Origin of the sequence: Vreelandella jeotgali Hwa, from assembly GCF_000334215.1 — a bacterium.
Taxonomy (GTDB): domain Bacteria; phylum Pseudomonadota; class Gammaproteobacteria; order Pseudomonadales; family Halomonadaceae; genus Vreelandella; species Vreelandella jeotgali.
Map to the genome: position 1 here is coordinate 56,989 of NZ_AMQY01000021.1, position 45,731 is coordinate 102,719.

42 protein-coding genes are annotated in these 45,731 nt (G+C 60.5%); 30 read left to right on the forward strand and 12 right to left on the reverse strand.

All coding sequences use genetic code 11. From position 1 onward, the window contains the following. Positions 1-415 precede the first annotated feature (415 nt). The 23 genes from C793_RS0109995 (at position 416) to C793_RS0110110 (ending at position 17,666) form a co-directional block, all read left to right on the forward strand. Positions 416-1,096, forward strand: coding sequence for a hypothetical protein (locus tag C793_RS0109995; protein ID WP_017430806.1), 681 nt, complete (start codon positions 416-418; stop codon positions 1,094-1,096). Positions 1,097-1,161: 65 nt separating this feature from the next. Further along, the gene (locus C793_RS0110000; RefSeq protein ID WP_017430807.1) at positions 1,162-1,521 is read left to right on the forward strand and encodes a hypothetical protein; all 360 of its coding nucleotides are present in this window, start codon (positions 1,162-1,164) and stop codon (positions 1,519-1,521) included. Between the two features lie 118 nt (positions 1,522-1,639). Then, on the forward strand, positions 1,640-1,990 hold the full coding sequence (locus C793_RS0110005; RefSeq protein ID WP_017430808.1) for a hypothetical protein: 351 nt from the start codon (positions 1,640-1,642) through the stop codon (positions 1,988-1,990). Continuing rightward, the gene (locus C793_RS0110010; RefSeq protein ID WP_017430809.1) at positions 1,987-3,921 is read left to right on the forward strand and encodes a hypothetical protein; all 1,935 of its coding nucleotides are present in this window, start codon (positions 1,987-1,989) and stop codon (positions 3,919-3,921) included. Before C793_RS0110005 ends, C793_RS0110010 begins: the two co-directional genes overlap by 4 nt. A 49-nt stretch (positions 3,922-3,970) precedes the next feature. Further along, the gene (locus C793_RS14510) at positions 3,971-4,978 is read left to right on the forward strand and encodes a zinc-binding metallopeptidase family protein (protein WP_017430810.1); all 1,008 of its coding nucleotides are present in this window, start codon (positions 3,971-3,973) and stop codon (positions 4,976-4,978) included. Continuing rightward, entirely contained in the window at positions 4,975-5,154 is a 180-nt protein-coding gene (locus C793_RS14515) for a carbon storage regulator (protein WP_017430811.1), read from the forward strand. The genes C793_RS14510 and C793_RS14515 overlap by 4 nt, the downstream gene beginning before the upstream one ends. A gap of 126 nt (positions 5,155-5,280) precedes the next feature. After that, positions 5,281-5,727: a hypothetical protein gene (locus tag C793_RS0110030; RefSeq protein WP_017430813.1), complete on the forward strand. Its 447-nt coding sequence runs from the start codon at positions 5,281-5,283 to the stop codon at positions 5,725-5,727. Next, entirely contained in the window at positions 5,724-6,173 is a 450-nt protein-coding gene (locus C793_RS0110035; RefSeq protein ID WP_017430814.1) for a hypothetical protein, read from the forward strand. The genes C793_RS0110030 and C793_RS0110035 overlap by 4 nt, the downstream gene beginning before the upstream one ends. Position 6,174: 1 nt before the next feature. Then, the gene (locus C793_RS13825) at positions 6,175-6,498 is read left to right on the forward strand and encodes a DUF6378 domain-containing protein (RefSeq protein ID WP_017430815.1); all 324 of its coding nucleotides are present in this window, start codon (positions 6,175-6,177) and stop codon (positions 6,496-6,498) included. Between the two features lie 4 nt (positions 6,499-6,502). Beyond that, on the forward strand, positions 6,503-6,781 hold the full coding sequence (locus tag C793_RS0110045; RefSeq protein ID WP_017430816.1) for a hypothetical protein: 279 nt from the start codon (positions 6,503-6,505) through the stop codon (positions 6,779-6,781). Then, positions 6,781-7,050, forward strand: coding sequence for a hypothetical protein (locus tag C793_RS0110050; RefSeq protein WP_017430817.1), 270 nt, complete (start codon positions 6,781-6,783; stop codon positions 7,048-7,050). The genes C793_RS0110045 and C793_RS0110050 overlap by 1 nt, the downstream gene beginning before the upstream one ends. 9 nt (positions 7,051-7,059) lie before the next feature. Beyond that, complete coding sequence (locus C793_RS0110055; RefSeq protein ID WP_017430818.1) at positions 7,060-8,925, forward strand: DNA polymerase; 1,866 nt, start codon at positions 7,060-7,062, stop codon at positions 8,923-8,925. A 77-nt stretch (positions 8,926-9,002) separates the two neighbouring features. Beyond that, positions 9,003-11,513: a primase-helicase family protein gene (locus C793_RS0110060; RefSeq protein ID WP_017430819.1), complete on the forward strand. Its 2,511-nt coding sequence runs from the start codon at positions 9,003-9,005 to the stop codon at positions 11,511-11,513. Positions 11,514-11,520: 7 nt separating this feature from the next. Then, positions 11,521-12,429 carry a RecB family exonuclease gene (locus C793_RS13830; RefSeq protein ID WP_017430820.1) on the forward strand — a complete coding sequence of 303 codons (909 nt, stop codon included), beginning with the start codon at positions 11,521-11,523 and terminating at the stop codon, positions 12,427-12,429. A 58-nt stretch (positions 12,430-12,487) separates the two neighbouring features. After that, a complete protein-coding gene (locus C793_RS0110070) occupies positions 12,488-12,766 on the forward strand; it encodes a hypothetical protein (protein WP_017430821.1) in 279 nt (92 codons plus the stop codon). Continuing rightward, positions 12,763-12,984, forward strand: a complete 222-nt coding sequence (locus C793_RS0110075; protein WP_017430822.1) for a hypothetical protein — start codon at positions 12,763-12,765, stop codon at positions 12,982-12,984. The genes C793_RS0110070 and C793_RS0110075 overlap by 4 nt, the downstream gene beginning before the upstream one ends. Next, the gene (locus C793_RS0110080; protein ID WP_017430823.1) at positions 12,981-13,529 is read left to right on the forward strand and encodes a 3'-5' exonuclease; all 549 of its coding nucleotides are present in this window, start codon (positions 12,981-12,983) and stop codon (positions 13,527-13,529) included. Before C793_RS0110075 ends, C793_RS0110080 begins: the two co-directional genes overlap by 4 nt. Next, positions 13,519-14,943 (forward strand): SNF2-related protein, encoded by a 1,425-nt coding sequence (locus C793_RS0110085; RefSeq protein WP_017430824.1) that lies wholly within the window; start codon positions 13,519-13,521, stop codon positions 14,941-14,943. Before C793_RS0110080 ends, C793_RS0110085 begins: the two co-directional genes overlap by 11 nt. Before the next feature lie 2 nt (positions 14,944-14,945). Next, positions 14,946-15,335, forward strand: coding sequence for a hypothetical protein (locus C793_RS0110090; RefSeq protein ID WP_017430825.1), 390 nt, complete (start codon positions 14,946-14,948; stop codon positions 15,333-15,335). Further along, positions 15,332-15,700 carry a gp33 family protein gene (locus C793_RS0110095; RefSeq protein WP_017430826.1) on the forward strand — a complete coding sequence of 123 codons (369 nt, stop codon included), beginning with the start codon at positions 15,332-15,334 and terminating at the stop codon, positions 15,698-15,700. The genes C793_RS0110090 and C793_RS0110095 overlap by 4 nt, the downstream gene beginning before the upstream one ends. A 126-nt stretch (positions 15,701-15,826) precedes the next feature. Continuing rightward, on the forward strand, positions 15,827-16,594 hold the full coding sequence (locus tag C793_RS13835; RefSeq protein WP_017430827.1) for a hypothetical protein: 768 nt from the start codon (positions 15,827-15,829) through the stop codon (positions 16,592-16,594). Positions 16,595-16,917: 323 nt separating this feature from the next. Next, positions 16,918-17,367, forward strand: coding sequence for a hypothetical protein (locus C793_RS0110105; RefSeq protein ID WP_017430828.1), 450 nt, complete (start codon positions 16,918-16,920; stop codon positions 17,365-17,367). Further along, entirely contained in the window at positions 17,364-17,666 is a 303-nt protein-coding gene (locus tag C793_RS0110110) for a hypothetical protein (RefSeq protein ID WP_017430829.1), read from the forward strand. Before C793_RS0110105 ends, C793_RS0110110 begins: the two co-directional genes overlap by 4 nt. Before the next feature lie 290 nt (positions 17,667-17,956). Here C793_RS0110110 and C793_RS0110120 read toward each other — a convergent pair whose 3' ends face one another. The 5 genes from C793_RS0110120 to C793_RS0110140 form a co-directional block, all read right to left on the reverse strand. Next, complete coding sequence (locus C793_RS0110120; protein ID WP_040475440.1) at positions 17,957-18,172, reverse strand: DUF6447 family protein; 216 nt, start codon at positions 18,170-18,172, stop codon at positions 17,957-17,959. A gap of 15 nt (positions 18,173-18,187) precedes the next feature. After that, positions 18,188-18,982, reverse strand: coding sequence for a SapC family protein (locus tag C793_RS0110125; RefSeq protein ID WP_017430832.1), 795 nt, complete (start codon positions 18,980-18,982; stop codon positions 18,188-18,190). Beyond that, positions 18,975-19,922 carry a UDP-glucuronic acid decarboxylase family protein gene (locus C793_RS0110130; protein WP_017430833.1) on the reverse strand — a complete coding sequence of 316 codons (948 nt, stop codon included), beginning with the start codon at positions 19,920-19,922 and terminating at the stop codon, positions 18,975-18,977. The genes C793_RS0110125 and C793_RS0110130 overlap by 8 nt, the downstream gene beginning before the upstream one ends. Further along, positions 19,915-23,010 carry an FkbM family methyltransferase gene (locus tag C793_RS14100; RefSeq protein WP_017430834.1) on the reverse strand — a complete coding sequence of 1,032 codons (3,096 nt, stop codon included), beginning with the start codon at positions 23,008-23,010 and terminating at the stop codon, positions 19,915-19,917. The genes C793_RS0110130 and C793_RS14100 overlap by 8 nt, the downstream gene beginning before the upstream one ends. Positions 23,011-23,079: 69 nt before the next feature. Further along, complete coding sequence (locus C793_RS0110140) at positions 23,080-26,709, reverse strand: beta strand repeat-containing protein (RefSeq protein WP_017430835.1); 3,630 nt, start codon at positions 26,707-26,709, stop codon at positions 23,080-23,082. Between the two features lie 503 nt (positions 26,710-27,212). Here C793_RS0110140 and C793_RS0110145 point away from each other — a divergent pair. From C793_RS0110145 to C793_RS14105, 4 genes are read left to right on the forward strand one after another with little or no spacing between them, the layout of a single operon-like run. Further along, the gene (locus C793_RS0110145) at positions 27,213-27,992 is read left to right on the forward strand and encodes an ABC transporter permease (protein WP_169330552.1); all 780 of its coding nucleotides are present in this window, start codon (positions 27,213-27,215) and stop codon (positions 27,990-27,992) included. Beyond that, on the forward strand, positions 27,982-29,274 hold the full coding sequence (locus C793_RS0110150) for an ABC transporter ATP-binding protein (RefSeq protein ID WP_017430837.1): 1,293 nt from the start codon (positions 27,982-27,984) through the stop codon (positions 29,272-29,274). The genes C793_RS0110145 and C793_RS0110150 overlap by 11 nt, the downstream gene beginning before the upstream one ends. 7 nt (positions 29,275-29,281) lie before the next feature. Beyond that, positions 29,282-30,244 carry a GNAT family N-acetyltransferase gene (locus C793_RS0110155; RefSeq protein WP_017430838.1) on the forward strand — a complete coding sequence of 321 codons (963 nt, stop codon included), beginning with the start codon at positions 29,282-29,284 and terminating at the stop codon, positions 30,242-30,244. A gap of 44 nt (positions 30,245-30,288) precedes the next feature. Then, positions 30,289-31,152 carry a PIG-L deacetylase family protein gene (locus tag C793_RS14105; RefSeq protein ID WP_017430839.1) on the forward strand — a complete coding sequence of 288 codons (864 nt, stop codon included), beginning with the start codon at positions 30,289-30,291 and terminating at the stop codon, positions 31,150-31,152. Here the strand turns inward: C793_RS14105 and C793_RS0110165 are convergent. Further along, complete coding sequence (locus C793_RS0110165; RefSeq protein WP_156805031.1) at positions 31,149-33,869, reverse strand: glycosyltransferase family 2 protein; 2,721 nt, start codon at positions 33,867-33,869, stop codon at positions 31,149-31,151. The genes C793_RS14105 and C793_RS0110165 overlap by 4 nt on opposite strands. Here C793_RS0110165 and galE point away from each other — a divergent pair. Continuing rightward, entirely contained in the window at positions 33,838-34,887 is a 1,050-nt protein-coding gene (gene galE, locus C793_RS0110170) for a UDP-glucose 4-epimerase GalE (protein WP_174270052.1), read from the forward strand. The genes C793_RS0110165 and galE overlap by 32 nt on opposite strands. Here galE and C793_RS14110 read toward each other — a convergent pair whose 3' ends face one another. Beyond that, on the reverse strand, positions 34,888-36,210 hold the full coding sequence (locus C793_RS14110) for a hypothetical protein (protein ID WP_017430842.1): 1,323 nt from the start codon (positions 36,208-36,210) through the stop codon (positions 34,888-34,890). It abuts the gene before it with no gap. A gap of 352 nt (positions 36,211-36,562) precedes the next feature. On the opposite strand from C793_RS14110, the gene C793_RS0110180 reads away from it, so the two are divergent. Next, positions 36,563-37,459, forward strand: coding sequence for a glycosyltransferase family 2 protein (locus tag C793_RS0110180; protein WP_217994471.1), 897 nt, complete (start codon positions 36,563-36,565; stop codon positions 37,457-37,459). 6 nt (positions 37,460-37,465) lie between these two features. Here the strand turns inward: C793_RS0110180 and C793_RS0110185 are convergent, their stop codons facing one another. Genes C793_RS0110185 through C793_RS0110200 form a run of 4 tightly spaced genes read right to left on the reverse strand, consistent with a single transcriptional unit; the run spans position 37,466 to position 43,609 of the window. Beyond that, positions 37,466-38,830 carry an undecaprenyl-phosphate glucose phosphotransferase gene (locus C793_RS0110185; protein ID WP_245550217.1) on the reverse strand — a complete coding sequence of 455 codons (1,365 nt, stop codon included), beginning with the start codon at positions 38,828-38,830 and terminating at the stop codon, positions 37,466-37,468. Between the two features lie 21 nt (positions 38,831-38,851). After that, complete coding sequence (locus C793_RS0110190) at positions 38,852-40,429, reverse strand: TolC family outer membrane protein (protein WP_017430845.1); 1,578 nt, start codon at positions 40,427-40,429, stop codon at positions 38,852-38,854. Beyond that, positions 40,429-41,850 carry an HlyD family type I secretion periplasmic adaptor subunit gene (locus tag C793_RS0110195; protein WP_017430846.1) on the reverse strand — a complete coding sequence of 474 codons (1,422 nt, stop codon included), beginning with the start codon at positions 41,848-41,850 and terminating at the stop codon, positions 40,429-40,431. Before C793_RS0110195 ends, C793_RS0110190 begins: the two co-directional genes overlap by 1 nt. A gap of 1 nt (position 41,851) precedes the next feature. Further along, positions 41,852-43,609, reverse strand: coding sequence for a type I secretion system permease/ATPase (locus C793_RS0110200; protein WP_017430847.1), 1,758 nt, complete (start codon positions 43,607-43,609; stop codon positions 41,852-41,854). 326 nt (positions 43,610-43,935) lie between these two features. Here C793_RS0110200 and glyA point away from each other — a divergent pair, with 326 nt between their 5' ends. After that, on the forward strand, positions 43,936-45,204 hold the full coding sequence (gene glyA / locus C793_RS0110205; protein WP_017430848.1) for a serine hydroxymethyltransferase: 1,269 nt from the start codon (positions 43,936-43,938) through the stop codon (positions 45,202-45,204). Between the two features lie 89 nt (positions 45,205-45,293). On the opposite strand, the gene C793_RS0110210 is transcribed toward glyA, so the two are convergent. Next, a partial coding sequence (locus C793_RS0110210) for an RNA-guided endonuclease InsQ/TnpB family protein (RefSeq protein WP_017430849.1) occupies positions 45,294-45,731 on the reverse strand: 438 nt, incomplete at its 5' end.

The window sequence follows — 45,731 nt, forward strand, 5'->3', positions numbered from 1 at the left end:
GCCTTGTGGCCTTCTTCGTGAGCACTTTTGCTGTGCTCTGTGTGGCCGTCGGCATTGCGGAGCACATCAACCGCTAAGCGGCGTCACTGGGCGCTTTACTGCCCTGTGTCAGCGGCATTCTGCACCGGAGCATTACGGCCCTGTGCATCCCTGCTTATGGGTACGACCACCACATTGAGAGCAACATGGTACTCATCCCACTCTGAATATACCCAAAAACAGGTTTTCTGGAGCGAACTTCAATAACTTGTTGGACATACCCATACAGCCTATAAGCTCTTTATAAACAGCACTTTAAGGAGATTCTTCACCATTCCAAATTAACGGTCATCCTACATAAACGGGACTTTCATCCCGCGAATGGATTTTCCATTATTCGCATAGGTGTTAGTCTACCCCCATCAAGGAGACATCAATGGCCAACCATAAAGCGTTCCCACCCGGCGAGGACGAAGCGGCCGATGCCGCGTACCAGAAGTACCTCGAACCGGGTCACACCGTCGAAACCGTTGCAGCCGGCCTGGAAATCAGCCCCAACACCCTGCGTGCTGCGTTCCACGACAGGGGTTACAGGCTGAAGGTAAACAGAGCGGTCAACCGCAACGAGGTCATCGCGTTCCAGAAGGAAGCTCGCGTGCCCATCGACTACCTGGCCGCCCGCTTCGGCGTCCGGGAAAACACGGTCAGGAAATGGCTGCGTGGCTTTCGCCGGACCCATGTCACCCGCCGCGCTGCTCAGGCGTTCTGGGACACATTGGCCGAGCGAAGCGAAACACCCGGCAAGTTCTTCAACGTGCTCGCCAATCCGCCACACAACCTGAGCCCGCAGGTCATTCCGTTGCTGTACCACAAGCGCATCAACCCGGTGACCCCCGTCATCTGGCAGTTGACCGCCCTTGAAGTGGCCAGGGAGCTGGATAGCGAAACCCTGCACGAACTGGCCCGGGAAACGGAACACGACGACTCGGTATTCCCGCAGATATTCCTGGGTCAGGGCAAAATCGCCACCCCGGTGCGCTGGCAAAGCGACGACGCAACCGAGGACGGCGCCACGGCCACCGACCTCAGCATGCAATCCGTCCTGGAGGACATATAGACATGAGACTCAGCAGCGCACGCCAACAACTTGCCCGAATAGAAGCCCTGCACAGGGAGACAGCCATGCGCGTGGAACTCATCGACCCGAACACATGGCCCGCGGCCAGAGGCCTGACAATCGTGCTGGTCCGCATCCTGGACAGCAACCCGCAGTACGCGCTGATCCGCTGCGGCATGGACCAGATACTCGTGCCCCGCACCGCCATCCGACACCTGCCCGACCCGGAACCCGTACCGGCGCCGCCGTTGCAGTGGGGCTCGATTGTCACCCTGACCGACGGCACCCGGGTCCTTTGCACTCACCCCGAAGTGGAGATGGACGGCACCTGGCGCGGTATCCCGTTCCATCTGCGCTCGATCCGCACGCTCTATATCAGCGACATCGCTGCCATCCACCACAACCAGGAGCTGACCGCCGCATAACCCGACACTCACCGAGACATCCTTCGCCACGGCCCCGGCGCACGCCGGCCGTACACGGGCAACCTGCGCCCAAAATGATACGCAGGACATATATTGATAGCCCAAGAGGACCTTGAAAATGACCGCTACCCACAACCCGCTCAGCAAAGTTGCCAACAGCACCGCCATCCAGCTCGCCGAGAGCCAATACCGCCTCGCCCGGTACTTCTGCCCCTACAACTTCGACCCGGAACGCATCGACTACGACCGCGTGGCGGTGTTCCTCGACGACATCCACCGGGCGTTTCCCAACCCGTCACCCAACCTGGCCCAGCGCCTCGCCGATCTTCAATCGCAGATTGCCTCTCACCGCGAGGCCCTCGATGCCCTGAAGCAGGCCGACGCCAACCCGACGCTGAACGCCGACCAGCTCTACACCACGGCGCGAGCCAACGTCATCAATCCCACCGGCGCAGGAGCAGCGCAATGAACACTCTGACCGTATTCGACAAGTACCTGGAGCAGGCCCCCAGCCACTCGGAGCTGAAGACCTGGCTGTACATGATGCACCACGCCACACAGCAGCTGGACGAGTGGGGGGTTCCACGCAATCTGCAAGCGAACCAGATTGGCTATGATATCGAGCTGGTCCTGATCGCCTACGACGTGGGCCTGGGCACCATTGAACTCAACAACATCAACCTGCCGGAAGGCTACGACCCGCATACCGTCGCCAGCATCAACAGCCTGGCGGAAAGGCGCCCCATCGAGACCATCGAAAGCTATCTGGCCCAGCAGGGAAGCACCCGGTTCAGCATCGCGCATATCCCGCCCACCGGCGAGTACATCCGGCTGATCAACGAGGAACTGCCGGACATGGACACAAGCGCACTGGACATCCTCGGCGCACCCTACATCGGCCTGAACAGGGACACGGCGCCGAACATGAACTACTTCGGCTTCCCCCGTGGCTACGCCTCGCTGGGCGGGCACGTACTCAGGGAACCGGTCGGCAACGTGATCCAGGCCGACAAGATCCCGCTGTACGCGCTCCGGGAACTGAAACGCATCAGTGACAGCGAGTACACGGAACTGCCCCCGGCCGTTCGGCAACACATCCCCGCCGATGTCTACGCCGCCGAGGTCCCGCACCTGGCGGTCAAGGGCGCAAACGCCGGCAAGGTGGCCTACACCGAGAACGCCACCAAGGGCGACAACGACGTCCAGTCGGTGATGAAGCCGGGCAAATACATTCGCCGGGTGATGAAGAACGCCGACATCAACGACCAGGAGCTGAAGGACATGGTCGCCGAGATGCAGTCGGCCTCCCGCGTCGAGATCAGGACAACACGCGACCCGGAAGAAGCCCGCTGGGTCTACATGAACGGGCCGGACAGCTGCATGGCCCACGGCGAGGATCGCTTCGGCGACACCTTCGATGAGAACGACACCTGGCGGCACCCGATGGAGGCGCTGTTCTTCGAGGACGGCTCCGGTGGCGTGGAGCTGGTCTACGCGCTGGCCAACAACGGCCGCCCCGCCGCCCGGGTCCTGACCAACGCCGAGGTCAACACCTACCCGAGCGTCTACGGCGCCGACTGGATGCCGGCCGCCAGGGCGATCCTGGAGGAATGGCTGACCGAGAACGGCTACATGCAATGCCCCAACGCGCTGGCCAATCTGCCCATCCCCCTGATCCGGCTGAACACCCCGGGCAAGATTCTGTGCCCCTACATCGACAGCAACAACCTCGGCGTGGACGTCAATCACTCCACCGACGAGCTGACCATCGGCGGCCCGTTCGAGGCGGACTACGACGACGGCTACATCGACCTCCACAGCAACCACATCGAATGCCACAACTGCGGGGACCGCTTTGATGAGGACGACATGACCTTCGTGGACAGCGTGGACGAACACGTCTGCGACAGCTGCATCGAGGACGACTACGTGGACGCCCTCGACGAGGACGGCTCGGTCGAGCTGCACCGGGACTGCGACTGCGAGCACCTGGACCACGACGTCAGTGTACAGACAAGCTGCGGCATACTCCGCATCAGCCACATCACCGACCGCACCACCGACACCGAACTGGAACAGGTCGGCCTGTGCCGCGACCACAGCGGCACCGTGGAGGAGCAGGACGACTGCATGATGGTCGACGACATCGAGGAATGGGTACTGACCGACCACATCGAAACCGGCAACAACATCCCCGAAGCCGTCGACCCCGACGCAGAGTTCGTGGTTCTGCACGACCACTGCATCGTGTCGATCAGGGACGCCATCTACGCCGAGGAACTCGGCGGCTGGGTCCACGAGGACGACATCGACAACGAAACAGAGCGCCCGTACAGCGTCCTCCATCACCCCGACGACCTGCGGACCGCAGAACTGGTGGAAGCCGATGACGCCGCTTGACCATAATAACTCGCCACGCTTATACTCTATCGCACCAGAGGACAGAACAATGGCCTTCATGAAGAAGCACGACCCCGTGACAGCCTTCGACGCTATCGAAGCAACGCCCGTCAGCATCGACATCCTGGTCGAGATTCTCACCTATCGCCGTTCGGCACGGAGCGAAGGTGACGAGGCGCTGATCGACAACCTGATCATGCCGCTCGACCCGACCGTCGACGCCTACGGCAACCTGTTCGTATCCATCGGCAAGGCGCCCTCGGTCGCGTTTACCGCGCATACCGACACGGTCCACCGCGACACCGCGATCAATCCCCGGCTGACACAGACCCTGTCCATCGAGAACGGGCTGATCGAACTGGCCGATCCCGGCAAGGGCGACGTGCTGGGCGCCGACGACGGCACCGGCATCTGGGTCCTGCTCAATCTGATCGAGGCGGGCGTGGAAGGCCTGTACTGCTTTTTCCGCGACGAGGAAATCGGGCGCCTTGGCAGCGAATGGTCGATCAAGCACGAGCCCGAGCGGTACACGGGCATCGACATGATGCTCAGTTTCGACCGCATGGGCACCACGGACATCATCACCCACCAGATGGGCGATCGCTGCTGTTCGGAATTATTCGCAACGCACATCGCTGACGCCATCGACAGGCAGTGCGAGCCCGATCCGACCGGCTCCTTCACCGATAGCTGCTCCTTCATGGACACCATATCGGAATGCACCAACATCTGCGTCGGCTACTACGACCAGCACTCGTCGCTGGAAAGTCAGGACCTGACCTGGGTCGCGTACCTGGTCAACCGTCTGATCGCAATGGAGTGGAACGCGGTGCCGGCGGAGCGCGACCCAACCGAAGTGCAAATGCCCATGCTCGACGGCTACGACATGGCCGACATGGACCTCAGCGACATTCTGTATATGTACCCCGACGAAGCGGCCTACATCCTGGAGACGTTCATGGGCATGACCCAGGCCGACATGGTCGACGCCGTCAGCGAGCTGCACACCGTCGAATCCGGCAATGCTCTTCTGTCACCGGGAGCCAATCTGACATGACCCAAACACTTGAATCCCGGCCGGGCATGTCCCGGCTGGCCATCACTCGGACCCACAACGAGATCGTGCATATCGGCGACGACGTCTCGATTCAGGTCAACATCGTCAAGGGCCAGCCACGGCTGGTCATTCGGGCACCCCGCGACGTCCGCATCGTGCGGGATGAATTACTTTGACCGTCAACAAGGAGATCGAATGATCGACCCCACGCTGCAAGTCAAACGCCTCGACAGCCACGCCGGCGAAGTGTCCGACCTGAAAAGCACCGACCCCGGCACCGGGGGCATGGGGAGTAGCGGCCGATGAAGTTTGGCAGGTTCGACCGCGACACCTCAGCTCTCGGCGACTACTTCGATGCCAGGCCGAGCGCGCCGCCGTCACGGAAACGCATCGACGCGGACACCAGCGACCGGATCAGATACCTGATGGAGGAGCGCAACTGGCCCGGCGCGAAGATCGCGGACGAGATCGGCTTCAACCGGCACAACGTCAGAATCTTTTGCAGGAGGAACGGCATCAAGCGGCCCTGCCAACTCCGCCCGCATCGCAAGCAAAGCCTGAAACTGACCTGGGAATACGTCAGGAAGAAAATCCCCGCGCACCGAATGTCGGTGCTGACCGGCTACAACCAGCAGCAGACCACGCTCGACTACAAGCTGCTGCTGAGCCTGACCCGCAGGGAGCGCCAGGCCGTGTTCAACATGGAAGACGACTTCCCACCAGGGAAAAAAGGAGACAAAACACCATGAATACCGTGCAAGTGCAGCTAAGTGAGCTGGAACATCACATCCTGACCCGTCAAATCCTTCCCAAAATCCGAGAACTGATGGGTGACTCGGGTGAAAGCAGCCCGGCCCTCAACGCCGTGACCTCGATCCTCGACGCCTCGACGAAGACCGCCTCGTACCTGTGGACCAACGGCTCGGGCCGGATCGAGTTGGAGATTCAATGCGAGCACATCGACGCCGTTGCCCAAAGCGGCAACAACGAACCCCCGACCCGGGCCGTCATCAACGACGATCCGTTCCTGGCCCACCAGCTCAGGTCCATCAGCGTGGACGCTTTGGCCCGGGAGCTGACGGAAAGCGGCATGCTGTTCAGCGACATTCTCGAAAAGTCACGAGATGACATGGAAATGCACCTGTTATGGCAGGCCTGCTGGGACCTGTTCGACAACCGCCCGGAGATCGGCTGATATGCAAGCGCCCCACACCGACAGCCTCATGACCGCCAACGACATTCTGGCCCAGGCCAAGCAGCACATGGCCGACCGAGCCAACACCTACGACAAGCCGTCCGGCGAACGCAGCATGGCGGCCACTGTCGACGCCTTCATCGCCGTCACCGGCGACGGCGCCCTGGATACCGAGGAGCGGGGCTGGCTGTTCATGTGCCTGCTGAAGCTCGTCCGCTCACAGCAGGGCGACTACCGCGCCGACAACTACCAGGACCTCGCCGCGTACGCGGGGCTCACCGGCGAAGCGGCTTTTCACGAACGCAATAACACGCAGAGCGAGTGACACCATGCCCAACCCTCTCGATTACGACGCCGATGAAGACTTCCGCAACGCCTCCATGACCACGGTCAACCGCACCGTCCAGGCGCTGACCGACGAGGAAGACGAGGCGCTTGTCGATCATTACATCGACTGGGTGATCGACAACCAGCCCGAGGCACTGCGCCGCCTGCTGATTCAGCCGGCCGAGGCCGTCGATATCCTGGAAGCCTACGCCGCGGCGCTGGAGGAGGAAGAAGCCGACAACGACCTCAGCGCCCAAATGCACCGATTCGAGGATGCCTGATGGTTCAACCCGTCGAACAGATCGTCCGGCAGCTGGAAAACAATCCCGATTTCTACCGATCCATCGCCAACACCCTGGATCAGGCTGCCACCCAATATCCCAACCCCGATGACCGCCTGCGGATCGTGGCCATCATGCTGTTTGCTGCCGTCGACATGGATTCCTCGACGATGACCGAACAGGCCATGAAAGCGATCCCCGACGCGATCACCGCCGTCGCCAAACACCTGATGGAAGAAGGCACCGCGCCCTCCTCCACCGTTCACTAGGGAGACGACATGAACATCTTCGGCAGGGACTACACGCTCGTCACACTCGACTTCGAGGCGTTCTTCGGCACCGGCTGCTCGCTCAGCCTCCAGGCCATGAACACCTACACCTACCTCGACCATCCCGACTTCTCGCTGCACGGCGTCGGGGTCAAGGTGGACAACGGCGCAACGCAATGGATCGCGCCGGACGTGCTGGAGGACGAGCTGCGCGAGCTGTTTGACAACGCCGACAAACCCATCGCCCTTCTGTGCCACAACACCAACTTCGACGGCTTCATCCTGCACCACTTCTGGGGGCTGTACCCGGCGCTCTACCTGGACACCCTGGCGATGTCCCGGGGCATGTTCCCCAACCGCAAGCACGGGCTGAAGGACCTGGCCGAACGCCTTTGGCCGGGGGACCCGTCGATGCGCAAGGGCGAGGAGCTGGTCAACTTCCGCAACGTGACCACCGAACAGCTTTACGGCGACCCGGAGCTGCTCGACTCGATGGCGGAATACTGCATCCAGGACGTCGACCTGACCCACGCCGCCTTCCTGCGCATGGCGCCCTTCTACCCGGAGGACGAGCTGGAGATCATCCACCTCACCACCCAGATGGCGTGCCAGCCGCTGTTGGAGCTTGACCGCGAGCAGCTGCTCGAAGCCCGCGACGGCTGGATCGCCGACCGCCAGGCGATCATCGACGCCGCCGGCGTGGCCGAATCCACCCTCAACTCCAACCCGAAGTTCCAGGCGCTGCTGGAAAAGAACGGCGTGGCCATCATCGAAAAGGCCGACCTGCAAACAGGAAAGATGAAGCCGGCGCTGGGCAAGGCCGACCTGGGCTTTCAGCAGATGCGCGACGCCAACCCGGGCCTCAAGCACCTGTTCGATGGACGCGTCGCCGCCAAGTCGGCCGGGGAGATTCGCCGGGCCGATCGGTTCCTGGAAACCGCGTCGATCTGCGGCGGCAGGATGCCCATGCCGTTGAACTACTACTCCGCAGCGACGGGCAGGTACGGCGGTTCCGAGAAGCTGAACGTCCAGAACATGAACCGCGGATCGGCGCTGCGCACCTCCCTGTGCTCCCCGGACGGTTACATGGTGGCCGTGGCGGACTCATCCAACATCGAGGCGCGGATGCTTGCATGGCTCGCCGGCCAGGAAGAACTGCTCCACGTCTTTCGCACCGGCGGTGACGTCTATTCGCACTTCGCCACCGAGCTGTACGGCCGGCCGATCAGCAAGGCCGACAACCCACACGAGCGGTTCATCGGTAAGGTCTGTGTATTAGGACTTGGTTATGGACAAGGGCACAATCGGTTCCGCGACAACATGGCCGCCGGCATGCTGGGCGGGCCGCCGGTCATCTACTCGGATCAGGAAGCCCGCAACGTGGTACAGACCTACCGCACCATCAACTACATGATCCCGCTGTACTGGCAGCAGGCACAGCAGGCCATCGCCGATATGTACATGGGCCACGACGGCGACTGGGGCCCGCTGCGGATCACCCGCAACGCCATCATCATGCCCAACGGTATGGCGCTCCAGTACCCGGGCCTGCGCACGGACGACGAAGGCGGCTTCGAGTACCACAACGGCCGGTTCTGGACGCGGCTATATGGCCCCAAGCTCGTGGAGAATATCACCCAGGCACTGTCCCGCATCGTGCTGTTCCAACAGATGCTCGACATCAACCGAGCCATCACTCCGCACGGCGGCCGCGTCGTCCTCAACGTCCACGACGAAGTGATCGCCGTGGTCCCCGACGACACCGCCGAGGATGATTTCGGCACGATGATAAACGCCCTGCGAACACCACCCTCATGGTGCTCCGACCTGCCGCTGGATGGCGAGGGCGGCATATCCCGGAGCTACGACAAGTAGGTCACGGGCTATCGGGCAGCGCGGCGATGGCCTACAATTATACGCCTAGCATATTTATTTCCATCCCGGAGAGTTTCATGTCTGCACCGATCAACTTTATCGCTCCCGCAGCCAACAAGCTCCGGCTATCGAAAACCGTCACCACCGAAGGTACAGAGCCCTACCCCCAGGTCAAGACCGTCAGCTCGCTGTCGTACAACGTCGGCAGCAACCTCGAAGGATTGCAGGAACTCAAGGACCTGCTGGTCGATAACGCCAAGGCCGGCAATGCCCTGATCAAGGGCCCGCTCAAGGAGCCCATCAACAGGCAATCCCGCGCCGGCAAATGCGACACCCGGGCGGCCACGTCTCTCATGGTGCTGGACATCGACGGCTGGATGCCCGACACCCCACTGCAGGACAACATCACCCAGGCCGATCTGGTCCGGGCCGCGGAAAACGTCGTCAACCTGCTGCCCGAGCCGCTGAGCGCGACCAGCTACATCGTCAACGCCTCCAGCTCGACCGGCATCAATGCCTCGGGCGAGATCGGCCTGCACTTCTTCTTCCTGCTGGACTCGGCGGTTCACCCGAGTCACATGGAAGGCTACCTCAAGCACCTCAACTTCGCCTGCGAGGACATCACCGACCGCATCAAGCTCCAGGACAGCAAGATGAACGTCAAGTGGATCGTCGATCCGGTGGTGGCCCGCAACGCCCAGCTCATCTACATCGCCCCGCCCACCTTCGGCGAAGGCACCCAGGACCCCTTCGAGTCCCACGAGGACCGCTGGGCGCTGGTCAAGAAGTCGCAGCACACCTGCAACCTGGCCACCCCGGCAATGGCCGTGGACCGCCCGGCGCTGGAGGGCAGAGTCAACCGCCTGCTCAACCAGCTGCGTCGCAAGGAGGGCCTGTCCAAATTCAAACCGCGCAGCCGCACCATGACCGTGGGCGGCGAACGTCAGCGCGTGTTGACCAACCCGACGACGATGACCGTCAAGCTGGAGCATGTGACCGACGAGTTCGCCTACTGGAACGTCAACGGCGGCGATTCCCGGGCCTACTGGTGCCCGGCCGGCAACCCCGAGATCATCTACAACTTCAAGGGCGAGCAGCCGTTTTTGCTCAAGGCCGCCGACCAGGACGCCTACAACGAATACGTGGAAGCTCACGGCGACAAGATACGCCAGGTGAACGAAGTCAAACCGCTGCTGATCCGCGACCCCGAACGCGATGCGCTGTTCGCCGTCGAGTACATCCCCGCGCACAACACCGTCCACGACATCAACGAGATTTCGCGGCAGAGCATCGAGGACTGGATGGCGGATTTCGGCACCACGCCGCCCGATGCCATTCCGTCATGGCGCATCCGCTTCGACCCGCACAGCACCGTCGAGGTGGACTTCGACAACAGGGTCATCAACACCTTTACCCCGACGGAGATCATCAGAAACCCGCCGATGGTCATGCCCCACCACCAGGCGCTGACCCTCGGCCAGGCCGCCGAGAACATGCAGCAGCTGTGCCCCACCATCTACAAGGTGCTGTTTCACATCTGCGGCTCGTCCCACGACGACTTCGAGGCGTTCATCAACTGGCTGGCCTTCGCCATGCAGGAACGTCGCAAGGCCCACACCGCCTGGGTATTCAGCGGCGTGCCGGGCACCGGCAAGGGCATTTTCTACGAGCGGATTCTGCGCCCGATCATGGGCAAGCCGTACACCATCCGCAAACGCCTCGACCACCTGGAGGAGCAGTTCAACGCCTACCAGGAGGAAGCGCTGTTCCTGATCTGGGAGGAGTTCCGGCTCAAGGACTCGAAGCAGTCGGGCAAGCTGCTCAACAAGATGAAGGACGACATCACTGCCGACGAGGTGAACATCCGGGCCATGCGTTCCAACGTCCGCTCGGTGGACAGCTACACCAACTACATCTTCTTCTCCAACCACACCGACGTGATTCCCGTGGAGAAGGGCGACCGGCGTTTCAACATCGCGCCGCCGCAGATGGAACGGCTGGAGGTCACCTACCCCGAGATTCGTACCGCGATCCAGAACGACCGGATCGAGGACGAGCTGGGCAGTTTCGCCGGCCTGATGCTGACCTACGACTTCGACGAGCAGGTAGCGCGGACCGAGCGCAACAACGACGCCAAGGAGAGCATGCGCATCGCCGCCATGTCGTCGATGGACCAGTTCGCCCACGCCATCAACACCGGCGATCTGACGTTCTTCTACCGCATCGAGGACTGCGAATCCGCCACCACGCCGGACAAGGCCATGCGCCAGAAGATCGCCACCACCTGCCTGAACGCCTGGAAGGACGCGGCCCTCGGCGAGGAGCCCGCGATGGTCACCCTGGAAGCCCTGCACGTCTGCTTCGAGGTGATCTTCGAGGACACCATCGCCGCGATCAAGCTGCAAAACGCCCTGGTTCGCCGCGACGTGATCTTCAAGCGTCGCCGGACCAAAAGCGGCAAGCGCAAGGCAACCACCCTGGTTCACTGGCAACTCAACGCCGAGGAACACCAGGAGCTGGAAAGCGACGCCATCGCCTACGAGGTCCAGCAGGACAGCCACAACGACCCCCACCCGCTGATGCACTGAGGCCACCATGACCGATCAGACCTTCGACCCGAAGAACTTCAAAAAACCCACGACCCTGAACCCCGAGGAGACAAAGCCGGCCGACGCCGGCGATACCTTCAACCCGGCCGCGATCAAGGGCCGCATGAAAGCCGCCGCCGAGGCCGAGGAACAACGAACCACCGACCTGCTCACCGCGCCGCTGGGCCCGGTGCCGACCTGGTCGTTTTCGCGGTTGATGCAGTTTGAGAGCTGCCCCTACTCGATCTACCTCAAGAACGTCGAAAAGATGCCCGACCCGTCGGGCCCGGCCGCCGAGCGCGGGACGATGATCCACGAGCACATCGAAAACTTTATCCAGGGCGAGCACGACGACCTCAAGGGCCTGCGGCTCCCGGCCGGCATGAAGTCGGTCAACCTGGCGCCCTTCGAGAAGATCATCGGCGGGCTGCGCTCGGCGTATGAAGAAGGTCGCGTCGGCGTCGAAGGCAACTGGGGCTTTACCCGGGACTGGACCACCACCGACTTCTTCGGCAAGGACGTCTGGACCCGGATGAAGCTCGACGCCATCGAGTTCGACAGCGACACCTCGGCCCGCGTCCACGACTGGAAAAGTGGAAGGAAATTCAACAACGAACTCAAGCACAACCAGCAGGGAATGACCTACGCCATCGGCGCCTTCATGCGCTACCCGGAGCTGGAGTTCATCGAAACCTGGTTCGAGTACGTCGACCAGAACGACAGGATGAGCAACACCTACACCCGCGAGCGGGCCATGTTGCTCAAGCCGATGATCGACCGCCGAGCCAACGAAATGACCACGGCGACGAAGTTCCCGCCGAAACCCTCGATGCACGCCTGCAAGTTCTGCCCCCACGCCAGGGTGCAGGAAGGCTTTGACGAGCCCGCGTGCCCCTACGCCTACCAGGAGACGTAACCCATGACACTCACCACCCTACTCGATGTCCGCGAGCGCTGCATCGAAGGAGCGACAAGTGCTTAGCGTCATTTTCCATCTCGACATCATCCTCGCCGCGGCCGACGGTACGCACCGCCGGCTGCCATCCACCGACCATCGCGTCTGCCGGCGCGACCAGCTCGACGATAGCCACTACCTCGACGTGGTGGCCCACTCGCTGTTCACGCAGTTCCGCTACACCCACCACAAGGTCGTGCGGGTGGTCATCAATCGTGCCGTGCTGCCGGGCAACGAGACCAAAGACATTCACTACATCGCCGACTGCCGCGAGTCACAACAGGGAGACGCCGCATGAACGACCTGATGATCCCCTCATCGCAGGGCATGTACCGGATCGGTGCCAGACGCATCGAACCCGGCACTGACGGCCAACACGTCACCGACGTCAACGAGGGCGAGGAGCCCGACTTCTACGGCGTCTACCTATCAATCGACGGCGAACCGTCCCAATGGGTTGCCGACTACGACACGCTCAACAAAGCCATCGCTCACACAGGACACCATCATCCATGACCGATATTCACGTATCCATCGACCTCGAAACCCTCGCTACACGTCCCGACGGCGTGATCCTTGCCATCGCGGCCGCCGCTCGATTGTCGAACGGCGAAACGGCCACGTATCTCAGCTACTGCAACGTCTATAGCCAGCAAGGCCGGATGATCGACGAAGACACGGTCAACTGGTGGAAAACACAAGGCGATATTTATCGGCAAACGATGGACGCATGCGACAACGCCCCAACGCTGTCCGACACACTTGGCCAGTTTGCCGACTGGTACACGCTCCAGGGTGACGACAACGACCGGCTTTACCCCTGGGGCAACGGCGCGAATTTCGACATCGCCTTCCTCGAACACGCCTTCAAGGAAGCCGGCATCCCCTGCCCGTGGCAGTTCTGGACGGCCCGGGACCTGCGCACCCTGAAGGATGTCACCCAGCGCCTGGGCAAATTCGAGACAGTCAAGCGCGTGGGCACGCACCACAACGCCCTCGATGACGCCATCACCCAACTCAACCAGATCGAACAGTGCATGGAGGCCGTCAATGACAGCTGACCTCGCGCCCCTTTACCGGCACCAGGAGATCACCGTTGACCACCTCGCCAAAAACGACCGATCCCTCGACACCTCGGACCCGGGGGCGGGCAAGTCGCGCAGCCACCTCGAAGCGTTTGCCCGGCGCAAGGCGGCAGGCTCTGCCCGCCGGATGCTGGTCCTGGGCACCCTGTCGATACTCGAAACCGCCTGGGTCGGTGACTGCGAGAAATGGACACCTCAGCTATCCGCTGCCGTCGTCTACACCACCAAGCGCAAGCGGCAACTACCCGAGGCACTGGAAGCGGACATTATCGTCACCAATCACGACGCCGTGAAATGGATGATCGATACCCAGGGCAACCTGACCGACGAGGGCCAATCGCTGGTGGACGCCTGCGACGTGCTGGTGGTCGATGAGTTCACCGCGTTCAAGCACCGCACCACGCAGCGGTCCAAGCGGCTCGCCGCCCTGCGGCACCACTTCGATGTCAGGTGGGCGCTGTCGGGCACGCCAAACAGCAACGGCATCTGCGACATCTGGCATCCGGTGTTCCTCGTCGACGACGGCGTGCGCCTGGGCCGGGCGTTCTGGGGCTTTCGTGCCCAGGTCTGTACCCCCGTGCCCAACCACAACGTCCCGGGCAGCCATCACGTCGACTGGGTGGACAAACCCGATGCCGAGCTGATCGTCGCCGATAAAATCCACGACATTACCGTTCGGCACAAGCTCCGCGACTGTATCGACATGCCGGAGAACGTGGCCTACACCGTCACCACCCGGCTGCCGCCCAAGCTCATGGCCCAGTACCGCGAGATGCTCGACGAAGCGGCGCTGGAGCTGGAGTCCGGGGAGCTGGTGAGTGCCGTTCACGCCGGGGCGAAGGTCAATAAATTGTTGCAGCTATGCAGCGGAGCGGTCTATGGCGAAGAAGGCGCGTACCACGTCCTCGACGACAGTCGCGTGAAGCTCGCCCTGGACCTGGCAATGGAGGCACCCCAGGCGCTCGTGGCCTTCAACTGGCGGCACCAGCGCGATCAGCTCATGGCCGAAGCCGCCAAACGCAAGCTGAACTTCGCGGTGATCGACGGCGACGTGCCGGTGGCCAAGCGGGTCGAAACCGTCAACGCCTTCCAGGCCGGCGAGATTCACTACATCTTCGCTCATCCCCAGGCCGCGGGGCACGGGCTCACGCTCACCCGCGGCACCCGCACCATCTGGACCTCGCCGACGTACAACGCCGAGTGGTTCCAGCAGTTCAACGCCCGTATCGACCGGGCCGGTCAAACGCAGCGGACCGAGACCATCATGATCGCTGCGCAGGATACACGCGAACAGGACGTGTACGAAAAACTCGGCGGCAAGGTGTCACGCATGGATAACCTCCTCACCGTATTCGCCGCAAGCACCCAAGCCAACGCACAAGGAGCCTGATCATGGCCACTTTTACCAGCACCACCAACTCCAAAATCGCTACCCACAACGCCGAGCTGATCTTCGAGGCGGCCAAGCGCCTCAAGGCAGCGAAGACCCGTCTGGGCACCAAGGGCACGAAGGAGGAAGAAGCTCGCAGCACGCTCAAGGGCCTGCACTACGAGGCCAACGCCATCACCACGGCAATGGTCAATGACGAAGACGACAGCGAGATGCGCGATCTGGCCACCGTCCAGCGCGAGATTCGTTCGGCGGACACCAAGCTGGACCGCGCCCTGGAACGCGCCCACGAAGACCGCGCCGCCATCGACGAGGCACTGAACGAGCTGGTCACCTTCCTCCAATGGGAAGCGGACACCGACGACGAAGACGACCAGGAGGATGCAGCATGAGCAACCTGGGAGACCTGATCGCCCACCACGAGCAGCTGCGTGAGGAAAAGCGCATGCTTAATGAGCGCCTGAAAGCGCTCAACAACGACATCTTCCACAGCGAATCCGCGGTACTGGAAGCTCTCGACACTGCCGGGCTGGAGCATGCCCGGGTGGCGGGTACCAGCGTGTCGGTGACCGAGCAGACCATGCCCAACGTCACCGACTGGGAGCAACTTTACGACTTCATCAAGCAGCACGACGCCATGTATATGCTCCAGCGTCGCGTGTCGACCGGCCCCTACCGGGAGATGCTGCAAATGGAGCAGGAAGTCCCCGGCGTGGAGCCCTACGTGCAGCGCAAGGTGAACATGCGAGCCAACTAGACATCTATTAAATTTTATAAGCTATGGATGTTTTGATCCAAGTATGCGTATAATAGGTCACAGCGGGATCGACCGGGTCCTGCCTGACTGTGCAACTGTGCAATTGAACCGCAAAGGAGCCCCATCATGGCTACCGAGAAGAACGCACCCACAAAATCCGTCGCCACCTTCCTCCAGGACAACGACGGCGCCCTGCCCGCGCACCTGCAACAGGACGCCGGCATGGGCAACGAAAACGTCGGCACCGACGATCTGGCGATTCCGCGCCTTGACCTGATCCAGCAGCTCTCGCCGCAGATCGACAAGTCCTCACCCAAGTTCATCGAGGGCGCCGAGACCGGCCATATCTTCAACAGCCTGACCGGCGAGGTCTACGACTTCGCGTTTGTCATCAACCTGCAATTCGAGCAGAAGTGGCAGATTTTCAAGAAGCGCAAGTTCGGCGGCGGTTTTGAAGGCAGCTTCGACAACGAGGCCGATGCCCAGAAGCACCTGGACGCCCAGGGCCTGCCGGCCGAGCAGTACGACGTTGTCGATACGGCGATCCACAAGTGCCTGAAGCTCGACGACGACGGCAACCCGGAAGCCCCGGTGCTGATCTACATGAGCGGCTCGAAGCAGCGGGTGTCGAAGGGCTGGAACTCCGCGATCCAGCTGAAGAACCCGGATGCCGCCCGCTTTGCCTCGGTCTGGACCCTCCAGTCCTCGCCCGAGAAAAACAAGCAGGGTCAGCCCTACCACAACTTCAAGGTGGACTTCGCCGGCTGGGCCGGAGAGGACCTGTACGCCGAAGCCAAACGCCTCTACGAAGGCCTGGTCGAAGGCGGCACCGACGCCCTGGCCGGTGACAAGGGCGACAGCCACAAGGAAAGCGTCAGTACCGCCGACGCGTAACCGTCAACCCGCCCTCCGGGGCGGGTATCGAGGAGCACTCGGCCTTTTTTCGTCACCTATCAACACCTCGCGGGACGAACGGGAACCAGACGAGTGCTCCATCGATGCCCGCGCCGATAGCGGGGAGCATTCGCTTTTACGTTCATTTGACCTTCAAAAGGGGCCTGATTGACATGGCGAGTGCTCCGCTTTTATCGCAGAAATTTTTTCGCACAATTTACCTTTTATCCCTTGTCCGCCTACCGAGCTCGGTTAAAGTGATAACACATCGACAGGCAACACACTGGTTGAAAGGCCAGCTCCTGTCTTGTAGGGTGAGCTGTATGAACGAACACGGGTTCATCAGTGCCGTCCATCGGCAACTGCCTTCTGCGATCTACCGCTGGAAGATCAACGACAACTATGAAGGCGGCGTGGCCGATGCCTATTACTCAGCCAAAGGAGGAGATTTATGGATCGAGTATAAATACGTACCGGCACTGCCCAGGCGGGCGAACACGCCGGTACGCACGACGCTAAGCACCCGGCAACGCCACTGGCTGACCCGGCGACATGACGAAGGTCGAAACGTCGCCGTCGTCATCGGCTCACCGGACGGAAGCGTCATTCTCAACTCGCCGGATCAGTGGCAGCAACCACTGACACGCGACGAGTTTCTACGGCAGGCACTGCCACGAACAGGTCTGATTGCGTTCATCACCCGGGCCATCATCCCGGACGACTCAACAGACTGCCCTTTATTGCACCATCGCAAGGAACCGAACCTACTATGAAACAATTGACAGGCTTTGAACCGCAGCACAACGATTTTGCACCTTTCGTCAAGCCCGATCAACTGGCGATCCTCGACCCGAACTACGAGCCCACGCCGGGGGACGACGTTTATATCGAACTCGACAGCGGCGACGTGGACGTCGGCGAACTGATCGAGGCCACCGAGACCACGGTCCACTACACCAGCTACAACGGCATGGTCGACCAGGAGAAGTCCGCCAGCGAGATCACAACCTTCTACCTGATCAGCGGTGTGAAACGTCATCGCAACACGAAGGAACGTCCGCTGCGTGACTAAATAAGCGCGAGCTTGTATAACTTTTCCAACGCCCGTTCGGTTTTACGCCGGCGGGCGTTTTTTATAAGCAGAGAACCGGAAAATGATTCATTCTGCATTGTTTTGGACAGAAACCCGCGTCATCATCCTGTCAAACAAACGGCATTTTAGCGTGCTGTAACCCGTTGATTTCATTGACCGGCGAATAAGTGCTTATAACAGGCCATTTTTGGCCGCCTGCGGCCGGATTTTGGCCGGTTTTTACCGCTCCAACCACAAAAAACCCCCGACCGATGTCGAGGGTTTCTGCTTCAGTTCTTGCCTTTCGGCAGCTCGTCACTCAGCGCCTGGGCATAGGCCCTCCGCGCCGTTTGATGGATCGCCAGCTGACGCTGGAGCTGCTCGATTTCCTGGTCGGTCACCCGCAGGTTCAGCACCTGGTTCTGCGCGTTCTCGCTCAGGTCGGCCACGTTGTAGCCCGTGCCGTCGATGGTGAGGGTGTTCTGCTTGTCGTCCTGCTTGGCCATGATCATTTTCCTCGTTTAGTCGAAATCAAAGGTCAGGTCGTCGTCTTCTTTTCCGAAGAAGCTGTCCAGGCTCTCGGGAATTCCTCCCGCCCCGGCGGCGGGCCGCTGCTGGGCCGCCCACTGCTTGAGCCGCCCTAATTGGTGGGTGGAGACGTTCTGGGTATACGCCAGGGCTGCCGCGTAGTGCTTTTGCAGATCGGCAAAGTCTTCCCGTGACAGGCCGTTGAGCGCATCGAGATCGGCTTTGCGCAGCCCTTCGATACGTGTCACCTCGTTTCCGTAACGGACATTCAAGGGCCAGTCTTCGAGCAGGCCTTTCTGCTGCAGAAGTTGGCAGGCGGCACGACCCACCTCGTGGTCCCGCGCAATGGCATCGAGCATCTGCATGATCTTTTGTACCGGCGGCGCCAGTTGCCCGTTCTCGAACAACGGCTCGGCACCCGGCGTATCCAACTCGACCAAATGGCTAGCCTCAATACACAGCGTCGGCGATTGTCTTTCTGTGATCGTGGCACGCGCGAAAGGATACGGTCTCAATACTAGCGGCACATAGTCCTCACGCGCCTGCCCCTGTTCGGTCAGGTAGTGGTTCTGGTGGGGCAACAGCGACATCAATACGACTGGTGAAAGCTGCCCCTCGCGTTCCAGCACAGCGGTGGGAACGTGGGCGGCGGCCTGGCTCAGATCGCCGAGGCAGGCCGGCAACCATTGCCGGTGGGACACCATCGCCAGGCTTCTGGCCGGCAGCCAGCCAAGCTGCCGGTGCTGGCTTGGCTGGATGGGGATCAGGCGTTCATACCAGTCAAACACCGCGTGCCTCCTTGAAATAATTCACCGTGGCTTTCAAGCCTTCATGAAGCGTCACCTTGGGCTCCCAATCCAGTGCCTTGCGTGCCAGGCTAATATCCGGCTGGCGTTGCTTAGGATCATCCTCGGGTAATGGCTCATGCACCAACGAAGTGCCAGAGCCTGACAGTTGCAACACCTTCTCGGCCAGTTCACGCATGGTGAACTCGACCGGGTTGCCCAGGTTGATGGGGCCGGTTATGCTCACGTCGGTATCCATCATGCGCATCAAGCCGTCCACCAGATCATCGACGTAACAAAAGCTGCGCGTCTGCTCGCCGTCGCCGTACAGGGTGATGGGCTCGCCGTGTAGGGCCTGACGGATGAAGTTGGACACCACCCGCCCGTCATGGGGGTGCATGCGCGGGCCGTAGGTGTTGAAGATCCGCACCACCTTGATGGTTAGGCCATGCTGGCGGTAGTAATCGAAGCACAGCGTTTCCGCGCAGCGCTTGCCTTCATCGTAGCAGGCCCGTGGCCCGATGGGGTTCACGTTTCCCCAGTAGCTTTCCGGCTGGGGATGCACGTTCGGGTCACCGTACACTTCAGAAGTTGAGGCCTGCAGCATGGGAATCTTCAACCGCTTGGCCAGGCCCAGCATATTGATGGTGCCCACCACCGAGGTTTTGGTGGTCTGCACCGGGTCTCGCTGGTAGTGAATCGGGGATGCCGGGCACGCCAGGTTATAGATGGCATCCACTTCCACGTAGAGCGGAAAGGTGATGTCGTGGCGCATGAACTCGAAACGGGGATGGTTGATCAGGTGGTAGATGTTGCTTTTGTCCCCGGTGTAGCAGTTGTCCACGCAGAGCACTTCATGGCCGGCGTCCAGCAGGCGATCGCAAAGGTGGGAGCCAAGAAAACCGGCCCCGCCGGTAACCAGGATACGGGGATGATCACGCATGGTAGCCGGCCTCCTTGAGGTAGGCCGCGTAGGCCTCGGCACGCTGCCCGTTGTCGCGTTGATCCAGGGTCACCAGCGCCCTAAGACTGACATCATGGGCGCGATAAAGCGCGTGCATCAAAAATGCCAAATTCAGCAGCTCTGATGCCGCCAAATCATGCCAGCGCAAGGGCGAGGGAATGAAGACAGGATCGACTTCCAGCAACTGGCTTTGCGTATTGACCTCAAGACCTTTTTTCCCTGACACGTATCTACCCGGCTGCTGCTTCGCTAGGCTATGCATGATAAATCCTTGCTCTTCCAGCCAGGCGCCTAAGGTGAACAAGGAAGGTTGATTTTCATACATGGGTAGCATGGATGCTTCAAATTGCAGAACTACCACACTTTTGAAGTGACGCTCGGCATGCTGAAGAATATCTAGCTCGGTGCCTTGCGTATCGAGCTTGATCATGGCCACGCCATCCGCTTCCTGAACATCGTTCAGCGCGACCGTCTCTACGGAAAGTGTCTCAACCACCTTGGCTGTCTGGTAACCAAGGATGCCTTCGACTACGGGTGTATTAGGCGGCAATAGCGAGTTCATGTGGGGGCCATTGCATAAATGGAATTGTCCCGGCGAACCATTGCCCACGGCTTGATCAACGTATTGACGGTGCGCTGCTGATTGCTGCTGAAGCTTGGCAAAACTTTTCGGATCAGGCTCAAACCCCAGTGTCCGCATCAACCCTGCCTCCACCAGGGGATCAAAAAGCTGCTTGTCCCAATCGAAAGCCGCCGCGCCCACGTCCACCAATAAAGGCGCTTGATCAAGCCCGATCACCTCCTTCTGCAGACGCGTTAGATTATCCAGGCGCTGATTCACCGATGATGCTGTTCCCGCTCGCGAAGGCGTCGCTGAGGATGCCGGCGAAACTGTCGGTTTTTTCGGCGCTGGGGCAGCCGGGACAGGCGCCGTGGCCGGATCCAGCGGCACCAGGGTAAGATCCGGTTCCAGCCGCCAGGGGCGGGCTGAGTGGCCTTGTGCATGGTGCGCATGCAGCTGATGGCACAGGGCCTCCAGCTGCTGGCCAAAGGCGGTATTATCGACCATGGCGCTCTGCCAGTAGGTCTCGCGTACCTGGTGCTTTTGCGCTTCTATTACCTCCCGAGACTGCTGGGCAAAGGCCACAGCTTTTTCCACGTAGGCATCGGGTGTCTCGACGATCCACTCGGCCAGGTCACCGTAGTGCAGAATGCTGGCGGCCACGCGGGCGGCAAAGGTTTCCCCCGGTAGTGTGACCACGGGTACGCCGCTACGCAGCGCGTCGGAGCAGGTGGTGTGGGCGTTGTAAGGCCAGGTATCCAGCACCAGGTCAGCAAGCGAAATCCGCGCGATGTGTTCGGCCTGGGGCTTGTGCCCTGCCAGAACCAGGCGCTCCCGCGCAATTCCCGCCTTGTCCAGCTGCTGGTAGAGGCGCTCACGCTGGGCATCGCTCTTGGTGTCCAACAACCAGAGCACGCTACCTTCCACCTGCTTAAGGATGCGACACCAGAGGGCAAAGGTGTCCGGCGAGATCTTGTAGTGCTGATTGAAGCAGCAGAAGACCGCCGCATCTTCCGGCAGGGCGTGATCGGAACGGCGACCGGCCAACTCCAGGACGGGAGGCTGGTAGTCGTTGGGCTGGTAGCTTCGGGGCAGCTGGATGACCTGTTCGGCGAAGCCCTCGGCATTCCCGGCGTAGGTGACCCAGGGGTCGCCGAGAATATAATCCACCTCGGGGGCGCCCAGGGTGCCGGGCATGCCCAGCCAGGTCAGCTGAATTGGTGCGGGGCGTAACGCGAGCACTTCGGCGCGGGTGTCGCGGGTCATGCCGTTGAGATCGACCAGAACATCGATCTCGTCATCACGGATACGCTCGGCGGCCTCGGCCGTGGTCAGGGGGGCAATATTGACAAAACGATCGACGCCCTGACGAATGCGCGTGCGGGTTTCGCTGTCATCGCTGAAGCTGTTGTTGTAGACAAACCACTCGGTCTTGTCCTTGGGCAGATGTTCCATCAAGCCCACCACCAGAAAGCCCACCGCGTGACTGCGAAGGTCCGAACTCACAAAGCCGACACGCAGCTTTCGTCCGTCTTCAAGCGTCGGCAAGGCTCGTGGGGCAAAGGGGGTAGCCTGACGTGTAATCTGGTGCCAGGTCGCTGCCGCGGCCTTCAGGTGGCCGCGCTGCGGCACATCGGCGCCCAGCAGGGTAAAGCAGGTGGAGACGCTGGGATTCTGCGTGAGGGGTTTGTCCAGCGCCTGGGTCAACAGCGCCTCAAGCGCCGTCAGGGGCGGCCACACCAGGTTCTTGCGGCAGATATCCACTGCCGTGGCCAAAAGCGTCGCCTGCTGCACGCCGGTATCCGCCAGGCCCTGAGCGAGCTTGGCGATGACGGGCAGCGTCAACACGCCGGGGTCAAGCCTTTGCAGCAATTGCCAGGCTTCACCATGAGAAGGCTGACGCTGCAAGGCCTTGGCCAGGTGTGCAAAGGTCTGAGCGTCGTCGTGTTCCTGATGGCTGACCTGGGCGCGCAGGAAGGGTATATCCGGGTGTTTGGGGTGAATATCCTCGGCCTGCTGCAAACACTCGGCAGCGCGGTCAACGTCCTCGCGCTTGATGGCAATACGCGCCAGGTTGAGCCAGGGGGCAGGCTCCTCCAGGGTTTCGGTCAGTTCCAGAAAGGTCTGCTCGGCCTCGGGCCACTTGCCCGTCATCAGTTGCAGGGTGGCCAGGTTGGCCTTGGCGGTACGGTTGCCGGGGGCCTGCTGCAGGGCCTGCCGGTAGGCCTGTTCGGCCTCCTCCAGCTGACCTGCGTTTTTCATGATCACGCCGTAGTTGACCAGGGTGCCCACATCCGGGCCGGGCATATCCGCCATCGCCCGGCGGGCCTCGGCCACCGCATCGCGGATCTGTCCGGCCTGCTGCAGCACCAGGGCCAGAAACAGGCGTGCCAGTCCGTGATCCGCCTTGTGGGTGAGCACTTGCTCATAACGCTTCTTTGCCTGCGCCAACTGCCCTTTCTGATGGTGCTTCTGCGCCTCGGCAAAAAGTCGATTCAGTTGCATGGGAATTCCTTGCATTCATTAAAAAGGCCCCCGTCAGGGGGGCCTTCGTTTCCGCATCAACAGGGAGCGTTAGGCAATGTCGAAGCTAGAAGCGTCCGTAGCAAGATCGGCTTCACCCTGGATGGTACCAACCAACGTCAGCTCATTATCAGCCACTTCAGTAGCAGCGGTTGCATCGCTGTCGACGCTACCGTCGAAGTGCCACATGTAAGTATCCGTGCCATCGTCAACAGCAAAGACCACAGCCATGTCGGAAGCCACTGTGCCGTCTTCCAGGAAGGCCGCCACGTCAGTCGCATTCATATCGCCAGTAAACTCACTGGAGATTTCAATGACACCAGCGGAGCTGGAATCAGAAACTGCACTTGCGAAGTTAGCATCGGCAGAGGTTTCCTGCACAGATGCACCAGTTGCATTAAGGGCTGCATCACCAGACGCAGTGAGAAGACCCGAGGCAAACTGGATCACGTCAGAACCGTCGCTGAAGTTCTGAAGGGTGTCGCCGCCCTCAGCTGCCATTTCCGTCGCGTTGGTGGCTTCGTAGACGACAACAGCTTCTTCACCAGCATCGGTCGCTGTGTTCAGCACGATTGTGTCCTGGCCGGCACCACCGACGACTTCCTGAACAGCAGCAGATTCAGTGCCGGACATGACTGAATCGGCAACGGTGATAGTGTCGTTGCCTTCACCACCGTTGATCTCCAGCACATTTGTTGTCGCAGAGAGTTGAGCCGTGATACCGCTGAAGTCGATGGTGTCAGCCCCGTCGGTGCCGTTCAGCGTGACATCGCCAAACGCTGTGTTATCACCCAGCGTAATATCCTGACCGGATACCACGTCGGCGTTCAGCGTCAGATCATTGCCGCTAGAACCAGCTTCAATCGCATCCACGCCGCTCAGCGTCACGTTGGCATTGCTGAAGTCGTTGGCGCCGTCAGCCAGCTTCAGCGAGTCTCCACCGCTGATGTCACCCAGGTCGATGTTGATCGCAGCTTCATCACCTTCACCGATCACGGTGTTGTATTCAACGGTGTCGTTTTCTTCACCGCCCGTCACGATCACTTCGTTACGACCGTCGCCGATAGTCAGCTCGTTGGCACGCAGCTCGGAGCCGTTTACGACTGCCTGACCGCCACCGTCGGCAAAGCCACCGATCGTGGCGATAACGGAACCACTACCAGCATTGTCTTCTTGCACGTTGGTAGCGTCGATGGTGACAGAGGACGACTCGGCACCCAGTGCAACGCCAGTGCCGTCGAAGCGGCCGATGCCGTTCAGCGTCAGGGTACCAAGGCTGGCCAGCGAAGCGCTGCCGGCCAGCGTGGTTGCCGCGATGCTGTCGATAGTCAGCGACTGCGCAGCGTTGGCCTGCAGGTTCAGCGCCGACTGAGCAGCGCTGGACGTCAGGGAAACGTCAGTGGCCTTGGCAAAGTTCAGCGCGCCGGTCACTTCAGAATCAAAGTCCAGCGTGGCATTGGTAGCGGCGTCGGCAGAGACGGTAGCGCCGGACGCCAGAGCAGCGTCCTCGGCCACGTTAACCGTGGCGCTGGTCGCAGTGTTGACAGTGACGTTGCCCGACAGGTCCGTGTTGGCGGCCACGTCTACCACCAGGCTGGTCGCCTTGGAGGCAGCCACATTGGTGCCGATGCTGGCGTTGCTGGTTGCGTCAGCGTCCAGGTTGGCGGTGCTGACGGTCAGGTCAGACGCCTCGGAGTAAGTCAGTGTGTTACCACTGCTGTAGCTGCCACCCTCGGTCTGGGCCAGCTCGATGTTCATGGACGGAGCCGCGACATTGGAGACCAGCAGATCATCGGTCAAACCGTCACGAACGCCCAGCGCCTCAAGACCTGTCACGTTGCTACCGGCGATGGTGCCCTGGGCGTCGGTCAGGTTGAGGGTTTCAAAACCGCTGATGGTCGGCTGCTTGGTGCCAACGTCACCTGCCAGTGCGAGGGTATCGTCTCCTTCGCCACCGTTGAACGTGGCGTTAACAGCGAAGCCACCGCCAACAGTCACGTTGTCATCGCCGGCGCCTGTAGACACGCTTTCCAGCTCGTCGGCATTGCTCAGGTCCAGCGCCAGATCGCCAGCCGCGGCTGCGCCGTCTACGTCGGTCAGGCTGGTAGCCACGTTGGTCACGCCCAGGTCGGCATCGCCGGACACGTTCAGCGTTTCCAGGTCAGCGCCGCCATCGAGATCGAGCGCGTTGGCAGTGCCGTCGGAAGCAATGCTCAGCTCTTCGATGCCTGCGGCAGCCACGGTCACGCTGTTGTCTTCGTCACCCAGGTCAGTCGCTTCAAGCGACAGCGCATCGGCGTCGCCTTCCACAGCAGCAGAGGTGAAACCGACGGTCAGCGTGTCGTCGTCCATGCCGGTAGCGGCGACGTTCAGGCCAGCGGCGGCCAGATCAGACACGGTGTAGTTCTGGTCGTTGGCGTCAATGCTGATGGACTCAACGCCTTCAACATCCGAGGCGTCGAAAGAACGGCTCAGGTTGGACGTGCTGGTGATTTCAATGTTTTCGACGTTGGTCATGCCGCCGTCGCCGGTGAAGCCGGTGAAGTCGCCGGACTGCTCGACTACCAGCGTGTCGTTACCTTCACCGCCGTCGATCTGGTCGGCCGGGTTCAGGGTGCGCTCGCTGGTCAGGCCGGAAGCGACAGCATTGATGGTGTCGTCACCGTCGGTGGAACGAACCACGTCAGCTTCGGTTTCGCCGTCGGCCAGCTGGTAATCGGACGCGACGATGTTGTCGGTATCGCCGGTCAGTTCCAGATCTTCGCCTGTCGGGAAGGTGTAGTCGTCGGAGTTCGTTGCCCCTTCGACCAGTGCCACTTCCTCGTCGCTCAGACCTGTCAGCTCGCCGGCTTCGTTGGTCAGCGCGTAGTCAACGCCGTCCAGCACGCTGTCGTCAGCGGCGGCAACGTTTTCGAGGCTGTCTTCGATGGTGTAGGACGCATCGAGATCACCCAGATCGGCAGCGTTCGCAGCGCCGTCCACGATGCTCTGCGCGTTGGCAACAGCGTCGTCGATACCGGCAATCGCCAGTGCGCCGAGGTCAGCAGAGGTACCGGACAGCTCGTAGTCGGCCGGCAGACCTTCGTCTGTATCAGCCTTGCTAATGGCGTCAGTGAGACTGAAAGTATCGCCGGAAACGCCAGGCTCATCCGGAGCGATCTCTTCGATAGATGCTTTCGCGTCATTAACGGACTGTTGCGTTTCGTCAATACCGTCCAGCAGGACCGGCAGAGTCTCGCTGCTGTAGCCTTCAACGCCGCTTTCGAGGTAAGCATTGGCGACGTCAATCTTATTCTTCAGCGTTGCAGAAGCTGATTCAAGTTCTTCCAGCTGCTCGTCGGCAAGCATTTTTTCGCCGATCTCAATCACAACTTGGCCGAAGTCAGCGCCATCATCGAGGCGAGCACTGATGAAGTCCATACCGGTTTTGTAGCCTTCTGAACCATCTTCAAGACCCAAACGGTTCAGGATAACACCGGCCTTATCAGAGTCCGTTGCACCATCGGCAAACTGGCTAGTAAAAGCTTCAGTTTGCGCGAGACCACTGCCCAGAGCGTAGAAGCTCGGGTTAGCTTCAATGGTGCTTTCAAAGCGATCAAAAGAGGCTTGATCCGGTGCGTAGTCAAACATGAAAGACGTAACACCCAGCAGGGCTGTCTTCTGGTCTTGTGTGATAGCCATTGAGATAAATCTCCTTTCTTTCTATATAGACAACGTTGTCATGGAGGTTGGCGGCTTCATGCCGAACCTTGGCATAACACTAGCACAAAAGGGAAACAGTAGCACTGCGCTATACGGGCCTCGCGACGTTTCCCGGAAGTTCAGGCGCCTGGTAGCACCCTGTATGCACCATGTGACCGAATGAATTACGAGACACTGCCACAGGCCGCATTAAGCCTTTTAACTTCCACGGGCCGCAATATGCCTTTCTTGTGCGCCAGATGCAACCTTATCATCGGTCGGCCACACAAGTTTTTGCTCATCAAAACACCAACAAGCCAATTAAAGCATGAAAAACAACCACTTAAACAAAAAAATATATTAAAAAACGCTGTTTCCATTTTTTGCAAGCCCCTGAAAAAGCGAGCTAGAGCGCTCACGGGCGGCGGATGCATTCACCCATGGCGCGCGGTACAATGCTCCGTTTATTTCTGACCATGTTTCCCAACTTCAGTGAGAGGTCCGTGTTTCCTCACCGTTATTTACTCTGGCAGTTTACTAAACGCGATGTGGTTAGCCGCTACCGCGGCTCACTGCTGGGCCTTGGCTGGACGGTTATTTCGCCGCTGATCATGCTCTCGGCTTTCACCCTGGTGTTTTACGGCTTTTTCCAGCTGAAATGGCCAGTCGAGGCGACCGGCTCGGCAAAAATGGACTTTTCCTTGCAGGTGTTTGCCGGGCTTTTGATCTTCAACTGGTTTGCCGAAGTGATCTCCCGGGCGCCAGGGCTGGTAGTCGACCAGCCCAACCTGGTCACCAAGGTGGTGTTTCCGCTGCCGCTACTGCCTTGGACCTGTGTGCTGGCGGCCAGCTTTCAGGCGGCCATCAGCATGGCGCTGCTGCTGGTGCTAACCACCTTTCTCGCCGGGGCCAGCGTTACCTGGCTGGCCCTACCGCTGGTACTTCTGCCTTATATAGTACTGATGAGCGGGGCGGCCATGTGGCTCTCGGCATTGGGGGTTTACCTGCGCGACCTGGCCCCACTGACCGCCGTTTTAACTTCGATTCTGATGTTTTTGTCGCCGATTTTTTACCCGCTCAGCCAAGTGCCGGAAAAATGGCAGCCGTTGTACCTGTGCAACCCCCTGGCGCTGCTGATTACCCAGATGCGCGACGTAGTGTTCATGCACCAGTGGCCAAGCGTTACTGCGCTTGCTGGGCTATACCTGCTGGCGGCGGTGGTGCTGGCCTCGGGCTACTGGCTGTTTCAGAAACTGCGCGGAGGCTTTGCCGATGTCCTTTGATCAGCACGCTGACAGCGCCACCCCACAGCGCGAAGGCGCACCGGCCATTGAGCTAAAAGGCGTGGGTAAAACCTTTTACCGCTACCATCGGCCGCTGGACCGGCTGCTACTGCAGTTTAACACCCTGCGCCGCTTTGCCCGTTTTGACACCGTTCAAGGCATTAGGCCTCTGAACCTGACCATCGGCCAAGGGGAAGTGATAGGCCTAGTGGGGCGCAACGGCGCGGGCAAGTCAACACTTCTGCAGCTGGTGTGCGAAACTCTGGCGCCGAGCAGCGGCGAGGTCACCATCAACGGCAAGGTGGCCGCGCTGCTGGAGCTGGGCTCGGGCTTCAACCCGGAGTTTACCGGACGCGAAAATGTGTATATGTCAGCCTCGATTGCCGGGCTCAACCGCGATGAGGTGGACGCGCGCATGGAGGACATCCACACTTTCTCGGGCATTGGCGATTTTATCAACCAGCCGGTGAAAACCTACTCCAGCGGCATGTACGTGCGCCTGGCGTTTGCCGTGGCTACCAGCGTCTCGCCTGATATTTTGGTGATTGACGAAGCGCTTTCGGTAGGTGACGGCGCTTTTGCGCGCAAATCGTTCGATCGCATAATGGCGCTGCGCAATACCGGCGCGACGATTCTATTTTGCTCGCACTCCATGTATCAGGTGGAATCGCTGTGCGAGCGCGCGCTATGGGTAGAAGGCGGCGAGGTAGTTGCCGACGGCGCACCCTCACTTGTGGTGCCGCGCTACGAGCAGTTTTTGGCCGGCAGCGAAGCCAGCAGCCACACGGTGCGCGAAAGCGCCGCCGACAGCATTGAGCAGCGCGCCACGCCCACCGGTGGCGCACGGATTTTACATACCGAACTTGCCATTGACGACCAGCCGGCAACCCCCCAACACCCCGCCGAAAGCGGACAAAGCGACATCAGCGTCAGCGTTACCTTTGCCAGCGACCCGGCGCTGCCCTGCCCCAGCGTAGCAGTGACCATCTCTACCCCGGCGGGGCAAATCATCACCAGCGCCGGCAGCTGGGATGCAGGTCTGACCCTTGAGCGCAACGCCCGGGGCGAAGGCCTGGTCACGCTGCTGTTTCCTCAAGCTGCACTGCTCAAGGGCGAATACCATATCGGCGCGTATTTATTCTGCGAGCGCGGGCTGCACAGCTATGAGTGGGTTGACCCGATCACCAGTTTTTACGTTACCCAGCACAATGCCGCCCGAGGCTTGGTGGTGCTGCCCCACCAATGGCAAGTGGCTAGCGTAGCGGCAACCGCGGACGAGTGAGCGCAATATGAGCGAGCTTAACCTGCATACCCGCTGGGCGCGGGACGACGACACCCCCGCACTGCTTGAGCTGTTTGCCCGCAGCTTTGGCGAGGCCATGAGCCCGGAGCAGTGGGCATGGAAGTACCGCCTGGCAAAAAGCCCGGGCACGGTATGCCTGGACGGCGAGCGCATCGTGGCATTTAACGGCGGCATGCCGCGCCACTGCCACGACGGGGCAGCGCGCTTTAACGCCGTGCAAATGGGCGATGTGATGGTTGATCCGGCCTACCGTGGAATACTAAACCGGCGCGGGCCGTTTTATCACGCCGTGCAGGCGTTTTTTGGCGAGGCCGTGGGCAGTGAGGCCCACCACGCCTACCGATATGCGTTTGGCTTCCCCCATGCGCGCCACGCCCGCCTGGGCCGAGCGCTTGCGCTGTACTGCCAGCCGGATGCAATCCGCCAAGCCAGCTGGCCCGCCGCACCGCGCCGCGCCTGGCGGGATACCGCCCGACCGCTGACTGATGCCGACGCCGCCACGACTGATGCGCTGTGGGGCGCCATGTGTGAAGGCCTGCCTCATGCCGTCATCGGCGAACGGAGCGCCGCTTGGCTTGAGCACCGCTACGCCACCGCGCCCCACTGCTACTACGCCCGCTGGCTGATCACTGCAAGGCTCACCCGCCGCCCCGTGGGCATTTGCGTATTGCGCCACCACGGCGAGCACGCCGAACTGCTGGACCTTATCGCGCCGCCTGGAGCTATGGCTCGCGTGATTAGCGTGGCGCGCCATATTACCGCCAGGCTAGGTGCCGGGCAGCTAACCGCCTGGCTGACGCCCACGGTGGCAAGCGCCCTTGCCCCCAGTCGCCCGACGCTGGAAGACACCGACGTGGTGGTGCCCGGCAGCTGTGTGAACGGCAGCGAGCAAGGCATGGAGCCCGCCGGGCGCTGGTGGCTGATGGGCGGCGATACGGACTTTCGTTAAAGACGGATGGTCGACCAAGACGACGGCAAACAAGGACAGCATAAATGCGAGAAGCCTGGTACGTGCCCTATAGCCCCACCCGCCTGCACGCCGAACGGGTGCTGGTGCTGGCCCCCCACTCCGACGACGAAGTGTTTGGCTGCGGCGGCACTTTGGCCATGCTGGCCGCTGCCGGCGCCGAGATAGAGGTGGTGATTGTCAGCCGGGACGAAAGCGGCCACGACCGGTTGGGAGAGTCCCATGCGGCGGCATCGCTGCTGGGCTACCTCGCGCCTGCCCAGTGGCACTACGCCGACCGCGGGCTTGAAGCCGCGCTACCCGAGCTGACTCAACAGGTAGGCGACACCCTTGAGCGCCTGCGCCCCACGCTGGTGTTCGCGCCCTCGCCCTGGGAAATTCACCCGGACCACCGCGCGGTGTGCGACGCGGCAATGCAGGCCGCACAGCGCTACGCCGACACGCACCGCCAGCAGCACGAAGAGGCCGAGCTGCGCCTGGCGCTGTATGAGATTGGCCTGCCGCTTACGGTGACCGACTTTATCGATATTACCCCGCACTGGCAGGCCAAGCGCGAGGCAATGGCCTGCTTTGCCTCCCAGCTGCAAAGCCAGCGCTACGACGCGCAAATTTCCGGGCTTAACATTTACCGCAGCTATACCCTGGGGCTGGACGTGCAGGCTGCCGAGGCGCTGCATATATTGAACGCCTTTACGCCGGCAAGCTGGCCGCCGCTACCGTCGCAGCAGGATATGGCGCTTGTGCGCTGCGAAGCGGCGCTGGCCGCTGCCCGGACAAACGCTTCAGCGCCTGAGGCCGAGCACGCTAACGCCATGCTGGACACCATTTATGCTACCCGCGGCTGGCGCTGGCTAACGCGCCTTAAGCGCTGGCTGGGGCGCGGCGCTTAAGGCGTTTGAAAACGCTTGAACGCCTGATACAGCACCGCTTCGCTGGCGCTGATCATGTCGTCGTAGGTGGTGTTGTCAAAGTGCCAGAGAGTGGATTGTGCATCCGGCCGGTGGGTGGCAATAAACGGTAGCGGCACCAGCACGCGAACCTGCTGGCGTTCCAGGTAGCGGTCGACGGTGTTGCTGTCGTCGGCGTCGGCGAACGGCCACTCCGCCAGCAGGCGTATGGCACGGTGGCCGTAGCGGTTGCATACTGTGCTGGTCATGCAGTCAATCACCAGGTAGTCCTCACCGTCACGACTGAAGGCGTCAAGCACGGTCATGTGCTCGGCAACATCGGCGATCAACCCGCTAAGAATGTCGTAGTCATCGCTTGCGTCAAACAGCGCGCTTGCCTGCGCCCAGCGCTTGGCAGCGGCGGCGTCCAGCAGGGCATCGTCTTCGCGCACTTCAAGCCGCGCAAGGTCTGCCTCTAGCGCGCGTCGAGCCAAATACCGGTAGCTTAGCGCACAGCCGCGCCAGCCCTGATGATGGCGTAGCCCAGGGAATACCGGATAGCCGGGATGGGCACGCTGAAAAGCGGCATGACGCGTATGTGTTTCTGGCAGCGAAAGACCCACACCTTGACTCAACAGTGACGGCGCAATCGGCATCGGTAGTGTGTCTAGTACCGCAGGGGGTACCACACCCAACGCCACGAGCATGCGTGTAAAGTAGAAGTGAAAATTGGCCAGATCGTCTTCTGGGGCAGCCGGTAAATTACCCATCTGCTGCGCATCAAGTTCAGCTGCAACGGCATCAGCCATTGCAACGACGTCGTCAACTGGAGTAAAGCGCACCCAAGACTTAATCGCTGTGTGCTCGCTCATATCCACACTGGTTTCTGAGATCACCGCAAGCCCCAGCGAGAGGCATTCATATAGTCGTGTGGTTTCCAGCAGCGCCCCTTCGTAGTAGTGAATATTGACCACCACCTTCGCGCGGCGTAATTGATCATAAAGCGACTCACCAAAAACCTCGCTGATGCGCAGAACGCTAAAGCGCTCTTCCAGTGCCTGCAGAAACTTTTGGCGGCGCGGGGTATTGGCATCACCATAGAAAGCGACGACGTATTCAGGCGACGGTGCCGTTTCCGCAGCTAGCTCGTTCGGCGGCAAGTTGGAGATGGGCGTGTAGTAAAGGTATTTGTGACTTAGTCCTGCAGTTTCCTGTAGGTAGCGCAGGTTGGTTTGCGAGTAGTCCATCACTGCCATAGCATTGAACAGACGACTGATATAACTCTTGTTAAACCAGCGCGAGCTAACCGACTGCTCCATTTGCAGGGCAATATAGCAGCGCGGCATGCGAGTAAACATTTGTGGACACACCACAATGCACAGCCGCTTCGAGGAAGCTCCAGAACCGTCGCTGATGATCTGCACTGGGGCAATCCCCAACTGCGCCAGCGAGACCTTGATGCGACGAGCGACAAACTCAGTATGCCGGGTGCAGAGGATATCCACGCCGGGTTGACACTTGCTTAAGTGACGCTGGCGGCGAGCGACCTGATCCAGTCCGACACGTCCCAAATAACGCTGCAAACGCTGTTGGATACCATGCCAATCGCCGTGACGCAGTAAGTCGGCGAAAGTAACGCCTTTGCGCGCTACTCGCTTAGCTGTTCGCACCAGTCGCCAGCGCAAGCTGCTTTTCTCGAGCACGGCAATGTGCTGCTCCAGTTTCTGGTTGTGGGTCTGCTGCTGTAAAAGATCAGCTTGGGCCTGCCCGAGCTTACGTACGGCGTGATGCAGATGAATTAGCTGCTTATCGCTTAAGACGGGCAGCGCTTCACGCAAAAAAGCCACGTACTGTGGGAGGTAGTCAATATCATGGCCACCACCGACGCCACTAATATCCAGCCGGTAGCAGGCGGTAGCCCCAGGCACGCGCTGCATATCTCCTTGGCGTGCCACCTGTAGCCAGAAATGCCAATCCTCATACAGAGACAGCTGGGGGCTAAAGCGACAGCCGGCCTCGTATGCACGCCGTGCTAACAGTACCGCGTGGATAGGCAGATAGTTCTGTTCAGCCAGTGCTATAGGATCAAAGTCCCGAGCAAAGAATGGTGCCTCCAAGGCATCGCCGTTGCGGTAACAACGAGTGTCAGCATAGGCGGCAAGCAACGTGCCTCCGCGAGCGGCATCATCTTTTAACACTCTTACTAAGCGCTCAATGTGATCAGGCTCGATCCAATCGTCGTCGTCGAGAAATATAACCCACTCGCCGCTGGCAAGCGATAGCGCCCTATTGGCCGCGACGCTGCGCCCCTGCCGTTTGGAGTGAGCATGGTAGCGCCAGCGTAACGCAGCCTGGGTATCATCGTTCTGCTCACCAAGCTTGGCACTCAACACGTACTCAACGGGCCTGCCGCCGTCGTTGACGACAATAACTTCCAGCGGACGATAGGTTTGAGCACGCACGGACTCCAGCGCCTCAGCAAGCTGTGCCGGGCGGTCGAGGGTGCGGATAAGCAGGCTGACTGTATTCACAAAAATGACTTCATCGCAGGGGGGGGGAGTGGCGTAAGGAGTTGGCGTAAAACAAAACAACGCTATCATGCCACAGCTGATGGGCTTACCCAACGCGCTACTCATTAGCGTTACACTGGCCGCACAGAGACAAAACGATTTGGGAGCACGCGACAAGATGTCATCAAAAGAAAAAGCCGTCTTGGTCACCGGCGGCGCGGGCTATATCGGCTCGCACATGGTGCTTACCCTGCTGGAAGCCGGCTATGCAGTGGTTGTGCTGGATAACCTGGCCAACGCTAGCCAAGAGTCGCTGCGCCGCGTGGCAAAGCTGGCCGGCACGGCGCCTGAGTTTGTTGAGGGAGACATTCGCGACCGGCAGTGCCTGGATGCACTGTTTGCCCAGTACGCCATTAGCCACGTGCTGCATTTTGCCGGGCTAAAAGCCGTGGGCGAAAGCGTGGCCGAGCCGCTGCGCTATTATGAGAACAACGTTTTCGGCACGCTGACGCTGTGCCAAGCCATGGCAACTGCCGGCGTTTATCGGCTGGTGTTCAGCTCGTCGGCAACGGTATACGGTAACGGCCAGCCCCTGCCCATTCACGAGGGGCTACCCACGGGCCGGCCGACTAACCCTTACGGCACGTCAAAGCTCATGGTAGAAAACATGCTGCAAGACCTGGCCCGAGCCGATGAGCGCTGGTCGATTGCTCTGCTACGCTATTTTAACCCGGTGGGCGCGCATGCCAGCGGGAGGATCGGTGAAGATCCCAACGGCAAGCCCAATAACCTGGTGCCGTTTATTGCTCAGGTGGCCGTTGGCCGGCGCGAGGCACTGTCAGTATTCGGCAATGACTACCCCACGCCGGACGGCACCGGCGTGCGTGACTATATACACGTGCTGGACCTGGTCGAGGGGCACTTGGCGGCCATGAACGTGCTGGTTTCACGCAGCGGGGCTAGCGTTTGGAACCTGGGAACCGGACGCGGCTATTCGGTGCTGGATATGGTACAGGCGTTTGAGCACGCCTCCGGCCAGCCGGTGCCATACCGCGTGGAACCACGCCGGGAAGGAGATATCGCCGAGTGCTGGGCTGACCCGGCCCGAGCTTATCAAGAGCTTGGCTGGCAGGCCAGCCGCGGGCTTGATGATATGCTGGCCGACACTTGGCGCTGGCAGCTGGCGAACCCCGAAGGGTATGCAGGCCCCAACAAGCCGGCTCACTAATTAATCACGCAGGGCCGTGCGAGCAAACGCCTGGCACAGGGTTTGCTCGCTGTTGGCGATCATGTCGTCGTAGGTGGTGTTCTGAAAATGCCACAGCGTGGAGTGGCCGTCTGGCCGGTGGGTGGCAATAAACGGCAGCGGCACCAGCACACGAATCTGCTGGCGTTCCAGGTAGCGGTCGACGGTGTTGCTGTCGTCGGCGTCGGCGAACGGCCACTCCGCCAGCAGGCGTATGGCACGGTGGCCGTAGCGGTTGCATACTGTGCTGGTCATGCAGTCAATCACCAGGTAGTCCTCACCGTCACGACTGAAGGCGTCAAGCACGGTCATGTGCTCGGCAACATCGGCGATCAACCCGCTAAGAATGTCGTAGTCATCGCTTGCGTCAAACAGCGCGCTTGCCTGCGCCCAGCGCTTGGCAGCGGCGGCGTCCAGCAGGGCATCGTCTTCGCGCACTTCAAGCCGCGCAAGGTCTGCCTCTAGCGCGCGTCGAGCCAAATACCGGTAGCTTAGCGCACAGCCGCGCCAGCCCTGATGATGGCGTAGCCCAGGGAATACCGGATAGCCGGGGAAACTCGCCTTGAAAGCCGCCTGGCGCTGCCAGGTTTCCGGTAGCGAGAGCCCCACGCCCTGCTCAAGCGCCGCCGGCGCAAAGGGCAAAGACTTAACCTCGGGGGCTTCCAACACTTCGGGGGGGAGAACATCCAGCGCGACCAACATGCGGGCCACGTAGAACGCCACGGGGGTAGGCGCGGCGACGTCAGCTGAAGCCGTGCCAGGCTCCAGCGGCACCCAATACAGTTGGCCGTGGCCCAGCCCGGCGTCTTCCTGGATCTCGCGCAGGCCGGCCTGGGTATGGCTGATAACGACCACGGCACCGGGCAGGCGCGCATCATACGCATGCGCAGGCGCTTGCTCAGGCGTTTGTGTGTCCACGTTTGTATCATCTGCAGACGGTGCACTGGGCCAGGCAATGTAACAGGCCGGCAGCCGCGCAAACGCTTCAGGGCAAAGTACCCAGCAGAGCCTTTTGGAGCCTGTGCCGCTGCCGTCCGCTACAACACGTACGGGTGCCATGCCCAACTGCTCCAACACGACGCCCAAACGCCGAGCTGCCGTTGTACACTGCGGCGAGCAGAGAATATCGACTCCAGCACGGCAAGCTGCCAAACGCCGCTGTTGAGGCGATGCCAGCGGAATACCCAGCCGCGCCATATAGCGCCGCAGGCGCTCGCCAATGCCTCCCCAATCGCCGTGGCGTAGCAGGGCCATCAGCGTACCCAGCTTTTGCTTAAGACGCGGCCCTACTGCGGTACCTTTCATGGCTGCCTCCCGCCAGCGGCCAAAGCAGTGCCTGGCTCCGTGCGGCGCACGGCCTGATAGACAGCCGAAACACAGAATTTACGCCGTGTTCGGCGGCTGAGTGAAAAACCAAGCGTGGGACAAAACGCGGCAAACGGGCTGAGAATAGTCACAAAATGGGCTTCATGAGTGGTCAGGGCAGTATTATTTACCGACGCAAAGGCAGCAAACTCGCCGTGCGGCGATTCAAACAGGCGCTATCATGGCACAGGACAGTGACTTACCCAACGTGATATGTTGGCGCGCTTTCACGTTGCACTTTTTTGTATATTTGCCGAGTCTATTAATCATGTCAGCCGGAGCTTCCTCACACTTGGCCATTTGTGTTCCCACGCTAAATGCCGGTGCTCTATGGCGCACATGGCTTGAGCGTGTTGCGCCGCTATTGGGTGACGCCACGCTTTACGTAGTGGACTCGTCTTCAACCGATGAGACCGCCGAGCTGGCTCGCCGAGCCGGAGCGCAGGTACGCGTCATCGAACGGGCGGCGTTTGGCCACGGCAAAACACGAGATGAAATGCTGTACCTGATGCATGAGGACATTGCCGTGTTTCTCACCCAGGATGCTCTGCCCGTGGATGCCCAAGCGATGCAACAGCTGGTCGCCGCGTTTGACGACCCCAGCGTAGGTGCAGCCTTTGGCCGCCAGTTGTCCCAGGCCGATGCCAGCCACATCGCCGCCCACGCGCGGCGCTTTAACTACCCCGCGCATTCGTATACCGCCAGCAACGCGGATATTCCCCGGCTGGGGATTAAAACCGCGTTTTTGTCCAACTCTTTTGCCGCCTACCGTCGCCAGGCGCTGATTGACGCCGGCGGCTTTCCCCACGGGACGATCTTAAGCGAGGACATGATCGCCGGTGCGCGGCTGTTGCAGTACGGCTGGCGTCTGACCTACTGCGCCGAGGCATGCGTGTACCATTCGCATAACTACACGCTGGGTGAAGAGGCCAAACGCTACTTTGATATCGGCGTACTGCACGGCCGCGAGGCGTGGCTACTGGCAAGGCTGGGCAAACCGGAGGGGGAAGGCGCTCGTTTTGTGCGCAGCGAGGCGAAGTATCTTGTGCAGCGTGCGCCCTGGCGGCTGCCGGAGGCCGCCCTGCGCACGCTGCTGAAATACGCCGGCTACCGGCTGGGTCGCGCCGAGCGCCTCATGCCGGCCTGGCTCAAGCCACGGCTTTCCATGCATCGGGGCTATTGGCGTTAGGCAGACTTACGGCTTGCGGTTAAAAAAACCTTTCACGGCAGTCATCGCGAGTATTTTGAGATCCATCCCCAACGACCAGTTGTCGATATAATAGAGGTCATACTCCACGCGCTTTTTCATGTCGCCAAGCCCGCGGGTATGGCCGCGCCAGCCATGGACCTGTGCCCAGCCAGTCATGCCCGGCTTTGCCCGGTGACGCTGCATGTAGTCTTCGATGACGTCCTTGTAGTACTCATTGTGGTCCATGGCATGAGGACGTGGACCCACGAGCGACATACGCCCCTGAAGCACGTTGTATAGCTGCGGCAGCTCATCGAGGCTGGTGCGGCGCAAAAACGCTCCCAAACGTGTGATACGCGGATCATCATCCGTGGCCTGAGCCGTGTGGTCGCTGCTGGCGTGCTGTTTCATGCTGCGAAACTTGTAAATCCTGAAGCGCTTGCCATCAATGCCGTGGCGATATTGTTTGAACAGTACCGGCCCGCCCATTTGTAAGCGCACCAGCAGCGCAACGAGCAACATGACGGGAAGAAAGCCGATGAACAGCGCTGCGCCCAGCAGACGGTCTTCCAGCGCCTTGATCAGCCGCACCGGCGTGCTGTCCAGTGGGCTGTAGTTAAGTTCCAGCGAATAGAGCCCAACAACCTGCGCCATGCGGTGGTTAAGCAGGCGGATGTCGGTCAGGTCGGGGAAGTAACGCACGCTAACGGGTATACCGATCAACAAGGCAGCAAGCTGACGAACCTTATCGCCTTCACTAAGAGGAAAGCTGAGCCAGACTTCGTCAAAGTTGCGTTGGAAAGAACACTTCTCCAGCAGTTGCTGCACCTGCGCCAGGCAGTCGGTGGTCTGATCGTCAACGCACGTTTGGGTAACACCGTAGCCGGCGTGAGCCATATCGTCAGTGCGCTGCTTGAGACGGTCGACGTTGCTTTGCCGACCGATTAGCAGCACTCGTTTGAGGTTATCCCCCCGTGCGCGAATCCGGCGAAGCCAGTAGTACAGCAGGCTGCGTAGCACGCAGCCAGTGGCCAGGGTGACAAGTGCAGCGTTGCCCATCCACAGCCGCGAGAAACTTTGGGTGCTATGAGTCAGCACAAGCAGCAGGCTAAGCAGGGTCAGCGCCACCAGCCAGCTCAGGGCGTAGACGCCAAGCATGGTGTAGAGGCTGCGCCCGCGCCAGGGCTGATAAAGCCCCAGCATTTCACCTACCGCCGGCAGGAGGAGACAGCCCAGTAAACTGAGAAACAAATACTCTTCGTTATTTAGGCTTAGGCCAGGCATCAGCCAAAGCACGGCTATGCATACCAACATGGCAGTACCAGCGTCGAAGCTGCGCATGGCACGGCGCAGCCAATCGCTGCTTTGCACTCTACGTGACACGTTAATGCGTTAGCCCGGTTCGGATTCTGACAGCAACTCGGCTTCGTCACCGCTCGCTGTGGTATTTTGCGGTATAGCTTGGGTCATTGAGGCCAATAACGACATGATGTCGTTGAGGTCGTTGCGGTCCAGATCTCCCACAGCGGACTGTAGATTCAACCGGTTGATAGCGTAGTCACCCAGGGTATCGACATACTTGATACGCTGATCATAAAGACTGGCGCGGGCATCGAGCACGTCAACCAGGTCACGTAGGCCCAGCTGCTCGCCGCGCTGGGCAGCGTCCAGAAACAGCTGGCTGGAGTCGATGGCTTCCTGGAGGGCGTCCATCCGGCGAACGCCGCCGTTGATCGCACGCAGGCGCTTGCGAACTTCCTGGGCGGCAAGGTTGCGCTGGTTGTCTACCGCGGCCTGCCCGGCCTTGATGCGCTTTTCGCCCTGGCGAACCCGGGCGTTGGTGCGACCACCCTGGTACAGCGGCATGCTGACTTCTACCTGGGCGCTGTAGTCTTCGCTGGTACGCAGCTCGTCTTCGCTGTGGCGATCGCTGTAGCTGAGATTGAGGTTCATTTCAGGATAGTAGCCGCCCCGGCGCGTAGCCGTGTCGGCTTTGGTAACCTCTTTCTCCTTGCGCGCCCGCTGGACGTCGAGATTGCCCTTGGTGCGGTCGATCCAATCGTCGACGCCGCCCCACTTGCGCTTGAGCACCACATCGGATAGATCCTTCAGCGCCAGCCGGCTCATGTCCGGGCGGATGCCGGTCAGGCGCTGTAACTCGCTCAGGGCATTATCGAGCTCGTTCTGAGCTTCGACGGTGTCGGCGGCGGTCTGGTCCATGCGGGAGCGGGACTCCAGCAGGTCCACCCGGTTACCCACGCCCAGCTCGTAGGATCGCTTTGCCTGGCGTACCTGTAGCTCCAACGACTCCTTCTGCGAGTCCAGCAGTCCCAACCGCTGAGACGCCAGATAAGCCTGAACGTAGGCTTTGCTGACATCCAGCGCCAGATCGCGCTCGGCGGTGGCCAGCTTGAGCTCGGCGGCTTCTACCTGAGCGTCGGCCTTGCCCTGGTTGCGCCAGCTCTTGACGCTGAACAAAGGCTGTGACAGCTGAACACGCCAGTAATCTTCGGTGTACTCACCCGGGCGCGCATTACTGAGGGGACCATCTTCACGCTCGGTTTGGACGTTGGTGGTGTCCTGCCACAGGTAGCCGCCGCTGGCGCTGAGCTGGGGCAGCAACTGCGAGCGAGCAATGGGCTGTTCTTCTCGGGTAGCGGCCAGTTCATGACGCTGCTGTGAGAGTTTGGCGTCGTGCTCAAGAGCGCGAGCAAAAAGTTCGGGCAGCGAAGGCAGCGTTGTTGGCCGCGTGGACTCACCGGCTGCCTGCTGAAGGTCGGCAAATTCGGCAATGGCCTGGTCGTCGGCCTTGACCTCGTCGGCAGAGCTGCCGACCGCTGTCTCCTGCGCCTGAACGGGAGCAGCGGTCAGTAGGCCAGCGACGGCGACGGCAATGGCGCGTGCCAGGGGTGCTGTCCTGTTGGGTACTGGCCTGTTATATGTCGGCTGGCCGTGCGTAGGTGTCGACATCAGTCCTCCTGCATGGCGCGAGAAAGCATATCGGCAATAGGCTTGGCGATATAGCTGGCAAAGGTCCGTTCACCGGTACGAATCATCACTTCGGCGGGCATACCCGACAACAGGTGCATCTTCTCGGTCATTTCCTTTTTGCCTTCCCGCGTCACTTCCACCCGCGCCTTATAGTAGCGTTGACCGGTGGCTTCGTCCTTGAAGCTATCAGCGCTGACGTGGATCACCTCGCCGGCAATAGTGGTGGTGGTTTTCTGGTTGAACGCCGAAAAACGGATCTCGGCATATTGGCCGGGATAAACATGGTCGATGTCCTTGGTCGGCACCCGGGCCTCGACCACAAAGCTATCGCTTGACGGCACAACTTCCATGATCGGCTTGCCGCTCCCAATCACGGCACCCACGGAATGTACCTTGCGGCCAACTACGGTACCCGATACCGGCGAGCGAATGACGGTGCGATCCAGCTGGTCGGTCAGCGAGGTAACCCTTTCTTCCGCTTCGGCAATTTTGGCCTGCGCCTGGCGCAGTTGCTCACCGACTTCTTTCTGGAAATCCTGCTTGCGAATCTCGCGTTCGGCACGGTTTTCGCTGATCTTGGAGCGCAGCTGGGCAATGTTGGACTTGAACTCGGCATTGCTGCCTTCGTATTGCAGAATCTGACGCTTGAGTTCGCGCAGGCGCTGATTGTCCCCCAGCCCCTCGTCGTACAACGAGCGAAAATCGTCGGCTTCTTCGTTGAGCGAGGCAATACGGCGGTTATTCACCCCGATACGCTCTTTCAGTCCCTTGATTTGCTCCTGCATCTGCTTGTTCTGCTCGTCCAACGACTCCAGCGTACTTTCATAGGACTGGCGGCGGGCGTGAAAAAGCCCTTGTTGAACGGCAAGGATCTGCTGAATACGCGGGCTATCGGCGTTTTTCAGCTCGTCGGGGATGGTCAGTGTATCCGCGCCCTGCTGCTCGGCCAGCAGCCGCACCTCCATTGCCCGGTTGATCAGGTAGTTGGAGCGAGCGATATCGCGCTGAGAGCGTACCTGGGTGTCGCTGAGCACCAGCAATGGATCACCGGCTTCCACATGGTCGCCGTCTTCTACCGGCAGCTTGTCGACCACCCCACCTTCCAGGTGCTGAATGGTGCGCTTGAACGAGGCCACGGAGACATCCCCCGGCGCAACAACCGCTACGGCCAACGTGGCCGTGGTCGCCCAGAGCACAAAGCCTCCCAGAGCAATCAGCAACACGGCAAAGCCCAGACCACGATAGCCCTTGTCGCTGGTAGGCAGGGTTTCGGTGGCTTCGCCCTCAATGGTGGCGGGCCCTTTGGGCGTGACGTCAATTTCCTGACGCGCGGGCATCTGGCGCTTTTCTCCGCCGGTCGCCTGGGTGCTATCGCGGCTATTATCTGGCTTGTCACTCATTTCAGGATTCCTCGCTGCCGCTTCCGCCACTCACGGCGGACAGTTTACCGGCGCTTTGCTGCTGGGCGATCTTGCCTTTCGGCTTTCGGGCAAACTGGGCCAGTACCTGATCGCGGGGGCCAAACATGCTGAGCTGGCCATCTTTCATCACAAGCAGCTTGTCCATGTGCTTGAGTACGCTTTGGCGATGGCTGACAACAAACAGTGTGGTGCCTTCGGCCTTGATCCTGGCAATGGCATCGCCCAGCGCACGCTCGCCGGCATCGTCAAGGTTGGCGTTGGGTTCGTCCAGCACGGTGAGAACGGGGTTGCCGTAAAGCGCCCTGGCCAGCCCTACCCGCTGACGCTGGCCGCCGGACAGCGAGCCGGTACCCGCTGAAATAACTGTATCGTAGCCGTTGGATAACTCCAGGATCATCTCATGAACCCCGGCCTTTTTGGCGGCATCGACCACCTTTTCCGGGTCAACATCGCCAAAACGGGCGATATTCTCACTGATGGAGCCGTCGAACAGCTCAATATCCTGCGGCAGATAGCCAAGATGCGGGCCGAGCTCATCGCGGTTGTATTGTGTGATGTCGCCGCCGTCAAGGCGCACATCCCCCACCATGCTGGGCCAGACACCCAGCAGTACCCGCGCCAGCGTCGATTTACCCGCTGCGCTGGGCCCGATGATGCCGATATGCTCGCCTTTTTCGACGCTGAAGTTGATGCCGCGAATGGTGGCCATGCGCGTTCCGGGCGGCGCCGCGGCGACGTTTTCCACGTCTATATAACCTTCCGGCGTGGGCAGCGACATACGCCGCTGTTGGTCGGGGATCTGCTCCAAGAGTTCGTTAAGGCGTTTGTGAGCGCCACGCGCGCTGACAAAGCCCTTCCAGCCGCCGATCATCTGGTCAATCGGCGCCAGTGCACGGCCCATCAGAATGGAGCCGGCGATTACCATACCGCCCGTCAGCTCGCCCTTGAGCACCAGCAGCGCTGCCAGCCCCAGAATCAGCGACTGCGCCATCATGCGAAACACCTTGGAAGTGTTGGTCAGCGCGCCGGCGCGATCACTGGCCTTTGACTGTTTGGCCAGAAATTCGTGGTGGCGCTTTGACCAGCGACCCATGATCCCCGGCAGCATGCCCATGGCATGCAGTACTTCAGCATTGCGCAGGTTTGAGTTGGCCAAATTCTGAGCCTGGATGTGCTCGCTGTTGGCTTCGGATAAAAGCTTCTGGGTGGACTTTTCGTTGGCGACCGCCAGCCCCACCAGAATGATACCGGCACAGATGGCAAAAACGCCCAGCCAGGGGTGAAACAGAAACATCACGCCGATGTATATCGGCACCCAGGGGGCGTCAAAAAAGGCAAACAGGCTGTTACCGGTCAGAAACTGGCGCAGCGAGGTCAGATCGCTGAGCGGCTGGGCGCTTTGCCCGCCCTGGGCCATCAGGCTACGGCGAAACATGGCGCTGTAGAGACGCTCGTTGATCATCGTGTCCAGGCGGTTGCCCACACGCACCAGAATACGCGAACGCACCAGCTGAAGCCCGCCCATGATGGCAAACAGGAATATCACCAGCAGCGTCAGCATCAAGAGGGTGTCTTCGCTCTGGGTGGATAGAACGCGATCGTATACCTGAAGCATATACATCGGCGGCACGAGCATCAGCAGGTTGACGAACATACTGAAAAAGCCCACCGCAACAAACGACCCTTTGCAGGCTTTTAGCGCCCGCTGCAGGTCCGTGGCTTCCTGTTGCTTTGCCATGGAAGGAGTCACCGTTGAAGGTTGAAAAATAGGGTTGAAAAAACAGAGACGTTTGTGACCGGTAAAATAATCGGCGCAGTGTAACAGAGAGGCCGTTACCGAGGGTAGCACCGGGCGCTGTATTCACCGTGGCGCCTACCACAGACGAGCCAGGGACGGCATAAGTTCCCCTGCCAATCGTCAGACTTTGCACAAACCGGTATTTTCGTGAATGAGATTTATTCACTCGCTACACAACATGCGATGAAACCGATCGGGGGCTGCGTTATCATGGCAAATTGCAATCGAGTTTCTCTTTGATGACGAGATAATGAGGTGTAACGCCGATGTTTAGCCGTAGCATGACCATTGCCGGATTTGATGACGCCCTGAACGACGCCATGAACCAGGAGGCCCAGCGTCAGGAAGACCACATTGAGCTGATCGCCTCGGAGAACTACGCCAGCCCCCGCGTCATGGAGGCTCAGGGTACCCAGCTGACCAACAAATACGCCGAAGGGTATCCCGGCAAGCGCTACTACGGCGGCTGCGAGTTTGTCGACGTGGTCGAAAACCTGGCGATTGACTACGCCAGGGAACTGTTTGACGCCACCTATGCCAACGTTCAGCCACACTCCGGCTCCCAGGCCAACGCCGCAGTGTTCCAGGCGCTGATCAAGCCTGGCGATACCATTCTCGGCATGAGTCTTGACGCCGGCGGCCACCTGACCCACGGCGCCCGCCCGAGTTTTTCCGGCAAGCACTACAACGCCATCCAGTACGGCCTGGACGACAGCGGGCTGATCGATTACGACCAGGTTGCGGAGCTGGCCCGCCAGCACCAGCCGAAGATGATTATTGCCGGCTTTTCGGCCTATTCTCATGTGGTCGACTGGGCGAGTTTCCGCCGGATTGCCGATGAAGTAGGCGCTTACCTGCTGGTGGATATGGCCCACGTTGCCGGGCTGGTCGCGGCCGGCGTATATGAAACGCCGCTGCCCCACGCCCACGTCGTCACCTCGACAACGCACAAGACTCTGCGCGGCCCCCGCGGCGGTATAATTCTGTCCGCCGAAAACGACGAGGCAATGGAGAAAAAAATCCAGTCGGCGGTTTTCCCCGGCAGCCAAGGCGGCCCGCTGGAGCATGTCATTGCCGCCAAGGCAGTGTGCTTCCGGGAAGCCATGACCCCCGAGTTCAAGACCTACCAGCAGCAGGTGATCAAAAACGCCCAGGCAATGGCCAAAGTCTTCGTCGATCACGGCCTGGATATTGTTTCCGGCGGCACCGAGGACCATCTCTTTCTGCTTTCGCTGATCAAGCAGGGTGTTACCGGCAAGGACGCCGACGCCGCGCTTGGCCGAGCCAACATCACCGTCAACAAAAACGCCGTGCCGAACGATCCACAAAGCCCGTTTGTGACCTCGGGCCTGCGCATCGGTACTCCTGCCGTGACCACACGCGGCTTTGGTGAAGAGGAATGCCGCCGCTTGGCCGGCTGGATCTGCGATGTGCTCGACGTACTCGCCGCCGGCGACGATACCGCCGCTATTGAAGCAAGCGTCAAGAACCAGGTAGCCGAGCTCTGCGGCCGGTTCCCGGTTTACAAGGAGTGACTGCTCCCCGCCCTAAGCGCTAACGCGTCACGGACGGGGCTTCCCACTTCAACGGCTGCTACCGACCATGTGCCGGCTTTACGCGAGCCTCAGTGGGCAGAGACGGACAGCCCTGCCGTCTTTAACTGCTTGATACCTTGATGCTTGATGTTCCGCGCCGCGTTAATGTCTCGATCATGACGTGTATGGCAGGTGGGGCACGCCCACGACCGGATGTTTAGCGGCATGGTGTCGCTTTTGTGTTGGCATACGTGACACGTTTTGGAACCGGGGAACCATTGGTCAAGTTTGATCAGGTGCTTCCCCTTTTCCTCTGCCTTGTATGCCAACTTTTCGATCAAGGCATGCCAGGACGCATCGCCAATGTGCCTGGCGAGTCTGGCATTTTTCATCATGTTCTTGACCTTTAGCGTCTCGACGATCACCGCTTGGTTGTCGTCAACGATCTGTCGGGACAGTTTGTGCTGGAAGTCCTTGCGGGCGTTGGCTACCCGCTCGTGCGCTTTGGCAACAAGCAACCGTGCCCT

What these genes read in the sequence shown, in the direction of transcription:
- C793_RS0110010 (WP_017430809.1), top strand. Translation starts at nt 1,987, where the DNA reads ATGAACACTCTGACCGTATTCGACAAGTACCTGGAGCAGGCCCCCAGC.
- C793_RS14100 (WP_017430834.1), bottom strand. Translation starts at nt 23,010, where the DNA reads ATGCAACTGAATCGACTTTTTGCCGAGGCGCAGAAGCACCATCAGAAA.
- C793_RS0110080 (WP_017430823.1), top strand. Translation starts at nt 12,981, where the DNA reads ATGACCGATATTCACGTATCCATCGACCTCGAAACCCTCGCTACACGT.
- C793_RS13830 (WP_017430820.1), top strand. Translation starts at nt 11,521, where the DNA reads ATGACCGATCAGACCTTCGACCCGAAGAACTTCAAAAAACCCACGACC.
- C793_RS14110 (WP_017430842.1), bottom strand. Translation starts at nt 36,210, where the DNA reads ATGAAAGGTACCGCAGTAGGGCCGCGTCTTAAGCAAAAGCTGGGTACG.
- C793_RS13825 (WP_017430815.1), top strand. Translation starts at nt 6,175, where the DNA reads ATGCAAGCGCCCCACACCGACAGCCTCATGACCGCCAACGACATTCTG.
- C793_RS0110200 (WP_017430847.1), bottom strand. Translation starts at nt 43,609, where the DNA reads ATGGCAAAGCAACAGGAAGCCACGGACCTGCAGCGGGCGCTAAAAGCC.
- C793_RS0110045 (WP_017430816.1), top strand. Translation starts at nt 6,503, where the DNA reads ATGCCCAACCCTCTCGATTACGACGCCGATGAAGACTTCCGCAACGCC.
- C793_RS14510 (WP_017430810.1), top strand. Translation starts at nt 3,971, where the DNA reads ATGGCCTTCATGAAGAAGCACGACCCCGTGACAGCCTTCGACGCTATC.
- C793_RS0110060 (WP_017430819.1), top strand. Translation starts at nt 9,003, where the DNA reads ATGTCTGCACCGATCAACTTTATCGCTCCCGCAGCCAACAAGCTCCGG.
- C793_RS0110120 (WP_040475440.1), bottom strand. Translation starts at nt 18,172, where the DNA reads ATGGCCAAGCAGGACGACAAGCAGAACACCCTCACCATCGACGGCACG.
- C793_RS0110195 (WP_017430846.1), bottom strand. Translation starts at nt 41,850, where the DNA reads ATGAGTGACAAGCCAGATAATAGCCGCGATAGCACCCAGGCGACCGGC.
- C793_RS0110155 (WP_017430838.1), top strand. Translation starts at nt 29,282, where the DNA reads ATGAGCGAGCTTAACCTGCATACCCGCTGGGCGCGGGACGACGACACC.
- C793_RS0110150 (WP_017430837.1), top strand. Translation starts at nt 27,982, where the DNA reads ATGTCCTTTGATCAGCACGCTGACAGCGCCACCCCACAGCGCGAAGGC.
- C793_RS0110055 (WP_017430818.1), top strand. Translation starts at nt 7,060, where the DNA reads ATGAACATCTTCGGCAGGGACTACACGCTCGTCACACTCGACTTCGAG.
- C793_RS0110005 (WP_017430808.1), top strand. Translation starts at nt 1,640, where the DNA reads ATGACCGCTACCCACAACCCGCTCAGCAAAGTTGCCAACAGCACCGCC.
- C793_RS14515 (WP_017430811.1), top strand. Translation starts at nt 4,975, where the DNA reads ATGACCCAAACACTTGAATCCCGGCCGGGCATGTCCCGGCTGGCCATC.
- C793_RS14105 (WP_017430839.1), top strand. Translation starts at nt 30,289, where the DNA reads ATGCGAGAAGCCTGGTACGTGCCCTATAGCCCCACCCGCCTGCACGCC.
- C793_RS0110030 (WP_017430813.1), top strand. Translation starts at nt 5,281, where the DNA reads ATGAAGTTTGGCAGGTTCGACCGCGACACCTCAGCTCTCGGCGACTAC.
- C793_RS0110000 (WP_017430807.1), top strand. Translation starts at nt 1,162, where the DNA reads ATGCGCGTGGAACTCATCGACCCGAACACATGGCCCGCGGCCAGAGGC.
- C793_RS0110105 (WP_017430828.1), top strand. Translation starts at nt 16,918, where the DNA reads ATGAACGAACACGGGTTCATCAGTGCCGTCCATCGGCAACTGCCTTCT.
- C793_RS0110110 (WP_017430829.1), top strand. Translation starts at nt 17,364, where the DNA reads ATGAAACAATTGACAGGCTTTGAACCGCAGCACAACGATTTTGCACCT.
- C793_RS0110075 (WP_017430822.1), top strand. Translation starts at nt 12,763, where the DNA reads ATGAACGACCTGATGATCCCCTCATCGCAGGGCATGTACCGGATCGGT.
- C793_RS0109995 (WP_017430806.1), top strand. Translation starts at nt 416, where the DNA reads ATGGCCAACCATAAAGCGTTCCCACCCGGCGAGGACGAAGCGGCCGAT.
- C793_RS0110095 (WP_017430826.1), top strand. Translation starts at nt 15,332, where the DNA reads ATGAGCAACCTGGGAGACCTGATCGCCCACCACGAGCAGCTGCGTGAG.
- C793_RS0110090 (WP_017430825.1), top strand. Translation starts at nt 14,946, where the DNA reads ATGGCCACTTTTACCAGCACCACCAACTCCAAAATCGCTACCCACAAC.
- C793_RS0110035 (WP_017430814.1), top strand. Translation starts at nt 5,724, where the DNA reads ATGAATACCGTGCAAGTGCAGCTAAGTGAGCTGGAACATCACATCCTG.
- C793_RS0110050 (WP_017430817.1), top strand. Translation starts at nt 6,781, where the DNA reads ATGGTTCAACCCGTCGAACAGATCGTCCGGCAGCTGGAAAACAATCCC.
- galE (WP_174270052.1), top strand. Translation starts at nt 33,838, where the DNA reads ATGTCATCAAAAGAAAAAGCCGTCTTGGTCACCGGCGGCGCGGGCTAT.
- C793_RS0110085 (WP_017430824.1), top strand. Translation starts at nt 13,519, where the DNA reads ATGACAGCTGACCTCGCGCCCCTTTACCGGCACCAGGAGATCACCGTT.
- glyA (WP_017430848.1), top strand. Translation starts at nt 43,936, where the DNA reads ATGTTTAGCCGTAGCATGACCATTGCCGGATTTGATGACGCCCTGAAC.
- C793_RS0110140 (WP_017430835.1), bottom strand. Translation starts at nt 26,709, where the DNA reads ATGGCTATCACACAAGACCAGAAGACAGCCCTGCTGGGTGTTACGTCT.
- C793_RS0110190 (WP_017430845.1), bottom strand. Translation starts at nt 40,429, where the DNA reads ATGTCGACACCTACGCACGGCCAGCCGACATATAACAGGCCAGTACCC.
- C793_RS0110130 (WP_017430833.1), bottom strand. Translation starts at nt 19,922, where the DNA reads ATGCGTGATCATCCCCGTATCCTGGTTACCGGCGGGGCCGGTTTTCTT.
- C793_RS13835 (WP_017430827.1), top strand. Translation starts at nt 15,827, where the DNA reads ATGGCTACCGAGAAGAACGCACCCACAAAATCCGTCGCCACCTTCCTC.